52 protein-coding genes (2 of these 52 cut by a window edge) are annotated in these 57,671 nt (G+C 44.7%); 24 read left to right on the forward strand and 28 right to left on the reverse strand.

Going from position 1 to position 57,671, the window contains the following annotated elements; all coding sequences use genetic code 11:
- Positions 1-93 carry the start of a putative manganese transporter gene (locus R7M72_RS14910; RefSeq protein ID WP_025766868.1) on the reverse strand. The gene continues 1,122 nt to the left of window position 1, outside the view, so only the first 93 of its 1,215 coding nucleotides appear in the window; the start codon lies at positions 91-93; its stop codon lies off the left edge, out of view.
- 186 nt (positions 94-279) lie between these two features.
- Here R7M72_RS14910 and R7M72_RS14915 point away from each other — a divergent pair, with 186 nt between their 5' ends.
- The gene (locus R7M72_RS14915) at positions 280-1,185 is read left to right on the forward strand and encodes a manganese-dependent inorganic pyrophosphatase (protein WP_318056238.1); all 906 of its coding nucleotides are present in this window, start codon (positions 280-282) and stop codon (positions 1,183-1,185) included.
- A 68-nt stretch (positions 1,186-1,253) separates the two neighbouring features.
- On the forward strand, positions 1,254-1,643 hold the full coding sequence (locus R7M72_RS14920; protein ID WP_005378129.1) for a DUF2750 domain-containing protein: 390 nt from the start codon (positions 1,254-1,256) through the stop codon (positions 1,641-1,643).
- Between the two features lie 79 nt (positions 1,644-1,722).
- Here the strand turns inward: R7M72_RS14920 and R7M72_RS14925 are convergent, their stop codons facing one another.
- From R7M72_RS14925 to pspF, 6 genes are all read right to left on the reverse strand, one after another.
- Complete coding sequence (locus R7M72_RS14925; protein ID WP_005393308.1) at positions 1,723-2,514, reverse strand: ATP-binding cassette domain-containing protein; 792 nt, start codon at positions 2,512-2,514, stop codon at positions 1,723-1,725.
- On the reverse strand, positions 2,511-3,506 hold the full coding sequence (locus R7M72_RS14930; RefSeq protein WP_005378126.1) for an oligopeptide/dipeptide ABC transporter ATP-binding protein: 996 nt from the start codon (positions 3,504-3,506) through the stop codon (positions 2,511-2,513). Before R7M72_RS14930 ends, R7M72_RS14925 begins: the two co-directional genes overlap by 4 nt.
- Positions 3,506-4,393: an ABC transporter permease subunit gene (locus tag R7M72_RS14935; protein WP_005378123.1), complete on the reverse strand. Its 888-nt coding sequence runs from the start codon at positions 4,391-4,393 to the stop codon at positions 3,506-3,508. Before R7M72_RS14935 ends, R7M72_RS14930 begins: the two co-directional genes overlap by 1 nt.
- Positions 4,380-5,342 carry an ABC transporter permease gene (locus R7M72_RS14940; RefSeq protein WP_005378122.1) on the reverse strand — a complete coding sequence of 321 codons (963 nt, stop codon included), beginning with the start codon at positions 5,340-5,342 and terminating at the stop codon, positions 4,380-4,382. Before R7M72_RS14940 ends, R7M72_RS14935 begins: the two co-directional genes overlap by 14 nt.
- The gene (gene sapA / locus R7M72_RS14945) at positions 5,342-6,961 is read right to left on the reverse strand and encodes an ABC transporter substrate-binding protein SapA (RefSeq protein WP_005378121.1); all 1,620 of its coding nucleotides are present in this window, start codon (positions 6,959-6,961) and stop codon (positions 5,342-5,344) included. The genes R7M72_RS14940 and sapA overlap by 1 nt, the downstream gene beginning before the upstream one ends.
- Positions 6,962-7,166: 205 nt before the next feature.
- A complete protein-coding gene (gene pspF, locus R7M72_RS14950; RefSeq protein ID WP_005378120.1) occupies positions 7,167-8,171 on the reverse strand; it encodes a phage shock protein operon transcriptional activator in 1,005 nt (334 codons plus the stop codon).
- Positions 8,172-8,403: 232 nt separating this feature from the next.
- Here pspF and pspA point away from each other — a divergent pair, with 232 nt between their 5' ends.
- The 7 genes from pspA to R7M72_RS14985 all read left to right on the forward strand — a co-directional run bounded on the left by pspA (position 8,404) and on the right by R7M72_RS14985 (position 15,743).
- A complete protein-coding gene (gene pspA, locus R7M72_RS14955; protein ID WP_005378119.1) occupies positions 8,404-9,075 on the forward strand; it encodes a phage shock protein PspA in 672 nt (223 codons plus the stop codon).
- Positions 9,076-9,089: 14 nt separating this feature from the next.
- Positions 9,090-9,323: an envelope stress response membrane protein PspB gene (pspB, locus tag R7M72_RS14960; protein ID WP_005378117.1), complete on the forward strand. Its 234-nt coding sequence runs from the start codon at positions 9,090-9,092 to the stop codon at positions 9,321-9,323.
- Positions 9,316-9,705, forward strand: coding sequence for an envelope stress response membrane protein PspC (pspC, locus tag R7M72_RS14965; RefSeq protein WP_025766867.1), 390 nt, complete (start codon positions 9,316-9,318; stop codon positions 9,703-9,705). Before pspB ends, pspC begins: the two co-directional genes overlap by 8 nt.
- 161 nt (positions 9,706-9,866) lie before the next feature.
- Complete coding sequence (locus tag R7M72_RS14970) at positions 9,867-10,898, forward strand: efflux RND transporter periplasmic adaptor subunit (RefSeq protein WP_205460896.1); 1,032 nt, start codon at positions 9,867-9,869, stop codon at positions 10,896-10,898.
- A gap of 1 nt (position 10,899) precedes the next feature.
- Positions 10,900-11,997 carry an efflux RND transporter periplasmic adaptor subunit gene (locus R7M72_RS14975; RefSeq protein ID WP_315956955.1) on the forward strand — a complete coding sequence of 366 codons (1,098 nt, stop codon included), beginning with the start codon at positions 10,900-10,902 and terminating at the stop codon, positions 11,995-11,997.
- Entirely contained in the window at positions 11,994-15,104 is a 3,111-nt protein-coding gene (vmeI, locus tag R7M72_RS14980) for an efflux RND transporter permease subunit VmeI (protein WP_017634672.1), read from the forward strand. The genes R7M72_RS14975 and vmeI overlap by 4 nt, the downstream gene beginning before the upstream one ends.
- A 72-nt stretch (positions 15,105-15,176) precedes the next feature.
- Entirely contained in the window at positions 15,177-15,743 is a 567-nt protein-coding gene (locus R7M72_RS14985) for a DNA-3-methyladenine glycosylase I (RefSeq protein ID WP_005378109.1), read from the forward strand.
- A 24-nt stretch (positions 15,744-15,767) separates the two neighbouring features.
- On the opposite strand, the gene R7M72_RS14990 is transcribed toward R7M72_RS14985, so the two are convergent.
- The 4 genes from R7M72_RS14990 to cls form a co-directional block, all read right to left on the reverse strand.
- Positions 15,768-16,628: a lipase secretion chaperone gene (locus R7M72_RS14990; RefSeq protein ID WP_315956956.1), complete on the reverse strand. Its 861-nt coding sequence runs from the start codon at positions 16,626-16,628 to the stop codon at positions 15,768-15,770.
- 12 nt (positions 16,629-16,640) lie between these two features.
- Positions 16,641-17,546, reverse strand: a complete 906-nt coding sequence (locus R7M72_RS14995) for an esterase/lipase family protein (RefSeq protein ID WP_017634669.1) — start codon at positions 17,544-17,546, stop codon at positions 16,641-16,643.
- Between the two features lie 248 nt (positions 17,547-17,794).
- On the reverse strand, positions 17,795-19,000 hold the full coding sequence (locus tag R7M72_RS15000) for a cystathionine beta-lyase (RefSeq protein WP_158173796.1): 1,206 nt from the start codon (positions 18,998-19,000) through the stop codon (positions 17,795-17,797).
- A gap of 211 nt (positions 19,001-19,211) precedes the next feature.
- Entirely contained in the window at positions 19,212-20,666 is a 1,455-nt protein-coding gene (cls, locus tag R7M72_RS15005) for a cardiolipin synthase (protein WP_017634667.1), read from the reverse strand.
- A 430-nt stretch (positions 20,667-21,096) separates the two neighbouring features.
- Between cls and R7M72_RS15010 the strand changes: the two genes are divergently transcribed.
- From R7M72_RS15010 to R7M72_RS15020, 3 genes are all read left to right on the forward strand, one after another.
- Positions 21,097-22,467 carry a sodium-dependent transporter gene (locus R7M72_RS15010; RefSeq protein WP_042522154.1) on the forward strand — a complete coding sequence of 457 codons (1,371 nt, stop codon included), beginning with the start codon at positions 21,097-21,099 and terminating at the stop codon, positions 22,465-22,467.
- Between the two features lie 82 nt (positions 22,468-22,549).
- Positions 22,550-23,242 carry a TIGR01621 family pseudouridine synthase gene (locus tag R7M72_RS15015; protein ID WP_017634666.1) on the forward strand — a complete coding sequence of 231 codons (693 nt, stop codon included), beginning with the start codon at positions 22,550-22,552 and terminating at the stop codon, positions 23,240-23,242.
- A 31-nt stretch (positions 23,243-23,273) separates the two neighbouring features.
- Positions 23,274-24,215, forward strand: a complete 942-nt coding sequence (locus tag R7M72_RS15020; protein ID WP_017634665.1) for a class I SAM-dependent methyltransferase — start codon at positions 23,274-23,276, stop codon at positions 24,213-24,215.
- Positions 24,216-24,428: 213 nt separating this feature from the next.
- Here the strand turns inward: R7M72_RS15020 and R7M72_RS15025 are convergent, their stop codons facing one another.
- From R7M72_RS15025 to R7M72_RS15065, 9 genes are all read right to left on the reverse strand, one after another.
- Positions 24,429-25,484 (reverse strand): hybrid-cluster NAD(P)-dependent oxidoreductase, encoded by a 1,056-nt coding sequence (locus R7M72_RS15025; RefSeq protein ID WP_158173797.1) that lies wholly within the window; start codon positions 25,482-25,484, stop codon positions 24,429-24,431.
- A 79-nt stretch (positions 25,485-25,563) separates the two neighbouring features.
- Complete coding sequence (gene hcp / locus R7M72_RS15030) at positions 25,564-27,225, reverse strand: hydroxylamine reductase (RefSeq protein WP_054577937.1); 1,662 nt, start codon at positions 27,223-27,225, stop codon at positions 25,564-25,566.
- A 174-nt stretch (positions 27,226-27,399) separates the two neighbouring features.
- On the reverse strand, positions 27,400-28,929 hold the full coding sequence (norR, locus tag R7M72_RS15035; RefSeq protein ID WP_171342725.1) for a nitric oxide reductase transcriptional regulator NorR: 1,530 nt from the start codon (positions 28,927-28,929) through the stop codon (positions 27,400-27,402).
- A 202-nt stretch (positions 28,930-29,131) separates the two neighbouring features.
- On the reverse strand, positions 29,132-29,611 hold the full coding sequence (locus tag R7M72_RS15040; RefSeq protein WP_005386695.1) for a glycine zipper 2TM domain-containing protein: 480 nt from the start codon (positions 29,609-29,611) through the stop codon (positions 29,132-29,134).
- 123 nt (positions 29,612-29,734) lie between these two features.
- Positions 29,735-30,346 carry a CDP-alcohol phosphatidyltransferase family protein gene (locus tag R7M72_RS15045; RefSeq protein ID WP_042522015.1) on the reverse strand — a complete coding sequence of 204 codons (612 nt, stop codon included), beginning with the start codon at positions 30,344-30,346 and terminating at the stop codon, positions 29,735-29,737.
- Complete coding sequence (locus R7M72_RS15050; protein WP_065274385.1) at positions 30,339-30,986, reverse strand: ATP-binding cassette domain-containing protein; 648 nt, start codon at positions 30,984-30,986, stop codon at positions 30,339-30,341. The genes R7M72_RS15045 and R7M72_RS15050 overlap by 8 nt, the downstream gene beginning before the upstream one ends.
- Positions 30,952-32,661 carry an ABC transporter permease gene (locus R7M72_RS15055; protein ID WP_171342724.1) on the reverse strand — a complete coding sequence of 570 codons (1,710 nt, stop codon included), beginning with the start codon at positions 32,659-32,661 and terminating at the stop codon, positions 30,952-30,954. The genes R7M72_RS15050 and R7M72_RS15055 overlap by 35 nt, the downstream gene beginning before the upstream one ends.
- Positions 32,662-32,670: 9 nt before the next feature.
- A complete protein-coding gene (locus R7M72_RS15060) occupies positions 32,671-33,831 on the reverse strand; it encodes an ABC transporter substrate-binding protein (protein ID WP_005378079.1) in 1,161 nt (386 codons plus the stop codon).
- A 435-nt stretch (positions 33,832-34,266) separates the two neighbouring features.
- On the reverse strand, positions 34,267-34,713 hold the full coding sequence (locus R7M72_RS15065) for an META domain-containing protein (protein ID WP_005378077.1): 447 nt from the start codon (positions 34,711-34,713) through the stop codon (positions 34,267-34,269).
- A gap of 184 nt (positions 34,714-34,897) precedes the next feature.
- Between R7M72_RS15065 and R7M72_RS15070 the strand changes: the two genes are divergently transcribed.
- Positions 34,898-35,146 (forward strand): DUF1289 domain-containing protein, encoded by a 249-nt coding sequence (locus R7M72_RS15070; RefSeq protein WP_005378062.1) that lies wholly within the window; start codon positions 34,898-34,900, stop codon positions 35,144-35,146.
- A gap of 129 nt (positions 35,147-35,275) precedes the next feature.
- On the opposite strand, the gene R7M72_RS15075 is transcribed toward R7M72_RS15070, so the two are convergent.
- Positions 35,276-35,497, reverse strand: a complete 222-nt coding sequence (locus R7M72_RS15075; protein ID WP_005386686.1) for a hypothetical protein — start codon at positions 35,495-35,497, stop codon at positions 35,276-35,278.
- A 415-nt stretch (positions 35,498-35,912) separates the two neighbouring features.
- On the reverse strand, positions 35,913-37,601 hold the full coding sequence (gene ushA, locus R7M72_RS15080; protein ID WP_213986660.1) for a bifunctional UDP-sugar hydrolase/5'-nucleotidase UshA: 1,689 nt from the start codon (positions 37,599-37,601) through the stop codon (positions 35,913-35,915).
- Between the two features lie 751 nt (positions 37,602-38,352).
- On the opposite strand from ushA, the gene R7M72_RS15085 reads away from it, so the two are divergent.
- Entirely contained in the window at positions 38,353-38,868 is a 516-nt protein-coding gene (locus tag R7M72_RS15085) for a GNAT family N-acetyltransferase (protein ID WP_017634886.1), read from the forward strand.
- 147 nt (positions 38,869-39,015) lie between these two features.
- Here R7M72_RS15085 and rplY read toward each other — a convergent pair whose 3' ends face one another.
- The 5 genes from rplY to R7M72_RS15110 form a co-directional block, all read right to left on the reverse strand.
- Positions 39,016-39,294 carry a 50S ribosomal protein L25 gene (gene rplY, locus R7M72_RS15090; RefSeq protein ID WP_140208582.1) on the reverse strand — a complete coding sequence of 93 codons (279 nt, stop codon included), beginning with the start codon at positions 39,292-39,294 and terminating at the stop codon, positions 39,016-39,018.
- Positions 39,295-39,578: 284 nt separating this feature from the next.
- Positions 39,579-40,928 (reverse strand): ATP-binding protein, encoded by a 1,350-nt coding sequence (locus R7M72_RS15095; protein WP_005378071.1) that lies wholly within the window; start codon positions 40,926-40,928, stop codon positions 39,579-39,581.
- The gene (locus R7M72_RS15100) at positions 40,918-41,577 is read right to left on the reverse strand and encodes a response regulator transcription factor (RefSeq protein ID WP_005378073.1); all 660 of its coding nucleotides are present in this window, start codon (positions 41,575-41,577) and stop codon (positions 40,918-40,920) included. Before R7M72_RS15100 ends, R7M72_RS15095 begins: the two co-directional genes overlap by 11 nt.
- 76 nt (positions 41,578-41,653) lie before the next feature.
- The gene (locus R7M72_RS15105) at positions 41,654-42,019 is read right to left on the reverse strand and encodes a PepSY domain-containing protein (RefSeq protein ID WP_372008595.1); all 366 of its coding nucleotides are present in this window, start codon (positions 42,017-42,019) and stop codon (positions 41,654-41,656) included.
- Positions 42,020-42,174: 155 nt separating this feature from the next.
- Complete coding sequence (locus R7M72_RS15110) at positions 42,175-43,926, reverse strand: DEAD/DEAH box helicase (RefSeq protein ID WP_021707635.1); 1,752 nt, start codon at positions 43,924-43,926, stop codon at positions 42,175-42,177.
- A gap of 121 nt (positions 43,927-44,047) precedes the next feature.
- On the opposite strand from R7M72_RS15110, the gene rsuA reads away from it, so the two are divergent.
- The 3 genes from rsuA (at position 44,048) to R7M72_RS15125 (ending at position 47,051) form a co-directional block, all read left to right on the forward strand.
- Positions 44,048-44,749 (forward strand): 16S rRNA pseudouridine(516) synthase RsuA, encoded by a 702-nt coding sequence (rsuA, locus tag R7M72_RS15115; protein WP_005388670.1) that lies wholly within the window; start codon positions 44,048-44,050, stop codon positions 44,747-44,749.
- A gap of 437 nt (positions 44,750-45,186) precedes the next feature.
- Complete coding sequence (locus tag R7M72_RS15120; protein ID WP_017820848.1) at positions 45,187-46,389, forward strand: Bcr/CflA family multidrug efflux MFS transporter; 1,203 nt, start codon at positions 45,187-45,189, stop codon at positions 46,387-46,389.
- Positions 46,389-47,051 (forward strand): DUF2913 family protein, encoded by a 663-nt coding sequence (locus R7M72_RS15125; protein ID WP_053349521.1) that lies wholly within the window; start codon positions 46,389-46,391, stop codon positions 47,049-47,051. Before R7M72_RS15120 ends, R7M72_RS15125 begins: the two co-directional genes overlap by 1 nt.
- A gap of 30 nt (positions 47,052-47,081) precedes the next feature.
- Here R7M72_RS15125 and R7M72_RS15130 read toward each other — a convergent pair whose 3' ends face one another.
- Entirely contained in the window at positions 47,082-48,533 is a 1,452-nt protein-coding gene (locus tag R7M72_RS15130) for a DUF2867 domain-containing protein (RefSeq protein ID WP_170897149.1), read from the reverse strand.
- A gap of 94 nt (positions 48,534-48,627) precedes the next feature.
- Between R7M72_RS15130 and R7M72_RS15135 the strand changes: the two genes are divergently transcribed.
- From R7M72_RS15135 to R7M72_RS15165, 7 genes are all read left to right on the forward strand, one after another.
- Positions 48,628-50,004: an MATE family efflux transporter gene (locus R7M72_RS15135; RefSeq protein WP_262636861.1), complete on the forward strand. Its 1,377-nt coding sequence runs from the start codon at positions 48,628-48,630 to the stop codon at positions 50,002-50,004.
- Between the two features lie 187 nt (positions 50,005-50,191).
- Positions 50,192-50,863, forward strand: a complete 672-nt coding sequence (locus tag R7M72_RS15140; RefSeq protein ID WP_005378040.1) for an ABC transporter ATP-binding protein — start codon at positions 50,192-50,194, stop codon at positions 50,861-50,863.
- Positions 50,844-53,297, forward strand: a complete 2,454-nt coding sequence (locus R7M72_RS15145) for an ABC transporter permease (protein WP_005378038.1) — start codon at positions 50,844-50,846, stop codon at positions 53,295-53,297. The genes R7M72_RS15140 and R7M72_RS15145 overlap by 20 nt, the downstream gene beginning before the upstream one ends.
- A complete protein-coding gene (locus tag R7M72_RS15150) occupies positions 53,297-54,421 on the forward strand; it encodes a lipocalin-like domain-containing protein (protein WP_213870497.1) in 1,125 nt (374 codons plus the stop codon). Before R7M72_RS15145 ends, R7M72_RS15150 begins: the two co-directional genes overlap by 1 nt.
- A gap of 329 nt (positions 54,422-54,750) precedes the next feature.
- Positions 54,751-55,902: a Na+/H+ antiporter NhaA gene (nhaA, locus tag R7M72_RS15155; protein WP_005378034.1), complete on the forward strand. Its 1,152-nt coding sequence runs from the start codon at positions 54,751-54,753 to the stop codon at positions 55,900-55,902.
- A 718-nt stretch (positions 55,903-56,620) separates the two neighbouring features.
- Positions 56,621-57,256 (forward strand): TetR/AcrR family transcriptional regulator, encoded by a 636-nt coding sequence (locus R7M72_RS15160; protein ID WP_005378033.1) that lies wholly within the window; start codon positions 56,621-56,623, stop codon positions 57,254-57,256.
- Positions 57,257-57,327: 71 nt separating this feature from the next.
- On the forward strand, positions 57,328-57,671 hold the start of the coding sequence (locus R7M72_RS15165; protein ID WP_017634878.1) for an acyl-CoA dehydrogenase. 1,939 nt of this gene lie beyond the right edge of the window; the window shows 344 of its 2,283 coding nt (coding positions 1-344); it begins with the start codon at positions 57,328-57,330; the stop codon falls past the right edge of the window.

The raw sequence follows: 57,671 nt of genomic DNA on the forward strand, positions 1-57,671 counted from the left end.
GACGATAGGGATCAGCAATCGCTTATAAGCTAAACGAAACTGAGTAGGCTGAAACAACTGTTGTGCAGAGTGTAATAATTGGGTCGCGTTCATCGTTTACTCAAATGCAAATAGGAATAATTATCATTATATGTAAATGAGATTTATTCGCAATAGCATTGTGAACTTTTCTTCGTGTCAAACTCTCTGAAATCAGGTAAAGTATCGGCCTTTGTGAGCAAACACGCCCTAATTAACTGTATTAGGCGGCGTATAAAATTGACTTGAATAGGAAGAAACATGATTCTAGTTGTAGGTCATAAGAACCCAGACAGTGACAGTATTTGTAGTGCACTCGTTGCAACTGAACTTCTAAAAGCGCGTGGCGTTGAAGCTATGCCAATTCGCCAAGGCGAAATCAACCGTGAAACTCAGCACATCCTAGAAGTTGCTGGCGCTGAAGTTCCTGAGCTTCGCACATCAGTTGCGGGTGAGACCGTTTGGCTAGTAGATTACTCAGATCTAGCACAAGCACCAGACGATATCGCAGAAGCTGAAATTGCGGGTATTGTTGACCACCACCGTCTAGGTGACGTGATGACAGTAAACCCAATGGAAGCATGGATCTGGCCTGTTGGTTGTACCAACACTGTTCTATTCAACATGTTCAAGATTGAAGGTCACGCGATTACTCCACAAATTGCTAAGCTAATGATGTCAGCAATTCTATCTGACACAGTAGGTTTTGCTTCTCCAACTTGTACACAAAAAGACAAAGATGCCGTTGCTGAACTAGCGGCAATCGCAGACGTACAAGATGTTGACGCGTTCACTAAAGATCTTCTAATTGCTAAAACAAACATCGAAGGTCTATCAGCGGCTGAGCTTGTTGAGAAAGACCTTAAAGGTTACCCATTCAACGGTCATGACGTAGTGGTTGGTCAGGTTGAACTTGCAACTCTTGAGCAAGTTGACGGTATGATCGAAGCACTAGAAGCAGACCTAGAATCTCGTTGTGAGAAAGATAACCTAGCGTTCGCTGCTGTAATGCTAACAGACATCACGACTGCTCAAACTCGTCTTCTATACAAAGGTGAGTGGGCTGAGAAGCTTGTTAAGCACGAAAAAGACGGCATGCTAATGATGGAAAACACGCTAAGCCGTAAGAAGCAAGGTTGGCCTTGGCTTCAAACTGAGCTAGCTTAATTTTCTAGCATATACTTTAAATGCCCGCCTAGCTGCGGGCATTTTTCTATGGGAAATAGGAGACGAATATGTCTGAGCAACTGACCCAAGAGCAGATGGATACCATTAATCGCTACAACGAAGAGCAACGTTTAAAGTACTGCGTAAAAGAGATTGTGGCGAATCGTAAGGTTTGGATTCTGAAAGACGAACATGGCTGTGTCATGTTAAATACAGAAGATGATGATTGTGTACCAGTATGGCCAAACGAAGAATTTGCTTTGCAATGGGCGAATGGTGATTGGGAAGATTGCGAGCCTGAGGCGATCTCTTTAAACAAGTGGCACAGCCGTTGGACCTCTGGTCTAGAGGATGACGAGCTATCGATTGTTGTATTCCCAAATCAAAATGAAGAAGGGGTCGTATTGTTTCCTGACGAGTTTGATTTTGAACTGCGCAAACAAGCGAGCCGCCGTTAGTTTTTTGATTAGTACCCATGCAATAAAGAAGCCTGCGTTAAAGCAGGCTTCTTTATTGCACGATTACATCTTTGATAAGCTATTTTGTTTGATGGCTTGGCGCTTTATAAAAGTGGCTTTCGACTAGTCGTTGAGTAATAGGATGCTCGGGATGAGTCAATACTTGGTTGGTCTCGCCAAACTCGACCACTTCACCTTCATGCATCACCATCACTTTATCAGTAATATGCTTAACAATGCCAATATGCTGAGACACGTACACAAATGACAATCCCATCTCTTCTTGCAACTCGAGGAATAAGTTAATGATCTGCGAGCGCATTGCCATATCCAAACCGTTTAACGCCTCATCAGCGACAATGATGGAAGGTTGAAGAATAAGTGCACGAGCCAAACACACGCGCTGTTTTTGACCGGCAGCTAGCATTTGTGGATAAAAATAGGCGTGCTCAGGCAGCAATCCTACGCGGAGCAGGGTGTTCTTTACACGCTGCATGCGTGCATCTGGCGGCATGTTGGTATTTCGCTTTAGCGGACCTTCTAAAATACGACCAATCTGGATTCGTGGGTTTAACGATGTGTTTGGATCTTGGAAAATCATGCGGATGAGCTTGCAGCGTGTCGCGTAATCTTTGTGCTCCAATCGTTCGCCATTCACACGGATCTCTCCGGAGCTTGGTTCAACAACGCCAGCAAGCATACGAGCTAGTGTGGATTTTCCTGACCCGTTTTGACCAATGAAACCAATAGTTTGTCCTGGCTCTAAAGTAAAGCTTACCGGTTTAACTGCCTCATTAACCTGACGTTTGAACAGACGGGAGCGCGTAACAAATTGCTTCGATAAATTATCGACTTCAAGTAACGCACTCATGACTTTTTCTCCGTGTTCAATGGAAAGTGACAGTTAAATTTATGATTCTTAATTCGTCTGGTGTGTGGAATTTCTACACATTGTTTCTGCGCATACGGGCAACGTGGTCCGAGGCGACAACCGATAGGCAGATGCTGCAATGGCGGAATCGAGCCCGGTAGGGATTGGAGTTTTTGCTTGTGTGGTACCCAATCATTAAAGTCAGGCATCGCTTTAAGCAAGGCATCGGTGTACGGGTGCTTGGGTGCCGCAATGATTTTACTGGTATCGGCAGACTCCACCGACTGACCACAATACATTACCGTAATACGCCCTGCCCACTGTGTTATGGTCGCTAAGTCGTGGCCGATAAGCAAAATGGTTGTGTTATTAAGTTGGTTCATGCGGCTCAACAGACGCAAAATTTGCGATTGAGTAATCGGGTCTAAGTCGTTGGTTGGCTCATCTGCGATCAGCAACTTTGGTTTGGTCGCTATCGCCATGGCAATCATGACTTTTTGACACTCACCATCAGTCAGTTCATAAGGGTAGCTACCCATTAAACGCTTGTGATCTTTAATACCCACTTTATGCAAAAGCGCGATGGCCTGTTTTTTACGCCATTTAAATCGCTCCCACCATTTCCCTTCAAATGCGCGAGATGGAATGGATTCAATCAATTGACGCCCGACTTCCTCTGAAGGGTCAAGACAAGTTGAAGGCTCTTGGAAAATCATCGCAATATCACGAGCAATGACGCGCCGACGCTCTTTTGGTGTAAGCTGAAGCAAGTCAATATTGCCAAGGCGCATACGGTCTGCGGTGATGCGCCAGTTATCTTTACTTACCCCGACAATCGCTTTTGCAACTAAGCTTTTCCCTGAACCAGACTCACCTACAAGACCACGAATTTCGCCTTCGTTCAAAGTTAGGCTCATTCGGTCAACGGCTTTGACCAACCCTTGAGGTGTTTCGATCTCAATGGTCAAATGTCGAATATCTAACAACGGCATTATTCGATCCCCGCATTAAGCGCTTGACGTACACCTTCACCTACTAAGTTTAGGGTAATAACAGTAAACATGATGGTCAGGCCGGGTAGGGTCACTGTCCAAGGTGCAATATAAATAAGCTCGACAGAGTCACCTAATATTGCTCCCCACTCGGTGCTTGGTGCCTGTGCGCCTAGGCCAAGAAAACCCAGTGCCGTAATATCTAAAATCGCAGCAGAGAGCGCGAGTGTGATTTCAGCGGCAATGACCGTCAGAATGTTAGGAAGAATTGAACTCCACAGTAAGTAGAAATCATTAGCGCCATCAAGGCGTGCTGCCATTATGTAGTCTTTTTCAACTTCGGTGTGGACTGCGATATAAACGGAGCGAATAAAACGCGGAATCAAAGCCAAGCAGATTGCGAGTAAAATATTGAACCCACCAAAGCCTAGAAATGCCACAAAAATGATTGCTAATAAGAGCGACGGGATCGACATGACGGTATCGAGCAAGTGGTTGAGAGTACTCGAAAGTAAGCCTTTCGTCATACCTGCCAATACGCCAATTAAACAGCCTACAACGGCAGCAATTGCGGTGATGGCGACAGCAGCGCCAAATGTTAGCTGAGAGCCCATAATCAGGCGCGAAAGAATATCTCTACCTAAGTCATCGGTCCCCAAAAAGTAATCAACCGTTCCTGCTGGGGCCCATGATGGCGGCACAAGCAACTCACCTGACTGTGCTTGGGCGTCAAATGGTGCAAGTAGGGGGGCAAAAATGGTAATAAGGACGATAAACACCAAGCACCACAAGCCAAACATGGCTAGTCCGTTGGCACGGTAGCTTCGCCAAAATCGCTCAAACTGAGTTGGAATGCGTTCTTCCTGATAAACGTTATTTGTTAGCATACCATTCCTTTCGAACTAAAGGGTTAATCATCGCGCCAATCAAATCCGAGAGAATGTTAGCGGTAAGAACCAAAGTCGCAAGTACCATCACGCCAGCTTGGATAGATGCATAGTCTTGGCTTGCTAGCGCATCTAAAAGCCAACGACCAATACCTGGCCAGTTAAAAATAGACTCCGTGATGATAGCTAAGGTAATCATACTCGAAAGTTGAACACCAACTTTGGGAATGATAGGCGGTATCGCATTCCGCAATACATGTTGAGTTACGATTTCGCGGTTAGAAAGACCTTTGATTCTCGCTGCACGGATGTAGTTTTGGCTCATCACTTCCGCTACCGAGGAGCGCATTAGTCCGACAACCTGGGTGGTTGGAGCCAAAGCGAGCACCAAACATGGCAGTACCATATGCTCAATAACGCTTTGCAGTGCGTGAGCGCGGTATTCGCCTTTCGCCATGAATGCGTCGATAATGGCAAACCCGGTTACATGATCAATTTCGTAAAGTAAATCATACCGTCCCGCAACGGGAAAGAGTTGGTATTCCAATGAAAAGACCATGATAAGTAACAGAGCTACCCAAAAGATTGGGGCGGAATAACCAGACATTGACATGAATGAAATGCTGGTATCGAGCCATTTACCTTGCTTCATCCCAGCCACGGTTCCAAGTGGAATGCCGATCAAAAGGGACACCAAAAAGGCAAAGAAACACAATTCCAAAGTGGCTGGGAATACAACGGCGAGCTCGTCGTAAATCGCATTGCCGTTTTTACTTATGCCAAAATCGAGTTGAGAAAGGTTGATCAAGTAAGTTTGCCAGCCAGACCAAAAATCAACGTTTGCCCAGTGCGAGAGAGGGTCAAGGCGAAGCAGAGAAAAACCCACTAATGTAAGGATCATCAAAGTGATGATAAATAGGTTAAAGCGTCGAACGGTATACCAAAACATCAGTGAATTCTCTCAACTCTATCAAACGGTTGGGCATTGAAAGGGCTTGATTTGAAGCCTGTCAGCGATTTGTCGTGCACACGGAACTGCACGCCATGCGCCAGAGGAATAACCGGGAACTCTTGATTCAAAATGTTCTGTGCTTGGCGATATAGGTTCAAACGGTAACGCGGTTCTTGAGTTTCTAACGCCAAATCGAGCAAGAAATCGAAGTCATCGTTACACCACATGGACACGTTAAGGCCAACGCGGTCAGACTCGCAAGATAATAAAGGGCGGAAAAAGTTGTCAGGATCCCCGGTATCACCAATCCAACCTGTTAAAAGTAAATCGATATCGTTGATGTTCTCCAAATCCACACGTTCAAACCTATCATCGGTAAGTAGCGTTAATTTAACCCCAATATCGGCAAAATTCGCTTGGATTAGCTCCGCAGTCTTACGAGGGCTTGGGTTAAAAGCACGTGGTTCAAGTGGTACCCACATGGTCAATTCTAGGCCGTCTTCGTAGCCTGCATCTCGAAGTAGTGCCAATGCATAATTCCGGTCATAACGAATTTTTACACTGTCTTTTTGATAAGCCCATGAATTAGGTGGTAGCAAGGTATAAGCTTGGGAGCCAGTTCCGTAGTAAACCGAATCTAAAATATTTTGACGGTTGATCGCTAAGTTAAGTGCTTGGCGAACTCGAGCATCACTCAGCGCGGTGGTTTCTGTGTTTATCGCAATAAAGGAAACGTTGTTAGCTGGTGTAGCCGTCAGCTCAAGGTTGTCATTTTCTTGAATGACAGGTATTTGGCTCGAAATAGGTGAAGAGAGTACGTCACACTCGTTTCTTAAAAGTTTAGCTAATGTACCCGTGCCTCTGTGAGATATATCGAATACAACTTGTTCCATTTTTGCTGGTGACTTCCAGTAATTAGAATGACGCTCTAATCGAATCAAGTCGTTCACTTGGTATTCTTTTAATTGATAAGGGCCAGTACCGATAGGAAGTTGGTCGATTTCTTCTTTATGATCTTTTGCAGCCAATTGCTGTCCATACTCCGCAGACAAGATAACCGCATGGCTGGTGGCAATATTGGCCAAGAAAGAAAAGTTTGGCTGAGATAACGTAAACCTTACCGTATGCTCATCTATTGCAACCACGTCTTGGAGTAGGTTTTGAAAATCTAACCCTGCAAACCATGGATAAAAACCACCACCTACTTGGTGAAAAGGATGGTCTACATCGATGATTCGCTTGAAGCTAAATACCACATCTTTTGCATTCAATGGGCGAGTGGGTGCGAACCAAGGCGTGGTTTGGAATTGAACACCACGTTTAAGCTTAAACGTGTATTCCGTCCCTGATTCATTTACTGACCAACTCTCGGCGATGCTTGCCACGGGCTGATGTGATTTAGGATCGAGCGTGAGCAGCGTATCGTACAGCTGCGGGCTCAGAGCCTCTGCGGTAATACCGCTATCAATAAGCTGAGGGTTAAACGTGGTCGGCTTACCTTGCCCGCAAAACACAAAGCCAGCTTTGCGAATATCATTGTGGTCAATTTCATCGCCACAAGCGGTCAGTAGGCTAATCCCAATAAGGCTCAGCGATAATCTTATAAAAGCATTCATAATATGAAATGTTCATTGGATCTTGCTCGTTTCGTTTGATCTTACTCTTTCAAAGCTAACAAGCGAAAATGATCTCGCTAATTTATCACCTTTGTGAACTCGCTCCAAACATAAAATCCATACACTGTAAGGTGTTATGCCATAAATGCATGCGAATTAGAGCGCAGTCACGAGCTCGTGTATTGATTGAGTACTCTCGGTCAAGTTAGCTTTGTCCGACCAAGCCATATTTTCTAACCATCCCTCGTAATTGGTGATAGCTCAAGCCAAGTAGCTCGGCTGCTTGTCGTTGATTAAACTTGGCTTCTTCCAATGCACGATTGAGTAAATGGATATCTTGTTCCTCTTGCCATTGTTTATAGTCTAGAGGGAATTGGATGGTGTTGCTTGATGCTTCCTCTTCTTGTTCTGCTTGTGTTGCACTATGGCCAAGCGCGCTGTGCCAAACCGTTTCAAAAGGATTGAAAATCAGCTCATCAATTGGGTGAGCATTCAGACCATGTTGGTAAATCGCACGTTCAATCACGTTTTTTAGTTCGCGGACGTTACCGGGCCATTCATATTCAATAAGCGACTGCTGCGCTTTTGGGGTAAAACCGACAAAGTATTCCAGTTGCAGTTCACGACACATTTTCATCGCGTAGTGCTCTGCTAAAGAGAGAATGTCTTCTTTGCGCTCGCGAAGAGGCGGTAACATAATGACATCGAAGGCTAGCCTGTCGAGCAGATCTGCACGAAAATCACCTTGCTCTGCCAATTTTGGTAGGTCGGCATTGGTTGCACAAACAAGTCGAACATCCGCATTGAGAGCGGTATGACCGCCAACTCGCTCATATTCACCATATTCAATGACACGTAATAGCTTTTCTTGAACCAAAAGTGGTGCGGTTGCCAGTTCGTCAAGAAACAAAGTACCGCCCTCGGCACGCTCGAAACGCCCTTTATGCTTACCTTTAGAGCCCGTGAAGGAGCCGGATTCATGTCCAAACAATTCGGAATCTATTAGCCCTTCGCTTAATGTCGCACAGTTGAGTGATAGTAGTGGTTTATCCCAACGTCTTGATAAATAATGCAAACGCTGAGCGATGAGTTCTTTACCCGTACCTCGTTCACCAATGATGAGGACAGGGCGCTCAATGGGTGCAAGTTGTGATACTTTATCTAGTACAGCGAGAAAAGCAGGTGATTCACCAATCAGGTTTTGCTTCATAAAGTCCTTCTTATTTAACAGCCGAGCCATGATTTAGGGATAGAGTTGGTAAATTTCACCAACAGTTGGTGAAAAACATCATAGCACAATAGTGTATAACGACAACAAAATGCATAACACTCTGATTTTAAAGAAAATTATAAGTTGGCACGTTACTTGTTATATATTCAGGGAAACACAAGGTTAATCACCACCTTGTCGAGTTTTAATAGGAAAAAAGAGGAGTTCCGTTATGGGTATTTTTTCTCGATTTGCAGATATCGTTAACTCAAACATCAGTGCATTACTGGACAAGGCGGAAGATCCTGAAAAAATGATCCGTCTTATCATTCAAGAAATGGAAGACACACTTGTTGAAGTGCGTACTAACTCGGCTAAAGCGATTGCAGACAAGAAAGAGTTGGCTCGTAAGGTTGAAACGTTAGAAGAGCAAATTGGCGAATGGGGCCAAAAAGCGAGCTTAGCATTAGTTAAAGAGCGTGAAGATCTAGCTCGTGCAGCGTTAATTGAAAAGCAAAAGCTAGAGCAAGTGATTAAAGGCCTCCACACTGAGCAAACCTTAGTGGAAGAAACGATCGATAAGCTTACTGGCGAGATTGGTAAGTTGGAAAGCAAAATTGCTGAAACGCGCGCAAAACAGCAAGCACTAGCAATTCGTAACCAAACTGCATCTAACCGTCGTGATGTGCAAAAACACCTGCACACTAGCCGTACTAATGAAGCGATGGCGAAATTTGAGCAGTACTCACGTAAAGTGGATGAAATGGAAGCGGAAGCAGACCTGTATGCTCAAACTGGTAATGCTAAATCGCTAGAACAAGAGTTTGCAGAGTTGCAGGCACAAGACGAAATTGAAAAAGAGTTGGCAAAGCTGAAAGAACAGATGTCATCGAAAGATAAATAAGAAAGGAGCCATTTATGTCGGCATTTTTTATAGCAGGACCAGTGATTGTCTTTTTAATCTTTGTCGCTCCACTATGGCTCTTCTTACACTATCGCAGCAAACGCAAAACAGATAGTGCACTGTCGAGCCAAGATTTAGAGCGCCTTCAGGTACTATCTGAAAAAGCGGAAGCGATGCAGTCCCGAGTTGATACATTGGAGCGCATCTTGGATGCTGAGTCACCAACATGGAGACGCAAGTATGAATAATCGAGAACTGTATCGTGATCCAGTAAATGGCAAAATCTCCGGTGTTTGCGCCGGAATTGCCAACTACTTTGGTGCAGAAGTTTGGTTGATTCGTATTGTAGTGATTTCTGCAGCGCTGTTAGGTGGTACGTTTTTGGTATTGTTAGCGTACATCGCGATGGCGTTTATGTTAGAAAAGCAACCAGTAACGTATTCTGAAAATATCAGAGCGCAGCAAGAGCATACGCTCAAAAGTAAGCCTTGGCAGAAAGGGCAAAGCCCTGATCAACTGCTCAGTGTGTTGGAAAGGGATTTTGACCGTCTTGATGGCAAAATTCGTAACATGGAAGCTTATGTTACGTCTGATACATATAGGGTGAACAGAGAATTCAGTAAGCTTTAGGCATTTTGTATCCAAAGAAGATTTAACTGAAGCAGGCATAAAGCCTGCTTTTTTATCACAAATTACTAATTTTAAAGCACTATTAATCTTTTCTGCTCTGGAAGTTCGTTCAAAATTCATCTACTTTAAAAATAATCCCCCAATTTTTATGGATGAATGTAATGAGAAAATTGCTCATTCCTATTGCCATCTCGGCTGTCTTGTCGGGGTGCGGTAAAGAACTTCCTCCTGTTCCTGAACCTGAATCGCGCCCTGCGAAGCTATTTACAGTATCTGTTGGCAATGCCCAGTTTGAGCGACATTTTCCTGCCACGACGGAAGCTGGCGATAGAGCAGTACTGACATTTCGAGTTCCTGGGCTTCTTCAAACGATAGAAGTGAATGAAGGTCAAGTCGTTAGTAAAGGTGATGTTTTGGCGTCATTAAAACCAGATGAATATTCACTGCTCGAACAGCAAGCTCGGGCAAATTTTTTGCTCGCAGATGTGCAATACAAGCGATACCAAAAGCTACGTAAAGACCAAGTAGTATCTGAGCAAGATTTTGATGAGGCAAAAGCGAATCACAACTCAGCAAAAGCTCAATGGAATCAAGCAAAGGCAAACTTAAGATATACCAAACTTGTCGCGCCATATGATGGCACTATTTCGTACATTCCAGCAGAAAACCATGAATATGTTGCCGCGAAAGAAGGGGTGATGAATATTCAGTCCAACCAACTCCTCAAAGTGATATTCCAAATCCCAGACTATCTTCTAAATCGTTACACGCAGGGGAGCGATGTCTCTGCCAGAATGATATTTGATGCGTTCCCCGAGCGAGCCTTTGACTTAACCTTTCAGGAAATCGATACAGAAGCCGATCCTAAAACGGGCAGTTACAAAGTCACGATGGTCATGGAGCGACCAGCAGAAATAGGCCTTTTGCCGGGAATGTCTGGCAATGCTTACCTCCTGTCCAAAAGTGCAGGAGCGACAAAGATTCCTAACTCCGCGTTGCTAGAAGAGAACGGCAAAACGTACGTTTGGCGTGTCGATGAGCAAGGCATTGTGTCTAAAGCCGCAATTGAGATGAATGACAAAAATCAAGTGTTAGCTGGGCTTAACGATGGCGACCAAATCATTATCTCGGGTGTCAGTGTAATTGAACCCGGAATTAAGGTAAGAGCGTGGATTAAGGAAAGAGGGTTGTAATATGAAAGGAATCATCTCTCTAGCGACTTTACTTTCAACGCTTTTTCTCGTTGGCTGTGGGGATAAGGCGCCAGAAAAAGAGCTCGAAACGCCACGAGTTAGAGTTACGTCATTAGCGGGAAACAAGGTGGATGACAACTTGTACTTCCCTGCGGTTGCGAATGCAGCGGATCGCTCTCATTTGAGCTTCAGAGTGACAGGAGAAGTCAGCCGCATCATGGTAAAAGAGGGCGACAAAGTCACGAAGGGTGATGTTATTGCAACGCTAGATCCCACTGACTATGAGTTGGATGTAGATAATGCGAGTGCGCGTTTTTCTGTTGTCGACAGTCAGTATCGCCGCTCACGCCCTTTGGTTGATAAAGGCCTATTAGCTAAGTCTCAGTTTGATGAAATTGCAGCACAACGACAAATCGCCTTAGCAGAGCTTCAGTTAGCCAAACTTCGTCTATCATTTACTGCCTTAAAAGCGCCCGTGGATGGGATTATTTCGCGAGTTAATATCGACCAATTCGAAAATGTTCAAGTCGGACAGCATATCGTTAATATTCACAGCTTGGAGCGAGTCGAAGTGTTGATTCAGCTTCCAGACCGCCTCTATGTGAACCAACCGCCAACGGAAGAGAGGCTCACCGCGATCAAAGCATTGGTGCGCGTGCCCAGCGGTAACGAATACAACGCGACGGTAAAAGAGTTTACGACGGAGCCCGATCCAACAACAGGTACGTTTACTGTCACACTGTCGCTTCCTATGCCGGAAGAAGAGTACATCCTAGATGGTATGGCTGTTGAGGTAACTTCTAAAGACGAGAATGTTGGGCTTGATCTCAACCTAGGAATTAATGTTCCTATCGAAGCCATTTTTAATGCGGATGGTGACGAGCTGGGGCGCGAAAACAAATTTGTTTGGGTACTGAATGACGACAATACGGTATCGCGCAAACAGGTGCGAGCAGGTAAGGCATCTAAAACGTCCATTCAAATCCTTGATGGTCTCATGCTCAAAGACAAAGTCGTGATTGCCGGTGTTTCTCGATTAAGGGATGGCATGAAAGTGGAAGTGATACAGGAAATGGCTACGCAGGAGGTCGGTCTATGAGCGATCTTAATAAATCAGTGCCTCAAAGTGATGATGATGTGACCGGTATTGCTGCGTACTTCATCCGAAATCGCGTCATCAGTTGGATGGTCGCACTGATATTTTTGATTGGTGGTATCGCCGCATTCTTTGGTTTAGGGCGTCTTGAGGACCCTGCTTTTACTATTAAAGATGCGATGGTAGTGACCTCTTACCCTGGTGCGACACCGCAACAAGTCGAAGAAGAAGTGACGTACCCAATCGAAAAAGCGATTCAGCAGCTTACTTATGTTGATGAAGTAAATTCGATTTCTAGCCGGGGATTATCTCAAATCACGGTCACGATGAAGAACAATTATGGCCCTGATGATCTACCTCAAATTTGGGATGAGTTGCGCCGTAAAGTGAACGACCTTAAAGGGACGTTGCCTCCAGGTGTGAATGAACCTCAAGTGATCGATGATTTTGGTGATGTTTACGGGATTTTGTTAGCGGTGACTGGCGACGGTTATAGCTATAAAGAGCTACTGGATTACGTCGATTACTTACGCCGAGAGCTCGAACTGGTTGATGGCGTGAGTAAAGTTTCGGTATCCGGGCAACAGCAAGAACAAGTTTTCATCGAAGTATCGATGAAAAAGCTGAGCAGTATAGGTCTTGCTCCGGATACCGTGTTTAATCTTCTTTCGACGCAAAACGTGGTTTCTGACGCAGGAGCGATCAGAATTGGTGACGAGTACATCAGAATTCAGCCGACTGGCGAGTTCCAGAGTGTGGAGGAGCTGGGTGATTTGTTAATTACTGAGTCGGGCGCTCAGGGGCTCATTTTCTTGAAAGATGTGGCGGAAATAAAACGCGGGTATGTAGAAGTACCGAGTAATGTTATTAATTTTAACGGCAGCCTTGCACTGAACGTGGGTGTTTCTTTTGCTGAAGGCGTCAATGTGGTTGAAGTCGGAAAAGCGTTTGATCATCGCCTTGCCGAGCTAAAGTACCAACAACCTGTCGGTATCGAAATCTCGGAAATTTACAGTCAGCCTAAAGAGGTGGATAAATCGGTTAGCGGTTTTGTTGTCAGCTTGGCTCAAGCTGTCGGTATCGTCATTATCGTACTTCTGTTCTTTATGGGGCTACGTTCTGGGCTACTTATCGGTTTAATCTTGCTGCTGACGGTGCTGGGTACGTTCATTTTCATGAAGTATCTCGCGATAGATTTACAGCGGATTTCATTAGGTGCCTTGGTTATCGCATTGGGTATGCTGGTGGACAATGCCATTGTTGTGGTTGAGGGGATTTTGATTGGTACTCAAAAAGGGCGAACTCGACTCCAAGCAGCGACCGACATTGTTACCCAAACCAAGTGGCCATTACTTGGGGCAACTGTGATTGCGGTAACTGCATTTGCGCCAATTGGACTGTCTGAAGACTCGACGGGCGAATACTGTGGCACTTTATTTACGGTTCTGCTGATCTCTTTAATGTTGAGCTGGTTTACCGCTATCTCGTTGACACCATTCTTTGCTGACATCTTCTTTAAAGGCCAGAAGATTAAACAAGGTGAAGGGGAAGAAAATGATCCATATAACGGGGTTATTTTCGTTATTTATAAAAAGTTTCTTCAGTTTTGTATGCGTCGTGCTTGGTTTACCGTTGTGGTGCTGATTGCGGGATTAGCGGCAAGTGTTTACGGGTTCACCTTTGTGAAGCAAGCGTTTTTCCCATCGTCGACAACGCCTATTTTTCAGTTAGATGTATGGATGCCAGAAGGAACTGATATTCGAGCAACCAACACAACGCTTAAAGAGTTAGAAAGTTGGTTAGCTAAGCAAGAGCATGTTGACCATATCACGACGACCGCGGGTAAAGGCTTACAGCGCTTCATGTTAACGTACGCGCCAGAGAAAAGTTATGCGGCTTATGGTGAGATAACCACTCGCATGGAAAACTACGAAGCGTTAAAACCATTAATGGCGAAGTTTCGAGAGTATTTAAAAGCCAACTACCCAGAAATCAATTACAAGCTCAAACAGATTGAGTTAGGCCCTGGTGGTGGTGCAAAAATTGAAGCTCGCATTATTGGCTCAGATCCAACCGTCCTTCGTACGATAGCCGCTCAGGTCAAGGACATCATGTACGCCGACCCTCAGGCAACAAATATCAGGCATGATTGGCGTGAACGAACCCAAGTTCTTGAACCTCAGTTTAACGAGAGTCAGGCACGTCGCTATGGCATTACCAAATCAGATGTCGATGACTTCTTGTCCATGTCATTCTCTGGAATGACGATAGGCCTTTACCGAGACGGCACGACGCTCATGCCTATCGTGGCTCGTTTACCTGAAGATGAACGTATTGATATTCGTAACATTGAAGGCATGAAAATATGGAGTCCAGCACAGAGTGAGTTTATCCCACTTCAACAAGTCACAATGGGTTACGACATGCGTTGGGAGGATCCTATCATCGTACGTAAGAACCGTAAGCGTATGCTCACTGTGATGGCAGACCCTGATATTCTAGGTGAAGAAACCGCATCGACATTGCAAAAACGCTTACAGCCCCAAATCGAAGCGATTCAATTACCACCAGGTTATTCCTTAGAGTGGGGTGGTGAATACGAATCTTCAGGTGATGCTCAAGAGTCACTGTTTACTACTATGCCAATGGGGTACTTGTTCATGTTCTTGATCACTGTATTCCTATTTAACTCTATCAAAGAGCCACTCATTGTTTGGCTTACCGTGCCGCTGGCGTTAATTGGCGTCACCACAGGTTTGTTGGCACTCAACACGCCGTTTGGTTTTATGGCATTGCTCGGCTTCTTAAGCTTATCGGGAATGGTGCTCAAAAATGGCATCGTATTACTGGACCAAATTGAAATTGAAATGAAGTCCGGTAAAGAGGCTTATGACGCGGTTGTTGATGCTGCGGTAAGTCGCGTCCGTCCCGTTTGTATGGCTGCTATCACGACGATCCTTGGTATGATCCCACTGTTGCCAGATATTTTCTTCAAACCAATGGCGGTTACGATTATGTTTGGTTTGGGTTTTGCGACAGTCCTGACACTGATTGTCGTGCCAGTGTTGTATCGTTTGTTCCATAAAGTGGCAGTACCGAAACAGGCTTAGTGCTACTGATATAACGATGAAAAATATCGCGCCTCTAGCTCATCAGTTAGAGGCGCTTTTTAAGGAAGAATAATGACAGAACAAAAAACGTGTGCGTGGGCGATGAATCACCCATTAGAGCGCGAATATCATGATTCCGAATGGGGCGTGCCAGTATATGACGACCAAGTCCTGTTTGAGTTTATTACTTTGGAAGGTGCGCAAGCTGGTCTTAGTTGGATCACCATCCTTAAAAAGCGCGAAGGTTACAGAGAAGCGTTCGAGAATTACGATCTAGATGCGTTGGAACAAAGAAATGAAGAACGCGCTGAATACATCGTGGAAAACTTCGATGTTGTGAGACATCGCGGAAAGATTAACTCGGTATTCAGTAATGCCAAAGCGGCCAAAGCGTTAATTGCTGAATACGGGAGTTTATCAGACGCGTTGTGGCAGTTCGTGGACGGTGAACCAATCGTCAATCAATGGCAACATATGAGTGACGTACCAGCTTCGACAGAGCAATCCAAAGCCATGAGTAAATTCCTAAAAAAGAAAGGCTTCAAGTTTGTCGGTGAAACCATCTGTTATGCTTTCATGCAAGCCGTCGGTATGGTGGATGACCATATCGTTGGATGTCCTAAAAAGCAGAATAAGTAACGTTTGGCGATTAAGCTAATGTTGTTAGTTCTGGCTATCATGAATACGTTCCAAAGCTTCGATTCGACGCCATTGAGTGGCATCGAAGCTTTGTTTTCTTAAAGAAATGATTTCTGCCTGTTTTTCGTCTTGCCCTAGAAAATCCCTATTCAGAATATTTTGACGCTGCTTTAAGTAAGTGGCGAGTTGAGTCTCAAATGATGCTCTTTGCTCATCAAGCTTTTGCAGCCTCTGCGCTCCGGCATCTCCTACCAGAGCAACACGGGCGATGTACTTGTCTTGTGAATCAAGCTGAGAAGCTTGCTCGAGCTGCTCTGCTAATGCGTTATTGCGTTCACTTTCTCGTATGTAATCCGGTTGTTCTGATAACGCTTGATTGAGAAGGTGTGCTTGACTCTCGATATCCGATGCCTGTGTTTTAATCGTCAGCTTTTCTAAAGCAAGTTGGCGAAGTCGGTTTTCTTCGTCAAACAATTGGGTTATCTGCGCCTCGCTAAAGTATTGAAGCTGTAAGTTCAGTATTGCTTCATTCAGCATGGTTAACTGTTCAAGCGTTAGGTGATTGTGCTCAAAAGGCTCTAATGCAGAGAGTGCTTGCTTGTAGGAAAGGTAGGTTTGAAAAAGTTTGGCATCAATATTCAGAGTTTGCTTTGCTAAAGTGTCATCATTGACTTCCGCTTTGATCGTATCGAGATCTTCTTCGCCCAGCCGGCTAAGAGAATATTCGAAGAAATCTTTTGGAGAAGAGACATCGGTGGCTATATCTTGCTGAGATTGCGAATGGTTAGAGGTTATCTCTTGTTGTTTGTCGCTTTGCAACAGAGAAAGCGCTCCCACGCCAAATATCGAGAGCAGGATAAAAGTGGTGAGAGCGACTTTCTTCATTGTGATGACCTCTTATAAACCTTGAAGTTTGAGACGATTTGCATGTTGGCGATAAAGCGTGACTGGATCGGTTTCAAAAAGATGATGAATACCGAGTAGACCGTTAATTTCATCCAAATGGTTCATTTGATAATCATCACGTATGACTTTGCCCAAATGTGTGCTGCACGCACCAACTAAGCCATCATTTGGCCCATCAAAGGCTAAGCCAAGTACCATCATGGCAGCGTCGGTCGGATCGAAAACGTTTGTAAAAGTGGATGATCCGGTCCATGAGTAGTAATAAACGCCATTTGAAGCCAGCAAGTCACCATTACCACATTCACTGGTAGGGACTCCCTCCGGGTAGTGTTGGTTAAACGCTAATGATCCTTCCGTGGTTAATGCTGCTAGTGAGGCTAAAGGGTCTTGGTCGAGATCAGAACCACCTGATAGAAGATTAATAAGAGTAGTTAAGCCTTGCGCCAGTTTTACCGCGAGCTGCTCACTACCCGAACCCTCAGATACGGTGCCACGAACTAAATCTGCCACTTTAGACCCTTTATTAACGCCTCCTATACTCGTAACTGATGCGACTAGGTCAGGACGGACAGAGGCAACATAGCGCGTTGTTGGACCACCATGACTGTGACCAATGAGATTGACTTTCTCTGCGCCTGTTGCTGCAAGTAAGGTTTCGACTTGAGCAAGCAGTTGCTCCCCTCGAACTTCGCTGCTATTGGTCGCGGATACCTGTGCTACATAAACTTTAGCGCCGTCTTTCGTTAAGGAATGTGGTATTCCGAAAAAGTAATCTACGCCTGCGAGGGTATCAAAACCAAATAATCCATGAACCAGAACAATCGGATACTTGGTTTGGGTATAACCCGTTGCGGCGTGTACGGAGGTTATTGGGACGGTAATTAAGGTAAAAAGCATTAGCGCTATAAATTTGAGTTTCAAAACTATCTCCTTGTGGTATGACCTCTTATGAATGATAAAAAGTAGGAGAGAAACTCTAAATTTGGAAAGCCTATTTGTGGCACATTATTTCATTCTGTGACTGCTTAATTGAAAAACAACACAAATGATTAACATTAATTAATAGTTCTGGTGAATGTTAGTTAATTCTAATTAATTCAGGGGGTTATAAAAACGCCCCGCAATGCAGGGCGATTCAATCATTGTTATAGGGAGACTTCTTTTTCAAGCATTAAGGCATTATAACGCGCAAAACCAGCCTCTAAATCAGCGATCAAGTCATTTACGTCTTCTAAGCCAATATGAATACGAACCAAAGTACCTTCAAAGTGTGGGTGAGCTACGGTTCTCAGGCTGTTAAAGCTCTTAGGTTCGTTAGCTAGAATGAGGCTTTCATAACCGCCCCAAGAGTAACCCATACTGAAGTGTTTCATACCATCAAGCAGAGCCGTCGTCGCTTTTGGATAAGACGTTTTGAGAACAAATGAAAACAAGCCGTTTCCACCTGTGAAGTCTCGTTTGAAAAACTCATGGCCAGGATTTGTTTCTAAAGCGGGATGGCGGACATGATCAACTTCTGGGCGAGAAGCGAGCCACTGAGCGACTTTTAAACTGCTTTCTGCGTGCTGTCTTAGGCGAACATCCAACGTGCGAATACCTCGAAGACCTAGGTATGCGTCGTCAGGAGAAACGCACTGACCCATCAGGTAGCTTTGTTCACGAAGCTGATCCCAATACTTTTCAGAAGCCACAGCAGTACCTAGCATGACATCTGAATGTCCAACAATATACTTAGTTGCCGCTTGAATGGAAATGTCTACGCAATGCTCGAAAGGAGAGAAGTTCACGCCTGCTCCCCATGTGTTGTCTAGCATCACGATGATATCTTGCTCGTGGGCAATGCGCGCTAATGTAGGCACATCTTGGACTTCCATGGTTATTGAACCAGGAGACTCCAAGAAAAGGACTTTGGTATTCGGCTGAATCAAGTCTCGGATACCTTCACCGATCATTGGGTCATAATAGGTGGTTTCGATGCCCATTTTCTTCATTATGGTGTTACAAAAGTCACGAGTTGGTTCGTAACAAGTGTCCACCATTAGAATGTGATCGCCAGTTTCAACGAAAGAGAGGATGGCGTTTGAAATTGCTGCCGTTCCACAAGGGTAAAGCGCGCAACCAGCTCCACCTTCAATCTCAACCATTGCGTCTTGGAAAGCAAAGTGCGTGTTGGTGCCTCGGCGACCATAAAACAATGTTTTGTTTGCACGATTAATGGTGGCTTGGTTCTTTTCTGCAACGGTATTGAATACCACGGTTGAAGCGCGTTGAACGGGTGGGTTTACAACACCATTTGTCCACTTTTTATCGCGGCCAGCGGTAATGAGTTTGGTTTTTTTTCCCTCTGACATAAAAGTTCCCTGTCTTAAATATTGCGGTTTTGAATATTTAAAACATGGACGACGTAGGTTATGCAAGGGAAAAGTCAACTATCAGCCAATAACAGCCAAGATGAACAGGTAATGATGTCGAGAGGTATCGTGTAGATAGGGAGCTAAAAGAACAAACCTCCAGCAGGATGCATGTAGCGCTGGAGGTTTTTTAGCCTGTGTATTTGAGGTATTAGAGGAGTGGGTTGAAGAGATAGAACACTCGCTCTAAGAACCGAGAAAATAGGCTCCTTTTCTCCCATTCTTCCAATACAACAGTGTGAGATTGCTTAATATAGCTATCTTGTAACCAAGACATTTGCTTGGTGAACTCTTCGTCATCAACGGCGAGGGTCACTTCGAAGTTCAGCCACAAGCTGCGCATATCCATGTTTACGGTGCCAACTAAACAGAATTGGTCGTCAATTACGACAGATTTTGTATGCAGCAAACCACCATAAAACTCATAAATCTTGACCCCTGAACTCAAGAGCTCACTATAAAAAGCGCGTGAAGCCCATTGCACCATCATAGAGTCATTTTTATGGGGAATAATGAGTTCAACGTTAATGCCTCGTTGTGCTGTCATCTTTAACGTTTCGAGTAAATCAGCATTGGGCACGAAATATGGTGTTGTGATTCGTACCGAGCGATTGGCTTGGTTTATTGCCAATGTTAATACTTGATAGATCAGATATTCCGGCATACCTGGGCCAGAAGGCACAACCTGAATAGGGTGTTGGAATTCACTCTCATCGATCTTGCATTCAGGTAGTCTTGGTAAATGACGTTCGCCAGTTTCGACTTCCCAATCCCAACAGTGGATGGCACTCAATACGTTTACCGTTGGTCCTGTAATGCGAACCATGATATCCACCCAATGCCCAACGCCACTATTTTGCTTGAAGTAAGCCGGGTCAACCAAGTTCATTGAACCTGTATAAGCAATTTCATCATCAATTACGATGATCTTGCGATGTTGGCGAAGATCAAGACGACGTAAGAAAATACGCCACATCTTCACTTCTAGCGCTTGAATAACTTCAATTCCAGCATCCTGCATCATTCGATACCAAGGACTTCTGAAAAAACGTGGACTACCTGCTGAATCGAGCAATAGCTTGACATCTACGCCGCGTTTAGCCGCTTGAATAAGCGCAGAAGCGACAGAGTCAGCCAAACCACCTGGATGCCAAATGTAGAATACCATTCGAATACTGCTCTGCGCGTTTTCGATGTCTTCAATAATGGAATGCAAAATCTCATTAGGTGATTGTTGCAGCGACAATGTATTACCGCTCAATGCGGGAAGACCAAGGCGGTTGTTACAAAGTTCATCAATTCGGTAGATGTGCCTTCCCATCGTTTCTGGGTTGTGCGCGTTACAGTCGTTAAGCTGACTGAACCACTTCTCGAATGGTGTAAACATCTCTTTTGCGCGTTCGGCCCGTTTTCTGCCTAAGTTCAGTTCACCGAAGAGGAAATAACACGCGACACCCAGAACGGGAAGGATATAAATGATCATTAGCCAAGCTAAAGACACGCTCACTGCACGGCGCTTTAAAACGACACGAATGGTCACACCTGCGACCAGTAACCAATATAGCCCGATGCCAGCTAAAGTAAGAAAGTGATAAAACTTGTCCATATACGCTCAGAGTAATATGCCCTTCTAGGATATTAAGCATAAAAGTGGGTTGGGGGAATAGATTTCCCATTTAGACGTGGGATTGACCTTATATGAGGAACAAATTTTATAACAGCTGATTCTGTTATTTTAATGTGAAAAATAAGGTCATTCTTTAACTTTTGAATAAAAAAGCAGCATTTAACCTGCGTAACTCGACACTTGTGCGATAAATGTACTTTTTTGGGGTTCCAATTTTAAAGGGGAGCTGCTTTACTTTCTAGACATAGTGCGTCGAACGCTTATTTTATAAGTGTACAATAATTTTTACATAAACTTTTTAGACGCCTATCTCTATGCATACACAACAAACTAATTTTGGAGAAAAAGCGTGGCTACAACTAATACAGCAGCACCACGTGATACGTGGGGGTCTAAACTAGGCTTCGTAATGGCAGCAGCGGGTTCCGCTGTCGGTTTAGGCAATATATGGAAATTCCCTTACACAGCGGGTGAGAGTGGCGGCGGTGCATTCGTTGCCATCTACCTTATCTTTGTTATTTTTATCGGCTTTAGCGTGATGCTGACAGAGTTCGCTATTGGTCGTAAGACAGGTCTTTCTGCCGTAGGTGCATTCAAAACAACTGACCGACGCTGGACGTTCACTGGCGTTATGGGAGTCTTCAGTGGTCTTTTGATCATGGGCTTCTACCCAGTGGTTGGTGGTTGGGCATTGGCCTACATCTTTAAAGTGGGCGGTGGTCTACTCAGCGCGCCAGAAGCAATTGGCGACAGCTTTGGCGGTTTCATCTCAGATCCGATTCAACCTTTAATGTGGATGGGTGTTTACCTGTTCCTTAACGTCATGATTGTGATGAAAGGGATTTCGGGTGGTATTGAGAAAGCCGGTAAGGTTCTGATGCCGCTTCTGTTCTTAATCCTAATCGTTGTTTCTGTTAAGGGCTTAATGCTGCCAGGTGCAATGGCTGGCCTTGAGTTCTTATTCATGCCCGACTTTTCTAAAGTCGACAGCAACGTGGTTCTTGCTGCACTAGGGCAAGCGTTCTTCTCACTTAGCTTAGGTATGGGTTGTATGATGACGTACGGTTCTTACCTGAAGAAGAAAGAGAACCTAGTTCAAACAACCGGTATGGTTACAGCGATGGATACTGGTGTCGCGATTCTTGCTGGTGTTGCTATGTTCCCAGCTATGTTTGCCTTTGGCATGGAGCCTGCGGCAGGCCCTGGTCTTGTATTTGTTGTCGTTCCTCAGCTATTTGCTGAAATGGGCGGAGTAATTGGGTTGCTATTCGCGTTGCTATTTTTCATCGGTTTGACGGTGGCGGCATTAACTTCTTCAGTATCATTATTGGAAGTTGTCGTGTCTTACCTAATCGACGAGAAAGGCATGAAGCGCTCTAACGCTGTTCTGTCTGCAAGTGCAGTTATGGCGGCATTATGTATTTTTGCGTCACTATCGTTAGGTGGAATGGGACCAACGCTGTTTGGTACCGGTGCCTTTGATATCTTTGACTTACTAACGGACAAAATCTTCTTAGCGGTTGGTGGTATGTTGGTTTGTATCTTTGCTGGATGGCGCCTAAGCCGTGCTGAGCTAGAAAAAGAGATCACTAATGACGGCGAAGTATCCTTCCCGTTATTTGGATTGTGGTACAACCTAGTTAAATACCTGATTCCTGTTGCGATTGCTATTGTTGCCTTCATGGGGATTAAGTCTGGCTTTGATAGTGGCAAAGGTGAAATCATGCTGCTGGGTATCGCAATCATTGGTCTTGCTGGCATTTTCTCGAAGAAGCTTTAGCAAAGACCTTGGGAGCAAGCCTCGATAGCTTTGTCCGGTAACTTATGTATACTGCTGGCTCCAAACGTGGAGCCAGTTTTTTATGTTCGATATTCTACATACCCATCCCGATTTTCTGATCATCAATAAGCATCCCAACGTCTCTGTTCATAAAGACGATGGCGACACAATGCTGCTGCAAGAAGTGGCTAAGCAGAGTGGTGAGCAGCAGCTCTATCTTATCCATCGCTTGGATAAAATGACATCGGGTATTCTGCTCCTCGGACGCAACGCCAAAGCGGCCAGTGCGTTATCGCAAGCTTTTGCTGACCGCCAAGTGGAAAAGTTCTATCTGGCGATTGGCTCTAAAAAGCCGAAAAAGAAACAAGGTTTGGTCGTTGGTGATATGGAGCGTTCGCGCCGTTCATCATGGAAGCTGGTCAACAGCAAAAATAACCCAGCCGTTACCCAGTTTTTCTCTCTTGCGGCAGAGCCCGGAGAGCGCCTATTTTTATGTAAGCCACACACTGGTAAAACGCATCAAATCCGCGTGGCATTAAAATCGGTTGGCTCAGGTATTGTTGGCGACCCGATTTACAATGCAGGCAATGAGGCTGATCGCGGTTATCTGCACGCATTTTCACTTTGCTTCCAATACCGAGATGAGCAATATCGCTTTGTTTGCGATCCACGAGAATACAAAGTGCTTGGTAACAAATGGCACAGTGAAACCGTCTCTCAGGGTTTGGATACTTGGCTTTCCCCCTGGGAACTGAACTGGCCTACGATCAAATAACCGTCACAAAGAAAACTAATAAGAGAACTCGATGCAAGCATCACAACTTTCGCTGTTTTTTCAGCATCTAGAAACCGAGCTCGCGCAAGCTCCGAATGAAATTCGTCGACTGTTTCATGGTCGTGGTCGTCGTTTTGAGGGCCTAGAGCAAATCACCTGTGACTGGTTACAAGGTCAGTTGATCATCAACTTGTTTAAAGAAGTCGACGACGCGTTTCTCGCTGAGCTGAAAAGCGGCCTCAATGCGTTGGCACTATCACCACTGTGGGCAGACAAGCAAGGTCGCACTATGGTTCTTCAGCACCGTTATGCCGATGGTGCGCCTTCAGAAGTGCTTGTCGGTGAATTAGACGCTCGCCCTGTCGTTGAAGAAAGTGGTTTGAAATACCAATTGGATATTGGCCGCAACCAAAACTTCGGTCTGTTTTTGGACATGCGCTACGGTCGTGATTGGGTACGCGAAAATGCGAAGCATAAGAACGTGCTTAACTTGTTTGCTTACACCTGTGGCTTTTCTGTCGCTGCCATTGCAGGTGGAGCAGATAAAGTGGTTAACGTCGACATGGCGAAAGCGTCGCTGTCTAAAGGTCGTGAGAACCACAAGCTAAATGGTCATAACATCAACCAGGTAAGCTTTATGGGACACGATATCTTTAAATCTTGGGGTAAGATTAAGAAATCTGGTCAGTATGACTTGATCATTATCGATCCGCCTTCATTCCAGAAAGGCAGCTTTGCGCTGACTAAAGACTACAAAAAGATTCTACGTCGATTGCCGGATTTGTTGGCAGAAGGCGGTCAAGTGATGGCATGTGTGAACTCACCATCTGTGACAAGCGACTTCTTGATTGAGAGCATGAAAGAAGAAGCGCCAGAGTTGACATTCCGTGAGCGTCTGGATAACCCGCCAGAGTTTATGGACGTAGACAGCGAAGCAGCATTGAAAGTGTTGTTGTTTAGCGAGAAGCAATGACGACGAAACGAAAGTTGTACCTATCTATAATACCAGCCGTTTGAGTACGGCTGGCATCTCCGCGATACCCCGTCAATCTGAATAGCGAGACGCGAGTGTGATTCAGAGTCTATTATCAGAGTGAGTTATTCCTAACACGCTGATTTTAGATTCCTGACCTCGCTTAGGCTCGTCGGAATGACGGGAAACAATAAAAGATCGATACCAGCAGCATTAACCGATCTGCACTTCAAGATCCGCTTCGATGGTTGATGAGCAGGCGAGCACATAGCCTTGTTCAATTTCTTCTGGCGTTAATGTTTCTAGGCTGGTGGAAGAGATGCTGCCTTGACGAACCTTGCATTTGCACGAGCCACAAATGCCGCTACGACAAGCGACGATTAATGGTAAACCTGCGCCTTCAAGCACATCGGCCAGTACCTGACCTTTTTGCGCATCGATGGTTTGAGCAAAGTCAGGAACAGAAACACGAACAACTTCATCGGAGACCGATGTTTCTGCGCCAGTCGCTGGCGTAAAACTCTCTTGGTAGAAGTTCGTCATCTCAAAACCAAGGTCATTCAAATAGCCGTGAACATCTTGCATAAACTGGCTTGGACCACACAGGTAAACGGTGCGCTGTTTGAAATCAGGAACAAGCTCTTTAAGCCAGTCGGCATTCAAACGACCTTGTGGATGCGATGTTCCTTCGCGGTTTTTCAGCAACAACTTTAAATTGAAGTTGGGATATACGGCGTCTAACGTTTCTAGCTGATCGTAGTAAATCGTCTCTTCTGGGCTGCGTGCAATATGAAGAAATGCGATGTCCACATCGTTGTCGTTTTCATCTTGATTACTCAGCCAGTGCTTTGCCATCGAAAATACGGGCGTGACGCCGCAACCTGCACTGATAAGCAAGGCTTTTGTTTCGCCATCACGTAACACGGGTGGATGGTCGATGCAGTTAAATTCGCCTGCTGGTGGTAATGCTTGAACAGTATCACCGAGCAGCAGCGAGTCAACGATGTAGTTCGATACTTTACCGCCAGATACTCGTTTGATTGTGAGTTGAAGGTGATCGTCTTCATTGATCGAGCTGATTGAATAGGCACGAAACTCCATTTTTCCATCAATTTCGACGCCCAAGTTAATAAACTGGCCAGGCTTAAACTGAAACAGAAGTGATTCGGTTAGTTCGGCCAATTTGATGCTGACGGTGTCGTGTGTTTCGAAGTATTTGTCGATGCAACGGAGTGTGACGGGTTGGTTACCTTGCCATTCAAAAAACATAACAATCTCTTTGGTTGTGGCTATTTTGGTTCGAAATAGATAGCGCCTCCGCGTAAGGAGGCGCGAACAAGCAAGTTTATTAAGCTGCTAGGATGGCTTTTAGATCATCCTGAACATTGCCAATACTGCGCATATCGAACTTCTCTTGGATGATGGCGATTAGGTTTGGCGTTAGGAATGCCGGTGCAGTAGGGCCTGTGTAAATGCCTTTCACGCCCAATGCAAATAGCGTTAGCAAGATAACGATCGCTTTTTGCTCGAACCAAGAAAGCACAAGCGTGAGTGGTAGTTCATTGATATCACAGTCAAACTCTTTCGCCAGTGCAAGTGCAAGCTGGATTGCAGAGTAAGCATCGTTACATTGGCCCACATCCAATAGGCGAGGGATGCCGTTGATATCTCCGAACGTATTCTTATTGAAGCGGAACTTACCACACGCCAAGGTCAGGATTAGCGTGTCTTCTGGTGCTTCAGCCGTAAAATCGGTGTAGTAGCTACGTTCCGCTTTATCACCATCACAACCGCCGACTAGGAAGAAGTGCTTGATGTTGCCTTGCTTCACTTGGTCGATAACCGCAGGGGCGGCGTTCATCAGTGCATTTCGACCAAAACCAACCGTGATGTGGTGTTCGATTTCATCGTGTTGGAAACCGTCTTGCGCTAGAGCACATTCAATCACTTGGCTAAAATCATCGCCTTCGATGTGAGCCACACCAGGCCAGCCAACAATACTACGAGTGAATAAACGGTCTGCGTATTGACCCACATTTGGATTCAACAAGCAGTTTGACGTCATTACGATTGCGCCAGGGAAGTTTGCGAATTCTTTCTGCTGGTTTTGCCATGCGCTGCCGTAGTTGCCGACAAGATGAGGGTATTTCTTCAGCTCAGGGTAGCCGTGTGCAGGTAGCATTTCACCGTTGGTGTAAACGTTAATGCCTTTGCCTTCAGTCTGTTGCAGGATTTTTTCTAGGTCATGCAAATCATGGCCAGAAACAAGAATACATTTGCCTTTTACTGGCTTGACGTTCACCGTGGTTGGTTCTGGATGGCCGAAAGTCATTGTTTCACCTTGGTCGAGCATTTCCATCACTTTGTAGTTCATCAGGCCGATGCGCATTGAGCAATCAAGTAGTTCACCAAGATCTTCAGGGTCTGTACCCAACCACGCCATGATTTCATGGTATTCGGCATAGATATCGTTGTTGGTTTGCTCAAGAACACGTGCGTGCTCCATGTATGCTGCGGCACCCTTAAGGCCGTATAGGCAAAGTAAGCGTAGGCCAATAACATCTTCATGTACTTGGTCCTTACCACGGTTAACCGCGACTTGAGGAGCAAAAGCTAAGATTGCTTCTGCGCTATTTGGTAGCTCAAAGTGAGCAACAACAGGAATGTCAGCAACTTCGGTATCGGCGAGTGTTGCAGCAGACATTACTTGCTCTTTTAGCAATGCTTTGTACGTTGCCGCTTGAGAAGTTAGCTCTAGGACACGTTCAGGGTCAAAGTTTACGTTCGTCAATGTAGAGAAAAATGCCTTTGGTGCCCATTGGTTGATTTCATCGTTAATGATGTTGAATTCAAGTGCTTTTGATGCCCAAAAAGAAACCCCTTGCAGTGTGTAAACCAACACGTCTTGAAGGTCAGATACTTCAGAAGTTTTACCACACATACCTTGTGCAAAAGAACAACCTTTAACAGCAGGGGTTTGAATTGTCTGTTCACATTGAATACAGAACATATTGGGTTCTCCAGTGATTGTTTTAATAGTCGTGATGTTGACCACTAGAGAGCAGAATGCGTGCCAATTATTATCTTGTTGATTTTTAATGATTTTATTTGTTTTTGATAGGGCGAGTGATGTAATTAAGACAACGTAAATGATGTCTTAATTACATCGGCTTCTTGTGGTTGGTTATTTATTGATCCCGAGCTTTTTACCCATTCGATATAAGTTCCCGCGATCCATTTGCAAAAACTCCGCTGCTTTTGCCCAAACGCCACCAGTTTGGCTTAAAGCATGTTCAATTAAATCACGTTGATAGCTTTCTATCAGTTCTCGCATTGGTTGGCTTTCTTTGGGTAAATAATGCGATGTGTTTTTTACATCACCGAGAGCCAATGAGGTGTCGAAATGGTTAAGCATGATCGTGCTTGCGCCTTGTTGAATGGCGTGCAAAGCCGCGCGCGTTAAAGTATGTTCGAGCTCGCGCACGTTTCCGTACCAAGGTGAAGATTCCAATTGAGTCAACACTTTAGGATGAACGTGCAGATTGGGTGCATTGAATTGTTGGCGTACTTTTTCCAACAAATATCCTGCTAAAACGGGAATATCCCCTTCACGGGCACGCAGTGGGGGGACTTGGATTGGGAACACGTTCAAACGGTGGAAAAGGTCTGCTCGAAACGTGCCAGATTCGACCTCTTTTTCTAATTGTCGATTGGTCGCGGCGATGATGCGCACATTGACCATCAAATGCTGATCGCTACCTACACGTTGCAGCTCGCCTTGCTGAATTACGCGCAGCAATTTTGCTTGCAAAATCAAAGGCAGTTCGCCCACTTCATCAAGGAAAATCGTTCCACCGTCTGCCAGTTCAAACTTACCGGCACGGTGGCTATTAGCACCTGTAAATGCGCCTTTGACATGGCCAAACAGTTCACTCTCAGCCAGACCTTCTGGTAAAGCCGCACAGTTGACGTAAATCATCGGCTTATCGCTACGATGAGATTGCGCGTGTACCGAGTGCGCGACCAGTTCTTTACCAGTTCCGGTTTCTCCTAAGATAAGTACCGCGTAATCTGATTGAGCAACAGTCGCAATGTTGTTTCGTAACTGGTTGATCTGCGGACTCAAACCCACCATTTCGCCATGTTGAGAACGGGCTTGCTGGATAAGGGTTTGAGTGACGCTTTTTTGCTTCTGGTTTTGCGCTTTGAGCGCTTTTAACTGAGCAATGTTACGCAATGTCGCAGCGGTCAAAGCCGCAAAGGTTTCGATAGCGACAGGATCGATGCCATCAAACGCGCCCACCGTTAGTGCATCCATCGTTAGTGCGCCAACAAGTTGGCCTTCGACATACAAGCTAAAGCCCATGCAATCGTGAACATCAATGCATTGGTCTTCAGTTAATAGTGTGCCGTCGAAAGGATCCGGCAGTGAACAATCGGCATCGAAACGCACCGGTTCACGGCTATGAATAATGGCATCTAAGCGAGGGTGCGCCTTGGGGAAATAGCGACGACCTAGGACTGAGCTGGATAAGCCTTTTACCGCGACAGGAGTTAGAAACCCATCCTCATCGAAGATAAACAGGCAGCTCGCATCACATGGGAATACTTGCGCGACCCCATCAATGAGATTTTGATATTGCTGCTCGTGAGAGCGATTTGAGCTGAGGTTTAGCGCGATATTAAGGAGTACGTGGTCAACAGTCGGAGTCATAACAAGCCCAAAGTTATCTGGAATGGGCTCATGCTAGCAACTTGATGTCATTTGAACATCGAAAGGTGTGGGAGATTGATGTTCCATTGACGACGATCAAGTTTGATACGAAAAGAAACGCGCAAGTTAACAAGCCAGTGATGTAAGCTTGCGCGGGTTAGGTGTTTGAATTAAAGCAGGCCAAAGGTTTGGTTCGTCCGAATTAACGAGGAACGACTCTGGCGTCATTACCAGAAACATTGATTTGGACCGCTTGGCCTGGTTGGAAAATCATGTTTGGATTTGCTTCTTGAACAATAGAGATAATCTTTCCGTCCTCTAAACGAATGGTCAGATTCACGCCATTTCTTTTCGCGGTTGCTTCAGCCGCTTTGCTGCCTGCATAGCCACCCAATAGACCACCACCAATGGCAGCGATATCCGAGCCAGAACCGCCCCCAACTTTTGAGCCTAAGATCCCGCCCACGGCAGCACCAGCGATGGTGCCAATGGCATTGGATTGGGTAGAGGCATCAATGGTTACGGGTTCTACTTTTTCTACTGTGCCGTAGTAAACCTGCTGAACTTTGCGAGTGTCGGATGAGCCGTATGCATCTCCGTACGGGTTAGGTGAGCTACAGCCGCCAAGCACGAGCGCACAAGTAATGGTGAGCAACATGCCTAAATTAATCTGTTTTTTCATATAGCCTCCGAATGGTTTCTTCATTCAAAGAGTATATACCCCAATTTAACCTGCGTTTTGGTGCTTTATAAAACAGTGGCTTAGCGGCTTGTCCCTTAAGGAAACGCGATTGTCTAAGCAGTATTAATGATCGTTAAGCGTATGAAACCCTGAATAAATACGTGTAAAAGTAGTAAACCAGCATGCCGCGCCAAAGATATACGCGATGACGGCAAAGTGTTGCGGTAGCAAACAAAATAAAACCAAGCAGCCAATGGTTTCTGTACCTTCGGTTAAGCCGCTCATGTAGTAAAGCGATTTGTTTTTATATACCGGATTATCGATGCCTTGTTTTCCTGCCATGATGGCAAAAGCCAAAAAGCTACTACCAGTGCCGATGAAGGAAAAAATCAAAAATGCGCCTGCAACGGCATTGTGCTCTGGGTTGGCAAGCACAAAGCCAAAAGGAATCAACGAATAGAACAAAAAATCTAAGCTGATATCAAGAAAACCACCCGCATCGGTAATGCCTTGAATCCTCGCCAGTGCACCGTCTAACCCATCACAGATTCTGTTCAGCAAAATAAACAGCAACGCCAACAAGTACTGTTCGGTGATCAAAGCCGGCAGGGCAAAACAGCCAAGTACAAAACCAAACACTGTCGTCTGATTTGCAGTGATACCACATTTATCGAGATATTTCGCACTGAGTGCCAGCGGTTTGCGGATGAGCTTTATACTCAGGCTATCAAGCATGATTTGTCTCCCACGGCCAGTTTAGGCAGCTGCTGCCATCAGGAATATCGTCTTCATCGTGCGTTACCATCAAAGTAGGGATGTTCGCTTGCTGCAATTGTTCGACCACCCAATTGCGAAATTGCACGCGCAGGTCTTTATCCAGCTTGCTATAGGGCTCATCAAGTAGCGCAACTTTTGGCTTTGCTAGCAGCATACGAGTCAATGAGATACGGGCACGTTGCCCTCCCGAAATTTGGTCAGGAAAGGACTCTGCTAGTTTGGTCAATGAAATGTTCTTCAGTGCTTGCATAGCGTGAGCTTTACGCTCTTCACCTTTGATTGAGTTTGGTAGCGCGAAGGCAAGGTTCTCCCACACCGTTAAATGAGGGAAGAGCAAATCTTCTTGGAATAGAATACCGACCTGACGCTTATGGGCAGGGAGGGCATCCAACTTTTCGTTATCAAGCGTAATGGATCCAGAGTAGTTGAACTCGGCGGATAGGTGCCCGGCAATGGCATCCAACAAAGTGGATTTACCACAACCGCTAGGCCCCATCAGGGTAACGATTTCACCTTTTTCTACGGTCATGTTGAACGCTGAAAAAAGCGCGTCGCCATTGGTTTTACGGATGGCGAGGTTTTCGAGACAAAGACTCATTCAGTAGTAAACCTTTTATAGACAAGCGGCGATACTTCCTGTGCAAGTGGCTAAGCAGTATCGCAAAAGAAAAGAACAAGAATGGCAGCAGAGCTTGCCAAATGGCGTAAATAGCGGTGACACGTCGGTCAAAACCACTGGATAGTGCAACGGCTTCGGTTGTGATGGTGCTAATGCGCCCAGCCCCTAGCACCAATGTTGGTAGGTATTGCGCCAGGCTGACACTAATACCGACAGCCCACGCGAATGCAATTGCAGGCAGGAGGATTGGCAGTTTCACTTTTAACCAAGCTTGCATCGGTGATTTACCCAAGCTGAGTGCGACGCGAGTTAAGCCGTTATCGAAGCTGCGCCACGGACCGTCTAGCGAGAGGTAAATAAATGGGAACGCAAAGAATACATGCGCCCAACATACCCAAAAGAAATACGCATTACTGTTTAAGTACAGCGTCACTACTTGCATACCGAATAGCACGGATAGCTGAGGAATCAGCATTGGGATGGCGATGATGTAACCGGGCACCTGCCAGCGATAACGGAGACGATACTCATGTGCTATTAAAGCAAGAACTAGCGCGACAGTCGCGCTGATTAGGGCGATTGACATACTTTGTTCTAGAGTCCCTAGAATACTGTGCCATTCGTATTCCCAAAAACGCAGGCTGTAACGGCTTGGGAGCAAATCTGGAAAGCGCCAACGTTGGGCAAAGCTCCACAGCACCATGAGTGGAATCATTAGAAGTGCAAGTAGCGCGACCAGTGAAAATAGGGTTTTACCGGGTAAACGAAACCCGTTTCGACCAGAGTACTGCCAGCGTTTGAAGCCTTTGGTAATACACCATTCCATTAAGCGTGCAAATCCAATCAAAAGGCTAGCGATCGCAAACAGTATTACTGCGCCAGCGGCAGCTCTTGGTAGGAGCGATAAATCTGGATCGTTAAACCATTGCCATACCAAAACCGCAAACGTGGGTGGGTTGGTAGGGCCAATAATCAGGGCGACATCGACAACGGACAAACTGTAAGCCAATACCGCCAGCATTGGGAAACGAAGTTTTGCTAACCATTGCGGAAATACGCATTTCCACCACGCTTGCGCGGAACTGTAGCCCATCGAGTGACTGACTTTTTCAACCTTATCGACTTTCAATTGCTGAAGGATCGGAATACTCATCAACAATAAAAACGGCACTTCTTTAATCGCAAGCATGATGATCAAACCGAGTGCATGTGGGTCCTTAATCAGCAATGCTAAGTCATTCACCGTTTGTGCATTCGGGTCGTAACCAAACAGTTGGTTGAGAACACGAACGCCCATACCAGTTGGGGCAAGCAAGAACGCAAAGCCAATTGCAAACGCGACGTGCGGCATAGCGAGAAGTGGGGAAAGGCTAACTTCAATTTTTCGCCAAAACTTGCTGCCCCAAGACGCCTGTAGAATGGCAAACGTGATGAAGCAAGCCAAGTAGCTACTGAAAATGGCGGAGTAGAAAGTAAGCCCGATGGATGTCCAAACACCTTCCCAATCAAAGACGGCATTGAAGCCATCAAAAGAAAAGTGGTGTAGACCGATAGGAGGTACATAACCGAGCGCAGAGACCACCACTCCAAGTAGCCCCGGAATGGTAGGCAAAATACAAACTGCGATAATGACTAAATACAGCGCTCTTAACATGGATTCTTACTAATTCCCGTAGCGTTTCAACCATTCTTTTTCCAACGCCGCTTGCCAACTTGGATGTGGCTCAGCGATAGATTTGAATTGTTGAGTGTTTTTGGCCGAACCAGTTAGGTATTGGTTGCTTAGTACCGAAGGGTCGCCCCAGATGTTTAGGTTACCTTTGCGAGACTGTGCTTCAGGGCTCAATAAAAAGTTTATCGCAACTTGTGCACCAGCACTGGCATTTGCGTTCCAAGGAATCGCTAAAAAGTGGATATTTGAGAGTGCTCCTGCGTCCATTGCGTACGCTTTGGTGCTCTCTGCAAGATTACCGCTCGACTGCGCAGAGAAAACCGCGTTCGGGTTAAAGGTAATCGCCAGGTCAGTCTGACCATCATCTAGTAGCTGAAGGGTTTCTGCTGTACCGCCTGGAAACTGCTTACCACCGCGCCAAGCGACTTTATGGAACTCATCTAGATAAGACCACAGCGGTTGAGTGACTTGTTCAAACGTGTCATCGGTAACTGGTTGTTGCAGCTCAGGGGCGTTGTTAGACAGTTCAATGAGTAATGCTTTGATAAAGCTTGTGCCATGAAACTCTGGTGGTCGAGGGTAAGTCAGGCGATTCGGGAACGCTTTTGCATAGCTCAGCATTTCTGAGAATGATTTTGGAGGGTTATGGAGGGTTTGCTCGTCATGGATAAACACTAATTGTCCTACTCCCCAAGGTGCTTCTAGACCTTCTGTTGGCTCGGAGAAGTCCACATCAATTGGTAGAGATTTATCCACATATTGCCAGCTTGGCAAACCTTCGACAAAAGGACCAAATAGCAATTGGTTATCCTTCATTGATTTGAAGTTTTCGCCATTGATCCAAACCATATCAACACTACCACCGCTGTTTTTGCCTGCTGCTTTTTCTGCGATAAGTCGAGTAGTGGTCTCAGAAATATCAGTTACTTTAACGTGGTTTAGCGTCACGTTATAACGTGATTTTAGCTCTCTACTCGCCCACTGTATGTAGCGATTAATTTCTTGGCTCCCGCCCCAAGCATGAAAGTAGACGGATTGCCCGTCGGCTTGCTGTTCGATTTTTTGCCATTCGCTATTCACTGATGAATCGGCAAAAGAAGGTGTCGCAAAAGTCGTGGCTAAAATGCCAATGCTGCTGAGTAGCTTTTTCATATCTATTCCGTGTTATGTCTTTTGGTGCTTGCTTTCGTTTCTATTGATGTTTTCGCAAGTCGTTCCGCTCTGTTACAAGGATAGTAATTCATCTCTCTCTATTATCAATGCCAATCCCAAACGGAATCACTCATTGATTCAAAGAATTACTCTCAATGTGAAGCAAAACGAAGAAAGGACAAATTTGGTGTCATTTTAGGAGCGGACCGTTTGTTTGAGGATATTCTTTCAAGTAATTGAAAATTATTGTCCCCAGAGATATGAATAGGTTGTTTTACAGAGCAAAATTGATGTCTAAAGCATGGAATTGAGGGCGAAAAGAGAAAGAAAGTTGGCCATTTAAATGACTTTAGCATGCATGACTAACGATTCATCGATATAAAAAAGCAGCCGTCTGGCTGCTTTCAAAATACTATTTGGTTTACTTAGTTGGGATTAGTTTACCCAGTCACGTAGTGTAAACGTCAATTCGTGATCGGCACTTTTCAGAACAAGACCATCTTTAGTTAGCGTGATATCGCTCCAGTTAGATAGTGTTTGTGTCATTGCGTTTTCGATCTTCATTTGATCTTCCATACACATCTTCATGGTCATGCCCATTTTTTCGATGCGTAGTTGGTTGTTTTTCAGCTCGGCTTGACCGAAGAAGTTGTTACAACCTGCGTTGCCGTTTGCGGTTAGATTTTCACCGATTTCTAGGCGAGCAGCTTTTTGGTGTTCGTCTAGAACGATATTTTTGCCATCAACTTGAACAAGTTCCCAGTTGTGGTGCTGCAAATCTTGAGCCGTTATTTCTTTCACATCATCACCGTTGCTAGCACAAGCAGTCATAAGAACAGGGAGAGAGATTGCTGTAACTAACGTTTTTAGGCTAAGCTTCATTTTATAGACTCCGTTTTTATAAACGCGGTAAGTATAAGTAATAAAACACTGTTTTTGTCAGCATAAGGTTATGGTTTCGTATGTTTTTGACATAACGAAGTATATAGCAGATTTTGTTGCTGACTAATCTTCTCATTATTTAAACTAGGCCAATACGCCCTAATATGGAAAGAGCGGTTTTAGTATGGAGCAACTGGAGTTTTTTACTGTCCCAAGCCCTTGTGTTGGAGTATGTACCTCCGATGAAAAAGGGTATTGCAAGGGGTGTATGAGAAAGAGAGAGGAAAGGTTTAATTGGCTTAACTTAACCCCCGCTCAGCAGTTGCACGTTATTAAGTTGTGTCGTCAAAGGTACAGAAGAAAGATGTTGGCGGGGAAGACGAAGCCAGAACAGCTTCAAGATGAGTCATCGCCTCAACAAGACTTATTCTAGAACTCTTGTTCAATCAATGGGTTTACGCTTTCGGTTCTGATTAGGCTTTTACATATTCCCGGTCCGGCAAGGTGTCCTTTAAGAACCGGGAATCTCCTATCCATTTTCCCTATAGAGCGGTAATTGGCGTTATTTCATCGACCAACGGTCGCTAACCCAGCCTCCCGCTTGTTCGTCGAAGTGATTTCCTGAAAATCGATGATTGAATTCAACATCTAATTTACTTGTTGGGCGTTCATCCATCAGTTGATGAATATATCTCGCCATAGGATCCGTACAAGCTTCACGCTCTCTACGGGTAACTACTTCTTTGATCATTTGGAGTCTGTAGCTATTGCTGGCTCGTTTCATTTTTGACCTCCAGAACTCGATGGCAGCAGTTTGAACACATTGACGTCCAGATCGCTGCTCATTAGTGTGCGCGTGGAGGCACATCACCATCGTTTGAAGTCCAAAGACAAATTGTTTGAGAGCAGTGTTTGTAACGCCATTCACATCTTTCTCAGAATCATTGACTATGCGATTAAAAATGTTTCGCGAAATTTAGCCGATGAACCTGCATATTTAAAAGACCTTATCAAACATAGAAGCCCAACACAGGGGCGTCAATAACACAAATGAACAATTTTTGAACATATTGTGAAGGTGGAGAGTTTTCAGTAATTTATCGAAAATAAAAAACCGAAGCACAAAGCTTCGGTTTTAAGGAAAGCCCTGACGAAATTGCTTGTAAAAGCTCTTAGCGCCAGGGGTAAGGTGTTGAGTATTAGCTACCAGTTGCAGGACAACCTTTTACTGGTTGGCCATTACTGAAGTACTTGATGTTCTCTAAGTTCTTGTTGTAGTTATCCGCAGAGATTTGTGGGTTGTTTACGAAGAACTCGCGCAAAACGTATGCATCGGTTAGCTGTGTAGATTGAACATCGATAATTGGATAGTTATCGCCACCAGCAGCACTGAAGCTGATTACAGAGAATGTGTACGTTGCGTCTAGATCGAAGCCTTTATTGTTAATATCGGTAATGGTTACTGAGCCAGCATCACAATTTACATCTAAAGTGATGTTATCTAGTTGAGCGTAAGCACCAGACCCTGCAGATTTCGTCGCAACCACGTCTAGGTATTCTTTAACTTCTTTACCTGTCATAGTTGCTTTAGTCACGAAGTTACCAAATGGCTGAACCGTTAGTACGTCACGGTAAGTGATATCACCATCTTGGATTGAATCACGCACGCCGCCAGAGTTCATCACACCAAAGTCAGCATTTACCGTTTTGTAAGTACGGTATGCCTCGCCGAGTAGGTGACCTAGGTTAGTTTGTTGAGAGCGAACTACGTTACGATCACCTTCTAACTTACCCGTCGTATTAGAAATCTTCTCATCTAATAACTCTTGACCTTGTTGTTGGTATGGCAGTAGTAACGCTTTTACTGTTGCATCTTGTTGAATTCGTTCACCGATAACTTCATCGTTTTCGTCTAGAAGGTTTACAGGAATCAGTGCGTAGTTTGCTAAGTGAAGCTTGCCGTCGTAGTATTCGAAGTCTGCACGACCCACATATTTACCCCACTCATGCGCTTGCATAATCCAAGTACCTTTTTGTTGGTCTGGGGCACAATCATCCCCAGGTTTGAAATCAGCATACTCATTGGTACCTGGTTCCATACATACAGGGTTTTGCGAGTGACCACCGATGATAGCGTTTAGCTGTCCTTCTTCAAGAGAGCGAGCGAGTTTAACGTCACCTGGTGCTTCACTACCGTTTTTGCCATCTTCGTAGTGACCCATGTGCGTCGTTGCAAATACTAGGTCTACCTTTTCGTTCTCTTCGATTTCATTCAGTACCTTTTTGATTTCTACTTGAGGGTCTTCGAAGTGGATGTTTGATACGTTGTCTGGATTGACTAGCTTCGCAGTGTCTTGCGTTGTTAGACCAATAACAGCGATCTTAAGGCCGTTGATAGTAAATACTTTGTAAGGGTCGAAGTAACGCTCGTTTGTATCTTTTTTATAGATATTCGCAGCCAGCATAGGGAAGTCAGCTAGCTCGGCTTGCATATCGAGAATATCTAGTGAGTTATCAAATTCGTGGTTACCGACAGCCATTGCATCGTAACCAAGTAGGTTCATCCCTACGAAGTCTGGAACCGCATCTTGCATGTCTGATTCTGGTACGCCGGTATTAATATCACCGCCAGATAGCAGAATGGTTTCACCGCCTTTTGCTTCGACTTCTGCGCGGATAGATTCGATTAAAGTGTGACGCGCAGCCATGCCGTATTCGCCGTCGCTGTTATGCCAAAAGCGACCATGGTTATCGTTAGTGTGGAGAACGGTGAACTTAGTACAAGAATCTGCAGTCTCGCAGGTTACTGGAGAATTGTCGCTGTCTGAGCCGCATCCTGCTAGCGCAGCGCCCACTGCCACTACCAAAAGAGATTTGGAAAACTTCATAAGGGATCCTTTCTTTGTGATTTTGTTATTGTTACGGCGTGAAATATACGGAATTAATGTGAAACTTTAGTGATCTATCTCTTATTTATACTTCTATCGGAGAAATGAATTAATAAGCCTGCAAACTACGTCTATAAATAAACAGAATTGGTATTTAGTATTTATTTTATATAGCTAGCTCTATTTTTTGTGAGGTAGTTAATTGAATGTGTGTTGTTTGTGTGAATCAATGCGCATTTTTGCGAAGTATTACGCTGATTTTGGTGATAATTTTGCCAAGTTTATGTTTTCCCTAATAGGTATGACACAAATCGTTATAAATTTTCGCTCTAATGATGAGGGGCTCGGTTTGTATGCATAATGAACAGCACAGAATTGAAACTCATTTGATTATGGCTTTATTCTGCCTAACTCTATCAAAAATTGTATTTATCTCTTTACTATAATTGCGATCGTTTAGAAACCTTATGCTTTAGGCATCGTTTATTTATCCTCATCCGATACCTTATCGTGCTTATTCCGCATTTGACACTCGAGTGTTTAAACAAATAGATTCAACCTAATGAGTCAAAATGAAAAGTAAATAATGGATCGTTCTTCTTCGAATATTATGATGTGAACTATCATTTAATTAATGAAAATGAAATGGATTAATGTAAAGCGTTGCGACTGTAGCTGTTATCTTTGAGCTTTGGTTTAAAGGGTAGGGTTAAAAGAATTTGTAAGTGGTGAACGCTAATAAAGGATGCTTATGAGATACACAGTAAGGGACGCACTCAAAAAGGAAGCAGCCCAAATCGCCAAGATACACGTTGATTCTTGGCAGGTGGCGTATAAAGGATTAATGCCAAAGAGCTACATAGAGCAGTTTACGATTGAGCGTCGAGAAAGGATGTGGGCACGAGTGATGACGGAGCAACTGGCCCAATTGATCGTAGTTGAGAGGCAAGGAGAAATTGTTGGCTTTTTAAGTTACGAGTTACCTAACCACACCAGCGAAGATAAAACGGCATTAGTGACATGTTGCTACGTTACGCCGCTACATTATGGGCAAGGAGCAGGAAGTGCACTGTTAGATGAGTTAGAGACACGTTTGCTCTCTACGTCAGTTATGCAGATCAGTTTGAAAGCACTGGATACTAATCAACAGGGGCTTAACTTTTACAAGAAGTGTGGTTTTGTGCGTACTGGAGAGGAAGAGTCGGAAGTGATTGAGAGTATGACGCTGACCGATCTCACTTTAGTGAAGTATATTGCCCGCTCATAAATCAAATGCTATATGCTAAATATAGTAAAACCCCGGAGGTGGTAAGACTCCGGGGTTTTGAAATTTTTTAGATGTCTCGGTTGGTAAGTCCGATTATCTTTTATGCAAAAGGTTTGGATTTAATCCGATTAATTCCTTGGTAGGGAATTAGATGCGGATGAAGTCCATGTGTTCAACTTTTGGCTTGAACGCGTGACGTTGAACGTCTTGTGGCTTAACTTTAACTTCTTTGCCATCGATAACTAGAACGATGCCTTCGTAGAATTCAGGCTTGTCCATTTGGTTTACGATGTCGTCGTGGTTAAGAACGATAGCTACTGCTGCTGCTTCACCGCCGTATACAACTGCAGGGAATTTGCCAGCGTGACGTAGGCGGCGGCTCGCACCTTTACCTAGTTCAGTACGTACTACTGCTTCGAATTTCATAGTATTTACTCTCAAATTAGTAAAAATCAAATGTTCACAATCAACAATGCGACCTTGTTGTTCGTGGTAAAGCTTGAAACAGGAACTGTTCAAGCGAGCGCGGATACTATCATTCCAATTATAAATGGGCAACCCAAATCGTATCCAAATCAACAAAAAGGTATGATTTAGCGGGGTGGAAGGCTATCCCTTTTAACGCTTTGCTTGGATTTTGTTCACATCGACTTCATTTTCATCGGTTTACTGATCATGGTCCGAAAAACAAAGTTTATGTGTTATATGCTTTATGTTCGGCTGAGATGTAAGACTAAAGATGCTTTTAATCCACCTAAAGCGCTTGTATCCAATGTTAACTGACCTCGGTAACTGTGTGCCATTTCACTGACTATGTTTAGACCAAGACCTGAGCCAGGGGTTGTTTCATCCAATCTAACTCCTCTCTTGATTACTTGACTCAGTTTCTCTTTAGGGATGCCTGGCCCATCATCTTCAATAATGATGTGTATATTTTCCTTATCCTGAGAGGAGTGCACACGAATCATGCTGTTGGCCCACTTATAGCCATTTTCTAGCAAGTTACCTAGCATTTCATCGAGATCGGTCTGCTCTACTGCTACATTCAGCTCTGAATCAAGTTCATTAATTAAGGTAATGCTTCGGCTCGCATACACTTTATCAAACGCCATTGAGATAGCATCCACACGATCTGCTGGGTTCGACTTCACTGATAATATGTTCATCGATCCGGCCATACGGGCACGACCCAAATGGTAATCGATATGGTCTTGTATTTGATTGATTGGAGCTCTGAGACGGGATTGTGCCTCAGGTTCTAACGTCTGAACTTCATTTTTTAGAACAGAAAGTGGCGTTTTAAGTGCATGAGATAGGTTACCTGCATGATTGCGAGCTCTCTCTAGTAATTCTTGGTAATGGAACAGCAGAGCGTTGAGGTCGAAGATTAGAGGAGAAATCTCTTTTGGGTAGGTTTCTTCTAGACTCTTTTTATTACCAGACTTCAGCTCGGCTAATTCTTTTTGTAGCTTTGTAAGCGGACTCAATGACCAAGCAATTTGCAGTAAAATGACGGTAAGTACGCCCGCGAATAATAAACCCAAAATAAGCCAAAGTTGGCCGATTAACGTTTGAAGGGTATTTTTAATGGGCTCTTCGTCAATACCAATAATAATGTGAATAGGACCATCGTAATCAGGAAGATACAGTGCTTTTTCTAGCGTAATTAGTTTTTCGCCTCTTGCTCCATACGCATCTTTATCCAAACCTTTGTATTCGATTTTTTTGTCCCACAACGAACGAGAACGTTCGAGGCTTGCCTCTGTAGAGGCACTCCAATACAAACCACTGTAAGGTCGGTTAAATCGAGGGTCTGATAGCTGAGCTGCGAGTGAAAGATGCCCGGTGTTATCGACTTCTAACTGTGCGGCGACTTCATCCATAAAAATGCTGAGCTGTGAGCGAGTGTCATCAACCATATAGTTGTAGACCTGCGTCGGTATCGTCACACCAGCGGCGAGGATCATTGCCGTTAACCAAACGATCGCCGCTAAAACGAGGCGACTTTTGATACTCAGTCGTTTTATTGCGTTCAACGGTAGCCTGTTTCTATTCGGCATTTAATTGGTATCCCAACCCTCGGACAGTTTTGATGATCTTTGGTGCGATTTTTTTGCGAATTCGGCCGATAAAAACTTCGATTGTGTTGGAGTCACGATCAAAGTCTTGTTTGTAAATGTGCTCGACGAGTTCGGTTCGAGAAATCACTTTTTCCGGGTTATGCATAAAGTAAGCGACCACTTTATACTCTAGCGCCGTCAAGCTTACCGCTTGCCCTTGCCACATGACTTTAGAAGTGCGTGTATCCAAGCTCAAGTCGCCAATTTGCATCACAGGAGAGGCATTACCAGAGGCTCTTCGTAGCTGTGCACGAATACGAGCGATAAGCTCAACCATTTCAAATGGTTTAGTTAGGTAATCGTCTGCACCTGCGTTTAAGCCTTCAACTCGCTGCGTTAGGGTGTCGCGAGCGCTTAGAATCACGACAGGAGTATTAATGTTTTCATCTCGGATGCCTTTTAGGACGGTAAGACCATCCAGTTTTGGCAAGCCGAGGTCAAGAACAATGGCGTCCCATTCTTCCGAAGTCGCGCGATACAGAGCGTCTATGCCATCTTGGGACAGTTCTGGTACCCAGCCGGTACTTTCTAATGTTTCGATGATTTGCTCGCCTAAACGAGGATCATCTTCAACAACAAGTATTTTCATATTGATGATTCTTATTATGTTTGGATTTTTATCGAAGTAAGCTACGCATCGCGTCTGGATTACGCATTAGACAAGTTTAGTTGTTTTGCGGCTTTAACGCTTTGTTAAAGCTGCGACCTTTGATCTCAAGCATTTCCAGCGTGGCGGCGTCGTACTCAACTTTCAGGACGCTATTGTTGTACAGAATTTTCAATTCATACACCCAAGCATCATCATCTTCTTCAAGCTCGACCTTGATGATGCGGCCGTATAGGTCGTTTTCTACTGCGGCGTAAAGTTCCGAAAATGGTCGTATATATCCTTGTTGAACCGCGCGATAGACCTCATCTTGATCTTCATCGAATTCGATACGTGTTCCTGGCTTTTCGACATCTTGCACGATGGCGTGGCCATTTTGTGATGTGTACTCGTTGCCATGCTTGGCAAAACTTGGTGCACACATGAATGTCGCAATAAGGCCGAAAAGTAACGCAGAATGTAGAGAAGTCGTTGCTTTATACATAGTCAAACCTTTTCTGGAGCGTTAGCCGCAGTATATCGGATATAGATGAACAGAGAGTGAATCAGCTAATTAAGTTTTGCCATGTGTTGTGGATGTTATTTCAACTCATCTTCAAAAATTTTATCTCGCAGCTTCCAAAAGCGACCAGATTTTCTAGCAATAACAAACTGAGGCAAACGGAAACGATGTTGATTAGCGACAACGCGTGTCGGTGAAGCCTCTTCAAAAGGGCGATGCTTGTCTGCTAAGTGGGGACGTACGAACTGATCTTTAAACGTTTGTTTTTGTTTTTTGGTACTCAATGACCAAAACTCATGAACTAACGCATTGCCTTCGCCTTGGTATGGTTCACCAGAATACGTCACTTTTAGCTGAGATTTACCATCACTGGACTTAAATACAGATAGGTCCATTTCTGTGCATTCAAAGATTAATGCATCTTTGAGATTAAGGGCTTCTTTTAGCTTTTTATCTGGGTCAACGAGCGTCGCGTCACACTCATGACAAATTCGTGCAGCGATATCGTTGTCCGCACCACATTCACCACAGTATTTGGCACGAAAACGGTAGCCACAGTGTTCACGTTCGCCTGTGTCTTCATCTTCAAAGTAACCTTGGCAACGTCTGCCAAAGTGTTCAACCAAGAAACCGTTACTATCCAACTTACCCCAGAAGTTGTTATTGAATCCGCAAGCCGGGCAAGGAATCGTGATAATTTCACTGTCAGAGTCTGGTTTTGGATCACCGACTTCAGGTTGGTATAAATCGTAGCTGTTGCCTGCGTAATCAAGCACTAAACATTCTGATTTTCCGTCTGATAAGCGTAATCCTCGTCCTACTATCTGTTGGTACAGACTGACTGACTCTGTTGGTCGCAAAATCGCGATTAAATCGACATGCGGCGCATCAAACCCGGTTGTCAGTACCGAAACATTGACTAAGTATTTTATTTGACGATTCTTGAACGCTTGGATGATCGCATCGCGCTCCGGCGTAGGTGTATCACCAATGACGATTTCAGTTTCGCCTTCTGGCAATAAACTGTGTATCTCCTGTGCGTGTCGAACAGTTGCAGCGAAGATCATGACACCTTGACGCTCTTTCGCATATTGCATGATTTGCTCAACAATTTGTGGAGTCGCACGTTTGGCTTTATCGATCACCATGTCCATTTCTGCTTCTTTGTAGCGTCCGGTGTTAGCGGGCTTCAGCTGAGAGAAGTCGTAAGACAAAACGGGCGCATCCATCATGCGGGCTGGAGTGAGGAAGTTTTCGTCGAGCAAGTAACGGATCGGCAGTTCGAAAATACAATCGCGGAAGAATCGAGGCTCTTCGGTTCGCACTTGACCTCGGGTGTGATACTGATAAATCCAGCCCATTCCTAAACGATAGGGCGTTGCAGTTAGTCCTAGCACCTTAATGCCAGGGTTCAGTTCTCGTAAGTGAGTAATAACTTTTTGGTAGCTGCTGTTTTTGTCATCTGGCACACGATGGCACTCATCAATAACGAGCAGAGAAAACTGGTTTTTGAACGAATCTAAGTTACGTACGACCGATTGAACCGAAGCAAACACGACTTGCTGGTCAGTTTCTTTTCGTCCCAATCCTGCTGAGAAGATGGAACCTTTTAAACCATAACCTTCATACTTTGCGTGGTTTTGCTCGACCAGTTCTTTTACGTGGGCGAGGACTAACACTCGTCCTTTCGCAAGGCGAGCAAGTTCTGCGATCACCAAGCTTTTTCCTGCACCGGTTGGCAGCACGATCACTGCTGGTGTCGAGTGTTTACGAAAGTAATGAATAACGGCTTTAACCGAGTCGGCTTGATAAGGACGAAGTGTGTACATGAAAATATGTGAAATTGCTCAACTATTCGAACGAGGAACGCTATAATACCTGACTTTTATACCCAAGTGACCTTTAAACCAAGATTTAGAGATCACTTGGGTATAATTCAATGAGGTATTCATGCGTTTAGATAAATATTTGTGTGACGCTCTGGGTGCAACACGCAAACAGGCAACAAAGATCATCAAAAGTGGAGACATCACCGTTGACGGTGAGGTTCAAAAAAGTGGTGCATTTAAAGTACCTAAAGGTGCGGAAGTGATGTGGGAAGACCGTGTTATTGGTGCTCCTGGTCCTCGTTACATTATGTTGTATAAGCCTGCTGACTTTGTTTGTTCACATGAAGATGGCTACAACCAAACTGCATTCGCATTGCTTGATGAGCCTAAAATTGAAAACCTTCACTTTGCGGGCCGATTAGATGTCGACACAACTGGTTTAGTGTTGATTACGGATGATGGTAAGTGGTCTCACCGTATTACCTCACCTAAGCATAAGTGTGAGAAAACGTACCGTGTTTGGCTCGTCGATGCTATTCAGCCTGATTATGCGGAAAAGCTCGAACAAGGCATCATTTTGCGCAATGAATCAGAAGCAACATTGCCTGCTCGTTTGGAAATCGTGAACGAGGCCGAGAATGAAGTATTGTTAACTATCGTGGAAGGTAAGTATCACCAAGTGAAACGTATGTTCGCGGCGTTAGGAAATAAAGTTGAGTACTTACATCGTGAGCGTATTGGTTCTATCGAACTTGATGAGGCACTAGAACCAGGTGATTATCGCTACCTCACGCAAGAAGAAATTGATTCTATTTGGAATTAATTGTCGGCATGGGAAATTCTTTAGTTCCTAATAGGAACTAGTCTTTTGGTAGGAATTGGCTCAAAATAAATTTTCCTACCAAAATTAGTGCCTAGACAATTCCGGTGTGCTTACTCATCTCAGTGATACGCCTTTGCATTTAGCTGAGGCATGCATACTCTTATTGCAAAGCCTTCGGCTACGGTGAATGGAATGATGGTGTCAACGCCATCATTTTTACTGCATTGTGTTTGTTTCCCATAAACACATTTCGCTTTCACATGCTTTTCTATGTCGAGTTCGTCAAGGTCACACCTTGGTACATATTTGCCCTTATGATTCTCGAACGTTGGATAGAACAGGTTTTTGGCTTCTACATTCAGCGATATGAGAACTGTCCGTTATTTTCACTTTGTTCTGCAAGTATTGACGGTAGGGCTCCAACAAGAGGTAAAAGAATGACAGAAAAAGCTCAAAGTGCTCCGCAATCCCAAATCAGTTTTCTATTGTTTCTGGTACTAGGAGCGATTGGTGCTTTGACGCCTTTGGCGATCGATATGTATTTGCCTGCGATGCCGACAATTGCGAAAGATTTGGGGGTCGCGCCTGGCGCGGTTCAGATTACGTTGACGGCTTATACCGCGGGTTTTGCGATCGGCCAGTTAATTCACGGGCCGCTCGCCGATAGCTTTGGTCGCAGACCTGTGTTGATTTTAGGCGTACTTTTCTTCGGCTTGGCTGCCGTTGTGAGTGCGACAACAAATGGCATTGATGCGCTGACCTATGTACGTACGGCACAAGGTTTTGCTGGCGCGGCAGCGGCGGTCATTATCCAAGCCGTCGTGCGTGACATGTTTGACCGTGAAGACTTTGCACGCGCAATGTCCTTCGTTACTCTGGTCATTACTATTGCGCCGTTGGTGGCACCGATGATCGGTGGCCATCTCGCGATTTGGTTTGGTTGGCGTTCCATTTTTTGGGTACTAGCTATTTTCGCTGTAGTTGTGATTTTTCTCGTACTTTGGAAAATCCCTGAAACGTTACAGCCTGAAAATCGTCAGCCTCTTCGTTTCCGCACGACGCTGAGAAACTACGCCAGATTATGCTCCAATCCTGAAGCGATCGGTTTGATGCTCTCAGGTGCGTTTTCATTTTCCGGAATGTTTGCATTTTTGACGGCGGGTTCGTTTGTTTATATTGATTTATATGGTGTTCGACCAGACCACTTTGGTTACCTATTTGGTTTGAACATTGTGGCGATGATCATCATGACCAGTATTAATGGTCGCTTGGTGAAGAAAGTTGGTTCCCATGCCATGCTTCGTTTTGGGTTGTTCGTGCAACTTTTGGCGGGGATTGGTTTATTCGTAAGTTGGTTAATGGACTTCGGATTATGGGGCATTGTACCTTTTGTTGTGCTGTTTATCGGTACATTGTCGACGATAGGTAGTAACGCGATGGCGCTGCTTTTAAGTGGTTACCCATCAATGGCGGGTACGGCGTCGTCTCTAGCGGGGACATTAAGATTCGGTATCGGTTCATTGGTTGGTGCGCTGGTGGCATCACTGCCCGGGAATGTTGCTTGGCCGATGATCATCGTAATGTTTGCTTGTTCTGTGCTTTCAGCACTGTTTTATTGGACTTTAGGAAGAAAGGCGTAATGTCGAATTACACCAAAGAAATTCAAAACTTGGTTAACTCAGCACTTGAAGAGTTAGATCAAGAGCATCGCTCGGGTAAGTTAGCCAATGCCCCTGTTGCGAACAACCATTATTTAGTGCGTTGGGTAACAAAGGCGCTAAAATCACAACGTTTCGGACGTACGGTAGGCGATGACTTAACGCGTTGGCAAAAAGCAGGTCGCTCAAAGGGGAACGATGCTAGTTTGTTGTTTATCTTCAAGCGTATTTCTGCTTTTTATGCGCAATTCTTCCCTGAAGGTGAAGACTCCAAAGTGTTCAAAGATTCAGATATTGAGTCTTTTCTTGATTTGATGGAGCAAGCAGGCTGGGAAGTCTCGACGTCTGAGCAACTGATTGGGTGCGGCAAAGTACAAATCTTCACTGAAGGTCAAAACTCTTTAGCGTTATGTGCAGACCAATGCGAAAGCTGTTTTGATGGCGAGTTGCTCGTAAAGCCAATGAGTTGGTTTGTACGTGGCAATCATGCTGAGTTTGTTGAGAAAGCAGCGCAAGCGGGCTTTATGGTACATAAGGTAACAGACTACAAATCGATGGTGAAATACCATGGCGAGTACCTTATTTTTCCAGCAAACGAAGGCAACCAGTTAGCCGAAATTCCACTCTCGTTCAAAGCTGACTAAAGTGACATTTTGAGTGTTTAGAAGCCCCTGTTATTGGGGCTTTTTGTTTTCTAAACGGTTTGCTTCTTTCGCGATGGCTTTGACCATGCCTTTAAATATGAAAAGATGGGCTGGCATCATTGCAAACCAATAAAGCAGCCCAAGAAACCCTTGCGGGTGCCACCAGGCGGTAATATCCAGCTCTCGTTCGTCACCGAGATCTTTGATGGTAATTTCTAAACGCCCAAGGCCTGGGCCTTTCATACCAAAAAACAGTGAAAGAAACTGATTATTATCGCAGCGAATCACTTTCCAAGAGTCAATAAAATCACCGACTTTAAGCTCTGGTCCAGGAGGAGAAACGCGAATCGGTTTTCCGCCACCAAAAAAGATATCGAGCCATTCACGTGTACGCCACAAGATGTTGGCAAAGTAATAGCCTTTTTCGCGACTCCCGATCTTTTGCGCCACTTTCCATAATGCCGCAGCGGAGGCATGAGTTTTAATGCTCGCTCCAGCTTGTTTTGGGTAATAGCCATATCCTGGTTGCCATCGACGAAGCGCTGCGGGTTCAAACCCCCAGACATTACTGCGTACAAATGTGCCTTCATCTTGAATGGTATCAGTTACCGCTTGCTCGTAGCTGATCAGCGTTTGAGGAAATCGTTCTTCAATCGCTTTGGAGTCTGCAATGTAGTCGTGCTCTAAGCCCGCAAGTAATGCTTTACCGATACTAGTTGGCACTGAGGTAACTAAACCTAGCCAGTACGATGCCATTTTCGGAGTAAGTAGCGGGGTCGACCACAGCCGATACGGCTTGTTCGTGATTCGGCAAATGACTTTGAACTGTTCGCGGTAGCTAAGTGTATCTGGCCCACCAACTTCATAAATTTGACTTTCTTCTGGAGAGGGGGCTTCTGCTAACTTCAACAAATAGTGGTTGAGATTGGGCAAGGCAATAGGGTTCGCTTTTGAGTCGACCCATTTAGGCGCGATCAAAATAGGTAAGTTGTAGACAAAGTCACGCATGATTTCGAAAGCGGCAGAGCCGGGGCCGATGATAACGCCAGCACGCAATTCAGTTACTGGAATACCAGACTGTCGAATTATTTTTCCCGTGGCTTTACGAGCGGCTAAATGGCGAGAGTTTCCGGTTTGAGGTTGAATGGCGCTCAAATAGATAACATGCTCGACGGAGCTTTGTTCCAACGCAAATTTGAAGTTCAAAGCAAGGTTTAGTTCGTACTCAACAAAGTCATCACCTTGAGCCATCCCGTGCACGAGAAAAAATACTAAATCAAAATCGTTCACTACAGCCTTCGTGGTCTCTGCGTCAGCCAAGTCGAGATACCTTAACGTTAAATTAGGGTGAGGCTGAGTTCTTGACTCTAAATAATCAATATGTCGCGCCGCTGCTGTGACGGCGTAACCTTTATCTAAAAGTAACGGAAGAAGTTGAGAGCCAATGTAACCCGAGGCGCCTAGCACCAACACCTTTTTCATTATCTGTCCTTTTATCGTTGGTGGAATAAACACCACAGAGTATAATCATGAGACACTTTCCCCATTCTATCAATAAGTTGTCGTTGGAGCGCTTGTGACTTTTCTTTCTCAACTCTCAATACACGCAGATAAAGCATTCTTACGTCGTTTATTTGCAATCGCGTTACCAATTACACTGCAAAGCATGATGTTTTCAAGCCGAAGCCTCGTCGATGTTCTTATGCTTGGTCAACTTGGTGAAGCTGAAATTGCCGCTGTTGGAGTTGCTGCACGCGCGACTTTCGTCACCACCATCATGTTAGTTGGGGTGACAACGGGCGGTGCGTTGTTAACCGCTCAATATTGGGGGGCTGGCGATAAAGTTGGGGTGCGTCGCAGTACCGCTTTAACATGGATGATCGCAATGATGTTTGCTGCGATTGCTGTTGCTTTGTTTGTTGTTTTTCCACAACTCATCATGAGCTTGACTACCGATTCACAAGAAGTGATTGAATTAGGGGCCAGCTATCTCATTATTTCGTCGGTTAGCATGTTTGCTGTTGCATGTGTGGCCAGTATGTCGGTGGGCCTAAGGGCGATACACCAACCAGGCCTAAGCACTTTTTTTAGTGGTATAGGCATTTTATCTAATGTTTTTCTTAACTGGGTTTTAATTTTTGGTCAATTAGGCTTTCCTGCTCTGGGTATTACGGGAGCAGCGATCGCAACGGTAATCAGTGGCGCGATCGAAGTAGGTTGCTTGTTTGGTTATCTATGGTTGAAAAAACACATAATCGCATTTGGTTGGGATGATATACGCGCAGGATTGGTCTTAGATAAAATTACGCGTTTCTTGAGCCTCTCTTTGCCAACCACATTTAACTTCTTGGCGTGGGCTGGTGGGCTGTTTGCTTATCACGCCATCATGGGGCAAGCAGGCGTACAAGGTTTGGCGGCACTTTCCGTAATGACACCTGTTGAGTCGATCGCATTGGCGATGATGATTGGCTTATCGAATGCGGCTGCAGTTCTAGTCGGGAACCAGCTCGGCGCTCGTAATTTTGAACCCGTTTATTATCAAGCATGGGCTACGGTCATTTTGAATGTGCTTATCGCATTTGTGGTCGCCATCTTGTTGATAGTGTCAAATCAATGGATCCTTAATGCGTTTAGTGCACTGACAACAGACACTCGCGAGCTAGCTGAACAGTTTATGGTGATTCTAGCGTTGGGTGTCGTGTTACGCTCGGTGCCGATGATGGCGATTGTTGGTGTATTACGCGCGGGCGGTGATGTTAAGTTTTGTTTGTATCAAGACATCTTGGCGCAGTGGGTGATCGGGATTCCACTCGCAGCATTTGCAGCGATTTATCTCAATTGGGACCCACAATGGGTTTACTTACTCTTTTTGACGGAAGAAGTTGTGAAGTGGGCGATTTGCTTGCCAAGAATGGTTAGCCGAAAATGGATGAAAAACCTGATTGGCCAGTAAGGAGGAACAGAGTTTATTTTGGCTGCAAAAATCTGCTCAAAACGTCAACAAAATTAGCAACAGAAAGTGAATCGAGTTGCATTTGTACTTCCATAGTGTGATCAAGCATTCAAAATACTTTCTACTAACAGGATTTTAGTGTAGATTCTGATCCCAATTTTTAAACACCATCCGAGCGGCATAATCAATGTTAAAACTGTCAGACCTATGTAAAGGCTATGTAGACGGGGGAGAGTTTCACCCTGTATTACAAGGGGCAGAATTAACATTGCAGCAAGGCGACCAAGTTGCTCTGATGGGAGAAAGTGGTTCGGGTAAAAGTACTCTGCTGAATTTAATCGCCGGATTAGATACTGCTGACTCTGGTGAAGTGCAGTTTCCAAATTTTGCTATGCATGAAGCACCGGAGCATTTAAGAACCCTTTATCGCCGCAACAATATTGGTAATATCTTCCAACAATTCAATCTGCTTCCTACACTTAATATTGCCGACAATATTCGTTTTTGTCGTCAGTTAAAAGGTCTGCCGGAAGATAAAGAGTTGTGGCGTCAAATTCTTTCTGCTTTGGACTTAATGCCATTGCTAGGACGTTATCCGGAAGAGGCGTCTGGTGGTCAGCAACAACGTGCGGCGATTGCTCGCGCCCTTTATATGGAACCCAAAATCCTGCTTGCTGATGAGCCAACTGGTAGCCTAGACGAGCGAAACGCAGAAGCAGTAATGCGCTTATTAACGAGTCTCGCTCGCCAATTGGAGTGTACTTTGCTGTTAGTGACGCACAGTGAAAAAGTGGCCGCCCATATGGAAGGAAAGATTCGACTTCAAGGAGGGCAGCTACATGTTATGGCCCGTAGTTAAGGCACTACTCGGTCATTACCGTCGTTACCCTCTACAAATTATTCTTGTCTGGCTGGGATTAACTTTAGGCGTGTCCCTCCTTGTTGGTGTTACTTCTATCAACCAGCATGCAAAACAAAGTTATGCAACTGGGGAAAAACTTTTCTCTAATCCTTTGCCATACCGAATCCGAACGAAGCACTCTGCCAATAAAATTCCTCAAGGTTTCTATATTCAGTTACGTCGAGCAGGGTTTAACCAATGTGCACCGTTTGATGTGCTTCATCTAGATGCCAAGACCGATATGAGCCTGATGTTGGTGGGGATAGATCCTGTCGCGATGATCCCACTACAACAAGGAAAATCGCTAGGTGAGATGCCTGTTTTATCACTAATGAAGCCTCCTTATCCTATTCTTGTTAGTCAAGATTTGGCCGCTTACATGAGTTGGCAGGATGGGGACTTCATTGAGATGAATGACGGAAGCCGTCTTGGGCCTATTCAAGTAGATAAGGACAAGATGCTTTCGGGTACTCGGCTGGTTACTGATATATCGTTGTTGCGTATGCTCAAGCGGAGCTCAGGTTTGTCTGCGATTTCTTGTGGTGAAATGCCAGAGGAAAAGCTAATAGCACTGAAAAACATGCTGCCAAACGGAATGACGCTCGTTAGGAATACGCGTACAGAGCTTGAGTCGCTAACTAACGCATTCCATATGAATCTCACCGCGATGGGAATGCTGTCGTTTTTGGTCGGGTTGTTTATTTTTTATCAAGCGATGTCTCTGTCTTTCATCCAGCGACAACGTTTGGTAGGTATTTTGAGACAGACTGGTGTTAACGGAACACAGTTAGCGCAAGCTTTATTACTAGAGTTGTCTTTGCTCGTCTTTATTGCGTGGGCGTGTGGTAACTTTTTTGGCTTGATCTTAGCAAATGAACTTATCCCAGCAGTGTCTTCGAGCCTGAGTGATTTGTATGATGCCAACGTAGGCTTAACCATAGGATGGTCATGGCAATCTAGCTTATACAGTCTAATCATGGCAGCGATGGGTGCGTTGATATCGTGTCTGTGGCCATTAATCCGTTTGTTGAAGTCACAACCAATCCGCCTTTCTTCTCGACTGTCGCTAATGCGATTTGCTGGAAGAGAGTTCTCTTGGCAGGCGCTTGCGGCATGTGCGTTTTGTGTCGCTGCAATAGCGGTATATCAGGCGCCGAAAACACAAGAAACCGGCTTTGCTATTATTGCTCTGATGTTGGTTAGTGTGGCGTTGTTTATGCCATTTATTATGTGGCATATGTTCCAAAGTTTTTCTTATACCATGCGATGGGTTCGTGTCCGTTGGTTTTTTGCTGATGCAGCAGCCAGCATGAGCTATCGCGGTGTGGCTACGATGGCGTTTATGTTAGCGCTGGCGGCAAACATTGGTGTAGAAACAATGGTCGGAAGCTTTCGAGATACAACCGATAAGTGGCTAAATCAGCGATTAGCCGCTGATGTGTACATCTATCCGACCAACAATTCAGCCGCTAGGATGAGCGCATGGCTCCAGAATCAGCCAGAGGTGAACTCGGTTTGGTGGCGCTGGGAAAAAGATATGCCGACCGAGCATGGTGCTCTGCAAGTTGTGAGTACGGGCTCTTCTGAAGGTGAGTTAGACTCACTTACCGTCAAGTTAGGTGTCCCAAATTACTGGTATCAACTGCACGCTACCAAGAGCTTAATGGTCAGTGAGTCGATGGCCTTGAAGCTGGATATCCGCCCTGGCGATTTCATTAACTTGCAAGAACCGCTTGGTGGTGATTGGCAAGTCGTAGGCGTTTACTACGATTATGGAAACCCATATAACCAGGTGATGATGTCGCACCGGAATTGGCTGTATGCATTTGCAGGTACGGGTAATGTTGGTCTTGGCGTAGTATTAAAAGATAACGTCAATGGAGAAGGGCTGAAAAATCGCTTAGAGAATGTATTCCGTCTCCCGCAAGATCGTGTGTTTGATAACGGTAATATTTATAGCCAAGCAATGAGAGTGTTTGATCATACCTTTGCGATAGCAGGAACCTTGGGCAATATCACGCTGATTATTGCCGTGTTTGGTTTATTCTTTGCGACGTTGGCAGGAGAACTTTCACGGCAGCGGCATTTTTCCTTATTAAGGTGCATGGGTGTGTCCGGAAAAGAACTTGTCGTATTAGGTGGTTTGCAGCTATTCGTCTTCGGAGCCATTTCTGCGATTATTGCAGTGCCGCTCGGCTTGGCGCTCGCACATTTGATCGTTGATATTATCATTAAGCAATCATTTGGCTGGTCTCTAGAGCTTCAAACGATTCCATGGGAGTATGCTCAAACCATTGCTTGGGCGATGCTTGCCATCATGGTTGCTGGCGCATTGCCAGTTATTAGAATGATCAAAAGTACACCGATGAAGTCATTAAGGGACGCGTTGTAATGAAAAAAATGGGCTCTAAAAAACGCTTGTTGGTTTCAACGCTCATTGTTGTTACGTTCGCTTTTCTGACTGGGGCTGCTTTTTACTCAACTTTTTGGTTAGAGGCGACAGCAACACGAGAAAGCGAACTTGATTCTATCTTAACGCGTGAAAATCAAACGATTTTCGAGCCTGTACTACCTAATGAGCATGTCTCTTTACCCTCAGACTTTCGCTTTCATCCCGAGTATCAGCATGAATGGTGGCACTACTTTGCGAAATTAAAAGATGAGCAAGGCAAGATCTACAATGTTCAATGGAGCTATTTCAGGGTTGCGACGGACGAGCGAGAAACTAGCGGTTGGCAGAACCCTCAATTGTACATTTCACATGTTGTCGTCAGTCATGGTTCGCATGTATGGAAAGAGCAACGGGTAGCTAGAGGCGGGATAGGCCAAGCTGGTATGATCAATCGTCCTTTCAGGTTATGGATTGATAATTGGACTTGGCGATCACTCGGTGCGACGCCTTTCCCGGGCAACTTGAATGTGAATACTGATACGTTTGGACTTGAGCTCAATACCATGACAAGCGGCCCCTTTGTGGTGAATGGAGACAAAGGCTTCCAAGTTAAACATGCGTTGCAATCTGTTGCTTCTTTCAGCTTCAGTGCTCCATTTTTAAAAGTAAAAGGTAGCTTAAGCTTAAATGGTAAGCGATTCTCAGTGACGGGTTCTGCATGGGCGCAAAAAGAATGGGGCAGCGGCTTAATTGGTGAGGGGCAACAAGGCTGGGATTGGTTTGTTTTCAATTTAGATGATGGTCGAGCATTAACTGTTAGCCGTTATCGTCACCATGGGCAAACACCGCACGTATTTGGCACGTTGTCGACACGCTCAGGTAAAGTCATCAACCTCTCAGACGATGATATCAGTATTAAACCAATGCAAGTGTCCAGTTTATCCAATGGAAGAAGGTTACCTTTGCAGTGGATTATCAATATTCCGAAGCATCAAATTAACTTGACTACCCGCATTATCAAGTCAGATATGTGGCTACCCTTTGTAATACCTTACTGGGAAGGGCCTACTTTAGCTTCCGGCTCCAATGAGGCTTGGGGCTTTATGCAGCTGACAGGCTATTGAGTTGTGAAGAAAACCACCCCTACGGGTGGTTTTTTAGTGCGCGAAGCTTCCTAGCTTTTTCTCAAAAGTACGGGGTTATCATGATGGTACAAGCCGTGTTATGCTGATTTTCTCATCATCTTGATAAATATTTGGTGCGACAAAAACAAATACGATCTCCGATCAAAATTGAGTGTCATGTTGGAAAATACGATGTATAGTAAACTTAACATCGAAAAAACCGAAGTTTATACTCTGAAGAAGCGATTATTCTAAAGTTTTCGACAGCTATACACTCTTATCACTCTTTGTTAATCGTTTATTAAGATAATAAATATAAGGACGAAACCATGAACGATGTCATTCGTGACTTTTTCAAAATGGAATCAGCAGGTGGTATTCTTCTTGTAATTGCAGCGGCAATTGCGATGACCATTGCTAACTCACCGCTGGGCGAAACTTATCAATCTGTACTGCATACTTATGTATTCGGTATGTCAGTTTCTCACTGGATTAATGATGGCCTAATGGCTGTTTTTTTCTTACTTATTGGCCTTGAAGTGAAGCGAGAGCTACTTGAAGGAGCGCTAAAATCAAAAGAAACCGCAATTTTCCCTGCGATTGCAGCGGTTGGTGGTATGTTAGCCCCTGCTCTTATTTACGTTGCGTTTAATGCTAACGACCCAGAGGCGGTTTCTGGCTGGGCCATCCCAGCTGCGACGGATATTGCATTTGCTCTAGGTATCATGGCGCTACTAGGTAAGCGCGTACCAGTAAGCCTTAAAGTGTTTTTGTTAGCTCTCGCTATCATCGACGATTTAGGCGTGGTTGTTATTATTGCACTGTTTTACACAGGTGATCTTTCTAGCATGGCGCTGCTTGTTGGCTTCATCATGACTGGTGTCCTGTTCATGTTGAATGCGAAGGAAGTAACGAAACTGACGCCATACATGATAGTCGGCGCGATCTTATGGTTTGCGGTACTTAAATCTGGTGTTCACGCAACACTTGCAGGCGTAGTGATCGGCTTTGCTATTCCTCTTAAGGGTAAACAGGGCGAACATTCTCCACTTAAGCACATGGAGCACGCACTTCATCCATACGTGGCATTTGGTATCTTACCTCTATTCGCATTTGCAAATGCGGGGATTTCGCTAGAAGGCGTATCGATGTCAGGCCTAACTTCAATGCTGCCATTAGGTATTGCTTTGGGGCTACTGGTTGGTAAGCCTCTAGGTATCTTCACCTTTAGTTGGGCAGCTGTGAAAATGGGTGTAGCTAAGTTACCTGAAGGCATTAACTTCAAGCATATCTTTGCGGTCTCTGTGTTGTGTGGTATCGGTTTTACAATGTCTATATTCATTTCCTCTTTAGCGTTTGGAAATGTAAGCCCTGAGTTTGATACCTATGCTCGACTAGGTATCTTAATGGGCTCGACGACAGCCGCGTTACTTGGCTACGCGTTACTGCACTTTTCTTTGCCTAAGAAAGCGCAAGCGTAAGATACACACTGTTTAATGAAGCCTCCCATTCGGGAGGCTTTTTTATATCTGCAGATCGGCACATCAACCACTTCAGGGTGATTACTTTTGTGACCAACTAAGGTCTAGCTTATGGAGTTAGGGCAAATCATCGAAAGAGGCGCTTGGTAAATCTATAGGCGAAAAAAAGCCCAGCCGAAAATTTGACTGGGCGGATACAAACATAGGAGTTAATAAGAAAAAAGCAGCAACGTAACAATTAGATGGAAACAAGTTTGACGGCCAGTGAAACTTCAAATGCCCTAACTGTTACGTATATTCAGACCGAGCCTTTTCCAAACAGTTCCATTTTTTTTTCAAAAAATTTCTACTTAATGCTTTCTAGCTTCTTACACACCCGAAAGTAATAGAAAAATCGAGATGGATTACCAACTTGGCGAAGTTACTAACTTCTGTGTTTCTCATTTTATCTCCCCTAGAACCGAAGATGTATTTCATACTCTCGTCGCTCACTCCGAGCCGCCATGGCTATTGTTAGCGTTTCAATTGCGATGGACTGAGAAATTTGATCGTTTTCTTCTGACAAGCTTCACTGGAGTATTCGATTGAATTTCAAAAGATTAGATCACCCCTTTTACAGTCTGGTCAGACCAATTGGTTAAAGTGTGATGTTAATCATTTGTTAATCTTAAGTTTCGGGAGTATATTTTCAAACAGTTGTTTAATACGAGTGATTAAAATGGCCCCGAGAACATCAACAAAAGAAAAAATACTCGATGTCGCAGAAGGACTCTTTGCTGAACATGGCTTTAATGATACTTCGCTAAGAACGATAACAGGTAAAGCTAACGTTAACTTAGCATCGGTAAACTATCACTTTGGCGATAAAAAAACGCTGGTTAGAGCGGTTTTAGATAGGTATTTAGAAGCGCTAATGCCGAGCATTAAGACTTCATTAATTGAGTTAAACACGCGCGATAGCTACAACATGGACGATGTCTTTGAGTCATTGCGATTACCTTTACGTACATTAAATGATGTACGCCCAAATGGTACTGCGCTATTTATGTTGTTAATTGGCCGCGGTTATACAGACGTTCAAGGTCATCTACGCTGGTTCATTACCACCAGATACGAAGAGGTACTGAACCTTTTCACTTTCTCGATAATGAAGGCGAACCCGGAACTATGTGAAGAACAGTTGTTTTGGCGACTGCACTTCACGTTAGGAACCTGTGTATTTACGATGGCTTCAAGCCAGGCTCTTTCGGAGCTGGCAGAAAGTAAGTTTGAAAAGGAAGTCGATGTGAAATCTGTCGTCGATTTACTGATTCCATATTTGTCAGCAGGAATGTCAGCAAAGCAGTTGGCATAAGACAAATAAGAAAGTTAAACCAATAATAAGATTATACCCAGAGCGGTTACGTGAACAAAAGGATCTGAACTATGAGCTCTCTACGAAGAAAATGGATTAGTGACCCGGCTTTTAAAGTGTTCAAAAAAGTATTGCCACCTCTGTCTAGCACCGAGAAAGAGGCGATGGAAGCGGGTAGTGTATGGTGGGATGCCGAACTATTCTCAGGCAAGCCAAACTTCACAACATTGCATCATTATCCAACGCCTACACTGACGGCAGAAGAGCAGTCATTTATGGATAATGAGCTTGAAACCCTGCTAGAAATGCTTGATGACCAGAAGATTGTCAAAGAAGACAGGGATTTACCGCCTGAAGTATGGGAGTACCTACGTAAAGAGCGATTTTTCTCTTTGATCATCTCGAAAGCATATGG

Source organism: Vibrio sp. YT-18 (assembly GCF_033337345.1).
GTDB classification, from domain to species: domain Bacteria; phylum Pseudomonadota; class Gammaproteobacteria; order Enterobacterales; family Vibrionaceae; genus Vibrio; species Vibrio alginolyticus.

Bases quoted from the DNA above. Each gene is read 5' to 3' on its own strand.
- R7M72_RS14925 (WP_005393308.1), bottom strand. From the start codon at position 2,514: ATGAGTGCGTTACTTGAAGTCGATAATTTATCGAAGCAATTTGTTACG.
- R7M72_RS15150 (WP_213870497.1), top strand. From the start codon at position 53,297: ATGAAAAAAATGGGCTCTAAAAAACGCTTGTTGGTTTCAACGCTCATT.
- R7M72_RS14930 (WP_005378126.1), bottom strand. From the start codon at position 3,506: ATGCCGTTGTTAGATATTCGACATTTGACCATTGAGATCGAAACACCT.
- R7M72_RS14985 (WP_005378109.1), top strand. From the start codon at position 15,177: ATGACAGAACAAAAAACGTGTGCGTGGGCGATGAATCACCCATTAGAG.
- cls (WP_017634667.1), bottom strand. From the start codon at position 20,666: ATGGACAAGTTTTATCACTTTCTTACTTTAGCTGGCATCGGGCTATAT.
- R7M72_RS14995 (WP_017634669.1), bottom strand. From the start codon at position 17,546: ATGCTTTTTACCTTAATTACCGTCCCAATAACCTCCGTACACGCCGCA.
- R7M72_RS15125 (WP_053349521.1), top strand. From the start codon at position 46,389: ATGTCGAATTACACCAAAGAAATTCAAAACTTGGTTAACTCAGCACTT.
- R7M72_RS15145 (WP_005378038.1), top strand. From the start codon at position 50,844: ATGTTATGGCCCGTAGTTAAGGCACTACTCGGTCATTACCGTCGTTAC.
- norR (WP_171342725.1), bottom strand. From the start codon at position 28,929: ATGACTCCGACTGTTGACCACGTACTCCTTAATATCGCGCTAAACCTC.
- nhaA (WP_005378034.1), top strand. From the start codon at position 54,751: ATGAACGATGTCATTCGTGACTTTTTCAAAATGGAATCAGCAGGTGGT.
- R7M72_RS15065 (WP_005378077.1), bottom strand. From the start codon at position 34,713: ATGAAGCTTAGCCTAAAAACGTTAGTTACAGCAATCTCTCTCCCTGTT.
- R7M72_RS15060 (WP_005378079.1), bottom strand. From the start codon at position 33,831: ATGAAAAAGCTACTCAGCAGCATTGGCATTTTAGCCACGACTTTTGCG.
- R7M72_RS14940 (WP_005378122.1), bottom strand. From the start codon at position 5,342: ATGTTTTGGTATACCGTTCGACGCTTTAACCTATTTATCATCACTTTG.
- R7M72_RS15020 (WP_017634665.1), top strand. From the start codon at position 23,274: ATGCAAGCATCACAACTTTCGCTGTTTTTTCAGCATCTAGAAACCGAG.
- R7M72_RS15050 (WP_065274385.1), bottom strand. From the start codon at position 30,986: ATGAGTCTTTGTCTCGAAAACCTCGCCATCCGTAAAACCAATGGCGAC.
- R7M72_RS15100 (WP_005378073.1), bottom strand. From the start codon at position 41,577: ATGAAAATACTTGTTGTTGAAGATGATCCTCGTTTAGGCGAGCAAATC.
- R7M72_RS14920 (WP_005378129.1), top strand. From the start codon at position 1,254: ATGTCTGAGCAACTGACCCAAGAGCAGATGGATACCATTAATCGCTAC.
- R7M72_RS14990 (WP_315956956.1), bottom strand. From the start codon at position 16,628: ATGAAGAAAGTCGCTCTCACCACTTTTATCCTGCTCTCGATATTTGGC.
- vmeI (WP_017634672.1), top strand. From the start codon at position 11,994: ATGAGCGATCTTAATAAATCAGTGCCTCAAAGTGATGATGATGTGACC.
- R7M72_RS15040 (WP_005386695.1), bottom strand. From the start codon at position 29,611: ATGAAAAAACAGATTAATTTAGGCATGTTGCTCACCATTACTTGTGCG.
- pspC (WP_025766867.1), top strand. From the start codon at position 9,316: ATGAATAATCGAGAACTGTATCGTGATCCAGTAAATGGCAAAATCTCC.
- R7M72_RS15045 (WP_042522015.1), bottom strand. From the start codon at position 30,346: ATGCTTGATAGCCTGAGTATAAAGCTCATCCGCAAACCGCTGGCACTC.
- R7M72_RS15130 (WP_170897149.1), bottom strand. From the start codon at position 48,533: ATGAAAAAGGTGTTGGTGCTAGGCGCCTCGGGTTACATTGGCTCTCAA.
- sapA (WP_005378121.1), bottom strand. From the start codon at position 6,961: ATGAATGCTTTTATAAGATTATCGCTGAGCCTTATTGGGATTAGCCTA.
- R7M72_RS15160 (WP_005378033.1), top strand. From the start codon at position 56,621: ATGGCCCCGAGAACATCAACAAAAGAAAAAATACTCGATGTCGCAGAA.
- R7M72_RS14970 (WP_205460896.1), top strand. From the start codon at position 9,867: ATGAGAAAATTGCTCATTCCTATTGCCATCTCGGCTGTCTTGTCGGGG.
- R7M72_RS15070 (WP_005378062.1), top strand. From the start codon at position 34,898: ATGGAGCAACTGGAGTTTTTTACTGTCCCAAGCCCTTGTGTTGGAGTA.
- R7M72_RS15110 (WP_021707635.1), bottom strand. From the start codon at position 43,926: ATGTACACACTTCGTCCTTATCAAGCCGACTCGGTTAAAGCCGTTATT.
- R7M72_RS15140 (WP_005378040.1), top strand. From the start codon at position 50,192: ATGTTAAAACTGTCAGACCTATGTAAAGGCTATGTAGACGGGGGAGAG.
- pspF (WP_005378120.1), bottom strand. From the start codon at position 8,171: ATGAAGCAAAACCTGATTGGTGAATCACCTGCTTTTCTCGCTGTACTA.
- R7M72_RS15055 (WP_171342724.1), bottom strand. From the start codon at position 32,661: ATGTTAAGAGCGCTGTATTTAGTCATTATCGCAGTTTGTATTTTGCCT.
- R7M72_RS15075 (WP_005386686.1), bottom strand. From the start codon at position 35,497: ATGAAACGAGCCAGCAATAGCTACAGACTCCAAATGATCAAAGAAGTA.
- rplY (WP_140208582.1), bottom strand. From the start codon at position 39,294: ATGAAATTCGAAGCAGTAGTACGTACTGAACTAGGTAAAGGTGCGAGC.
- pspB (WP_005378117.1), top strand. From the start codon at position 9,090: ATGTCGGCATTTTTTATAGCAGGACCAGTGATTGTCTTTTTAATCTTT.
- R7M72_RS15025 (WP_158173797.1), bottom strand. From the start codon at position 25,484: ATGTTTTTTGAATGGCAAGGTAACCAACCCGTCACACTCCGTTGCATC.
- R7M72_RS15085 (WP_017634886.1), top strand. From the start codon at position 38,353: ATGAGATACACAGTAAGGGACGCACTCAAAAAGGAAGCAGCCCAAATC.
- R7M72_RS15095 (WP_005378071.1), bottom strand. From the start codon at position 40,928: ATGCCGAATAGAAACAGGCTACCGTTGAACGCAATAAAACGACTGAGT.
- R7M72_RS15120 (WP_017820848.1), top strand. From the start codon at position 45,187: ATGACAGAAAAAGCTCAAAGTGCTCCGCAATCCCAAATCAGTTTTCTA.
- pspA (WP_005378119.1), top strand. From the start codon at position 8,404: ATGGGTATTTTTTCTCGATTTGCAGATATCGTTAACTCAAACATCAGT.
- R7M72_RS14975 (WP_315956955.1), top strand. From the start codon at position 10,900: ATGAAAGGAATCATCTCTCTAGCGACTTTACTTTCAACGCTTTTTCTC.
- rsuA (WP_005388670.1), top strand. From the start codon at position 44,048: ATGCGTTTAGATAAATATTTGTGTGACGCTCTGGGTGCAACACGCAAA.
- hcp (WP_054577937.1), bottom strand. From the start codon at position 27,225: ATGTTCTGTATTCAATGTGAACAGACAATTCAAACCCCTGCTGTTAAA.
- R7M72_RS15000 (WP_158173796.1), bottom strand. From the start codon at position 19,000: ATGTCAGAGGGAAAAAAAACCAAACTCATTACCGCTGGCCGCGATAAA.
- R7M72_RS15015 (WP_017634666.1), top strand. From the start codon at position 22,550: ATGTTCGATATTCTACATACCCATCCCGATTTTCTGATCATCAATAAG.
- R7M72_RS15105 (WP_372008595.1), bottom strand. From the start codon at position 42,019: ATGTGTGCACCAAGTTTTGCCAAGCATGGCAACGAGTACACATCACAA.
- ushA (WP_213986660.1), bottom strand. From the start codon at position 37,601: ATGAAGTTTTCCAAATCTCTTTTGGTAGTGGCAGTGGGCGCTGCGCTA.
- R7M72_RS14935 (WP_005378123.1), bottom strand. From the start codon at position 4,393: ATGCTAACAAATAACGTTTATCAGGAAGAACGCATTCCAACTCAGTTT.
- R7M72_RS15010 (WP_042522154.1), top strand. From the start codon at position 21,097: ATGGCAGCAGCGGGTTCCGCTGTCGGTTTAGGCAATATATGGAAATTC.
- R7M72_RS14915 (WP_318056238.1), top strand. From the start codon at position 280: ATGATTCTAGTTGTAGGTCATAAGAACCCAGACAGTGACAGTATTTGT.